The sequence below is a fragment of the Bradyrhizobium sp. USDA 4486 genome (genome assembly GCF_054057995.1).
The window spans coordinates 284,952-338,971 of the sequence record NZ_JBSRZV010000001.1 but is presented as its reverse complement, the minus strand read 5'-3'; the positions used below and the strand labels follow the sequence as shown (position 1 = coordinate 338,971).

61 protein-coding genes (1 of these 61 only partly in view) are annotated in these 54,020 nt (G+C 63.6%); 31 read left to right on the top strand and 30 right to left on the bottom strand.

Annotated elements, in window-relative coordinates:
- Positions 1-156: the final stretch of a beta strand repeat-containing protein gene (locus tag ACVWY3_RS01630; RefSeq protein ID WP_456836897.1), read on the top strand. Its footprint begins 11,652 nt before the window's first position; the window shows 156 of its 11,808 coding nt (coding positions 11,653-11,808); its start codon lies off the left edge, out of view; its stop codon occupies positions 154-156.
- 673 nt (positions 157-829) lie between these two features.
- Here the strand turns inward: ACVWY3_RS01630 and ACVWY3_RS01625 are convergent.
- From ACVWY3_RS01625 to ACVWY3_RS01615, 3 genes are all read right to left on the bottom strand, one after another.
- A complete protein-coding gene (locus tag ACVWY3_RS01625) occupies positions 830-1,972 on the bottom strand; it encodes a transglycosylase SLT domain-containing protein (protein ID WP_456836896.1) in 1,143 nt (380 codons plus the stop codon).
- Between the two features lie 327 nt (positions 1,973-2,299).
- The gene (locus ACVWY3_RS01620; protein ID WP_456836895.1) at positions 2,300-2,707 is read right to left on the bottom strand and encodes a hypothetical protein; all 408 of its coding nucleotides are present in this window, start codon (positions 2,705-2,707) and stop codon (positions 2,300-2,302) included.
- 256 nt (positions 2,708-2,963) lie between these two features.
- The gene (locus ACVWY3_RS01615; RefSeq protein ID WP_456836894.1) at positions 2,964-3,356 is read right to left on the bottom strand and encodes a hypothetical protein; all 393 of its coding nucleotides are present in this window, start codon (positions 3,354-3,356) and stop codon (positions 2,964-2,966) included.
- Positions 3,357-4,423: 1,067 nt separating this feature from the next.
- Between ACVWY3_RS01615 and ACVWY3_RS01610 the strand changes: the two genes are divergently transcribed.
- A complete protein-coding gene (locus tag ACVWY3_RS01610; protein ID WP_456836893.1) occupies positions 4,424-6,094 on the top strand; it encodes an alpha-amylase family protein in 1,671 nt (556 codons plus the stop codon).
- 131 nt (positions 6,095-6,225) lie between these two features.
- On the opposite strand, the gene ACVWY3_RS01605 is transcribed toward ACVWY3_RS01610, so the two are convergent.
- Together ACVWY3_RS01605 and ACVWY3_RS01600 are read right to left on the bottom strand one after the other, a co-directional pair.
- Entirely contained in the window at positions 6,226-6,663 is a 438-nt protein-coding gene (locus ACVWY3_RS01605) for a hypothetical protein (RefSeq protein ID WP_456836892.1), read from the bottom strand.
- A gap of 3 nt (positions 6,664-6,666) precedes the next feature.
- Positions 6,667-7,791 (bottom strand): AI-2E family transporter, encoded by a 1,125-nt coding sequence (locus tag ACVWY3_RS01600; RefSeq protein WP_456843260.1) that lies wholly within the window; start codon positions 7,789-7,791, stop codon positions 6,667-6,669.
- 262 nt (positions 7,792-8,053) lie between these two features.
- On the opposite strand from ACVWY3_RS01600, the gene ACVWY3_RS01595 reads away from it, so the two are divergent.
- Positions 8,054-8,425: a hypothetical protein gene (locus tag ACVWY3_RS01595; protein ID WP_456836891.1), complete on the top strand. Its 372-nt coding sequence runs from the start codon at positions 8,054-8,056 to the stop codon at positions 8,423-8,425.
- Positions 8,426-8,454: 29 nt separating this feature from the next.
- On the opposite strand, the gene ACVWY3_RS01590 is transcribed toward ACVWY3_RS01595, so the two are convergent.
- On the bottom strand, positions 8,455-8,619 hold the full coding sequence (locus tag ACVWY3_RS01590) for a hypothetical protein (RefSeq protein ID WP_456836890.1): 165 nt from the start codon (positions 8,617-8,619) through the stop codon (positions 8,455-8,457).
- Between the two features lie 308 nt (positions 8,620-8,927).
- On the opposite strand from ACVWY3_RS01590, the gene ACVWY3_RS01585 reads away from it, so the two are divergent.
- Together ACVWY3_RS01585 and ACVWY3_RS01580 are read left to right on the top strand one after the other, a co-directional pair.
- Positions 8,928-9,428 carry a DUF1269 domain-containing protein gene (locus ACVWY3_RS01585; RefSeq protein ID WP_456836889.1) on the top strand — a complete coding sequence of 167 codons (501 nt, stop codon included), beginning with the start codon at positions 8,928-8,930 and terminating at the stop codon, positions 9,426-9,428.
- Between the two features lie 334 nt (positions 9,429-9,762).
- Positions 9,763-10,737, top strand: a complete 975-nt coding sequence (locus tag ACVWY3_RS01580; protein WP_456836888.1) for a glutaminase — start codon at positions 9,763-9,765, stop codon at positions 10,735-10,737.
- A 189-nt stretch (positions 10,738-10,926) separates the two neighbouring features.
- Here the strand turns inward: ACVWY3_RS01580 and ACVWY3_RS01575 are convergent, their stop codons facing one another.
- Positions 10,927-11,316, bottom strand: a complete 390-nt coding sequence (locus ACVWY3_RS01575) for a hypothetical protein (protein ID WP_456836887.1) — start codon at positions 11,314-11,316, stop codon at positions 10,927-10,929.
- A 288-nt stretch (positions 11,317-11,604) separates the two neighbouring features.
- Between ACVWY3_RS01575 and ACVWY3_RS01570 the strand changes: the two genes are divergently transcribed.
- Positions 11,605-11,862: a DUF2798 domain-containing protein gene (locus ACVWY3_RS01570; protein WP_456836886.1), complete on the top strand. Its 258-nt coding sequence runs from the start codon at positions 11,605-11,607 to the stop codon at positions 11,860-11,862.
- Between the two features lie 219 nt (positions 11,863-12,081).
- On the opposite strand, the gene ACVWY3_RS01565 is transcribed toward ACVWY3_RS01570, so the two are convergent.
- From ACVWY3_RS01565 to ACVWY3_RS01555, 3 genes are all read right to left on the bottom strand, one after another.
- Positions 12,082-12,954, bottom strand: coding sequence for a hypothetical protein (locus tag ACVWY3_RS01565; protein WP_456836885.1), 873 nt, complete (start codon positions 12,952-12,954; stop codon positions 12,082-12,084).
- Between the two features lie 173 nt (positions 12,955-13,127).
- Positions 13,128-14,915, bottom strand: a complete 1,788-nt coding sequence (locus tag ACVWY3_RS01560; protein WP_456836884.1) for a chloride channel protein — start codon at positions 14,913-14,915, stop codon at positions 13,128-13,130.
- A gap of 12 nt (positions 14,916-14,927) precedes the next feature.
- Complete coding sequence (locus ACVWY3_RS01555; protein WP_456836883.1) at positions 14,928-15,581, bottom strand: L-fuculose-phosphate aldolase; 654 nt, start codon at positions 15,579-15,581, stop codon at positions 14,928-14,930.
- A gap of 403 nt (positions 15,582-15,984) precedes the next feature.
- Between ACVWY3_RS01555 and ACVWY3_RS01550 the strand changes: the two genes are divergently transcribed.
- The 5 genes from ACVWY3_RS01550 to ACVWY3_RS01530 all read left to right on the top strand — a co-directional run bounded on the left by ACVWY3_RS01550 (position 15,985) and on the right by ACVWY3_RS01530 (position 19,977).
- Entirely contained in the window at positions 15,985-16,191 is a 207-nt protein-coding gene (locus ACVWY3_RS01550; RefSeq protein WP_456836882.1) for a hypothetical protein, read from the top strand.
- Between the two features lie 112 nt (positions 16,192-16,303).
- Complete coding sequence (locus ACVWY3_RS01545; RefSeq protein WP_456836881.1) at positions 16,304-16,876, top strand: YciE/YciF ferroxidase family protein; 573 nt, start codon at positions 16,304-16,306, stop codon at positions 16,874-16,876.
- A gap of 154 nt (positions 16,877-17,030) precedes the next feature.
- Positions 17,031-17,414: an Hsp20/alpha crystallin family protein gene (locus ACVWY3_RS01540; protein WP_456836880.1), complete on the top strand. Its 384-nt coding sequence runs from the start codon at positions 17,031-17,033 to the stop codon at positions 17,412-17,414.
- 8 nt (positions 17,415-17,422) lie between these two features.
- Complete coding sequence (gene lon, locus ACVWY3_RS01535; protein ID WP_456836879.1) at positions 17,423-19,816, top strand: endopeptidase La; 2,394 nt, start codon at positions 17,423-17,425, stop codon at positions 19,814-19,816.
- A 5-nt stretch (positions 19,817-19,821) separates the two neighbouring features.
- On the top strand, positions 19,822-19,977 hold the full coding sequence (locus tag ACVWY3_RS01530) for a hypothetical protein (RefSeq protein WP_456836878.1): 156 nt from the start codon (positions 19,822-19,824) through the stop codon (positions 19,975-19,977).
- A gap of 72 nt (positions 19,978-20,049) precedes the next feature.
- Here the strand turns inward: ACVWY3_RS01530 and ACVWY3_RS01525 are convergent, their stop codons facing one another.
- The 8 genes from ACVWY3_RS01525 to ACVWY3_RS01490 all read right to left on the bottom strand — a co-directional run bounded on the left by ACVWY3_RS01525 (position 20,050) and on the right by ACVWY3_RS01490 (position 29,577).
- Complete coding sequence (locus tag ACVWY3_RS01525; protein ID WP_027528369.1) at positions 20,050-20,352, bottom strand: HU family DNA-binding protein; 303 nt, start codon at positions 20,350-20,352, stop codon at positions 20,050-20,052.
- 458 nt (positions 20,353-20,810) lie between these two features.
- Entirely contained in the window at positions 20,811-22,043 is a 1,233-nt protein-coding gene (locus ACVWY3_RS01520; protein ID WP_456836877.1) for an acetyl-CoA C-acetyltransferase, read from the bottom strand.
- A gap of 236 nt (positions 22,044-22,279) precedes the next feature.
- Positions 22,280-23,743, bottom strand: a complete 1,464-nt coding sequence (locus ACVWY3_RS01515; protein ID WP_456836876.1) for a GH1 family beta-glucosidase — start codon at positions 23,741-23,743, stop codon at positions 22,280-22,282.
- A 157-nt stretch (positions 23,744-23,900) separates the two neighbouring features.
- Positions 23,901-24,308, bottom strand: a complete 408-nt coding sequence (locus ACVWY3_RS01510; RefSeq protein ID WP_456836875.1) for a hypothetical protein — start codon at positions 24,306-24,308, stop codon at positions 23,901-23,903.
- A 209-nt stretch (positions 24,309-24,517) separates the two neighbouring features.
- Positions 24,518-24,787 (bottom strand): hypothetical protein, encoded by a 270-nt coding sequence (locus ACVWY3_RS01505; RefSeq protein ID WP_456836874.1) that lies wholly within the window; start codon positions 24,785-24,787, stop codon positions 24,518-24,520.
- A 279-nt stretch (positions 24,788-25,066) separates the two neighbouring features.
- Complete coding sequence (locus ACVWY3_RS01500; protein ID WP_456836873.1) at positions 25,067-25,402, bottom strand: hypothetical protein; 336 nt, start codon at positions 25,400-25,402, stop codon at positions 25,067-25,069.
- Positions 25,403-25,603: 201 nt separating this feature from the next.
- On the bottom strand, positions 25,604-28,072 hold the full coding sequence (locus ACVWY3_RS01495; protein WP_456836872.1) for a TonB-dependent receptor: 2,469 nt from the start codon (positions 28,070-28,072) through the stop codon (positions 25,604-25,606).
- 152 nt (positions 28,073-28,224) lie between these two features.
- Entirely contained in the window at positions 28,225-29,577 is a 1,353-nt protein-coding gene (locus tag ACVWY3_RS01490; RefSeq protein ID WP_456836871.1) for a histidine kinase, read from the bottom strand.
- Positions 29,578-29,769: 192 nt separating this feature from the next.
- Between ACVWY3_RS01490 and ACVWY3_RS01485 the strand changes: the two genes are divergently transcribed.
- Both ACVWY3_RS01485 and fghA read left to right on the top strand, forming a co-directional pair.
- On the top strand, positions 29,770-30,390 hold the full coding sequence (locus ACVWY3_RS01485) for a response regulator transcription factor (protein WP_235544800.1): 621 nt from the start codon (positions 29,770-29,772) through the stop codon (positions 30,388-30,390).
- Between the two features lie 70 nt (positions 30,391-30,460).
- Positions 30,461-31,306, top strand: coding sequence for an S-formylglutathione hydrolase (gene fghA / locus ACVWY3_RS01480; protein WP_456836870.1), 846 nt, complete (start codon positions 30,461-30,463; stop codon positions 31,304-31,306).
- 51 nt (positions 31,307-31,357) lie between these two features.
- Here fghA and ACVWY3_RS01475 read toward each other — a convergent pair whose 3' ends face one another.
- On the bottom strand, positions 31,358-31,927 hold the full coding sequence (locus ACVWY3_RS01475; protein WP_456836869.1) for a DUF3280 domain-containing protein: 570 nt from the start codon (positions 31,925-31,927) through the stop codon (positions 31,358-31,360).
- A gap of 59 nt (positions 31,928-31,986) precedes the next feature.
- On the opposite strand from ACVWY3_RS01475, the gene ACVWY3_RS01470 reads away from it, so the two are divergent.
- From ACVWY3_RS01470 to ACVWY3_RS01445, 6 genes are all read left to right on the top strand, one after another.
- Positions 31,987-33,168 carry an ABC transporter substrate-binding protein gene (locus ACVWY3_RS01470; protein ID WP_456836868.1) on the top strand — a complete coding sequence of 394 codons (1,182 nt, stop codon included), beginning with the start codon at positions 31,987-31,989 and terminating at the stop codon, positions 33,166-33,168.
- A gap of 8 nt (positions 33,169-33,176) precedes the next feature.
- Positions 33,177-34,145 carry a YVTN family beta-propeller repeat protein gene (locus ACVWY3_RS01465; RefSeq protein ID WP_456843259.1) on the top strand — a complete coding sequence of 323 codons (969 nt, stop codon included), beginning with the start codon at positions 33,177-33,179 and terminating at the stop codon, positions 34,143-34,145.
- Complete coding sequence (locus ACVWY3_RS01460) at positions 34,142-34,948, top strand: ABC transporter ATP-binding protein (protein WP_456836867.1); 807 nt, start codon at positions 34,142-34,144, stop codon at positions 34,946-34,948. Before ACVWY3_RS01465 ends, ACVWY3_RS01460 begins: the two co-directional genes overlap by 4 nt.
- Entirely contained in the window at positions 34,945-35,793 is an 849-nt protein-coding gene (locus tag ACVWY3_RS01455; RefSeq protein ID WP_456836866.1) for an ABC transporter permease, read from the top strand. The genes ACVWY3_RS01460 and ACVWY3_RS01455 overlap by 4 nt, the downstream gene beginning before the upstream one ends.
- Positions 35,790-36,404, top strand: a complete 615-nt coding sequence (locus ACVWY3_RS01450; RefSeq protein ID WP_456836865.1) for a hypothetical protein — start codon at positions 35,790-35,792, stop codon at positions 36,402-36,404. Before ACVWY3_RS01455 ends, ACVWY3_RS01450 begins: the two co-directional genes overlap by 4 nt.
- Positions 36,405-36,541: 137 nt before the next feature.
- Positions 36,542-36,841 carry a copper-binding protein gene (locus tag ACVWY3_RS01445; protein ID WP_456836864.1) on the top strand — a complete coding sequence of 100 codons (300 nt, stop codon included), beginning with the start codon at positions 36,542-36,544 and terminating at the stop codon, positions 36,839-36,841.
- A gap of 79 nt (positions 36,842-36,920) precedes the next feature.
- Here ACVWY3_RS01445 and ACVWY3_RS01440 read toward each other — a convergent pair whose 3' ends face one another.
- On the bottom strand, positions 36,921-37,478 hold the full coding sequence (locus ACVWY3_RS01440; RefSeq protein WP_456836863.1) for a PQQ-dependent catabolism-associated CXXCW motif protein: 558 nt from the start codon (positions 37,476-37,478) through the stop codon (positions 36,921-36,923).
- A complete protein-coding gene (locus ACVWY3_RS01435; protein ID WP_456836862.1) occupies positions 37,475-38,359 on the bottom strand; it encodes a substrate-binding domain-containing protein in 885 nt (294 codons plus the stop codon). Before ACVWY3_RS01435 ends, ACVWY3_RS01440 begins: the two co-directional genes overlap by 4 nt.
- Positions 38,360-38,486: 127 nt before the next feature.
- Here ACVWY3_RS01435 and ACVWY3_RS01430 point away from each other — a divergent pair, with 127 nt between their 5' ends.
- Positions 38,487-39,413, top strand: coding sequence for a quinoprotein relay system zinc metallohydrolase 2 (locus tag ACVWY3_RS01430; RefSeq protein ID WP_456836861.1), 927 nt, complete (start codon positions 38,487-38,489; stop codon positions 39,411-39,413).
- A 75-nt stretch (positions 39,414-39,488) separates the two neighbouring features.
- Positions 39,489-40,307, top strand: coding sequence for a quinoprotein dehydrogenase-associated SoxYZ-like carrier (locus ACVWY3_RS01425; protein WP_456836860.1), 819 nt, complete (start codon positions 39,489-39,491; stop codon positions 40,305-40,307).
- Positions 40,308-40,427: 120 nt separating this feature from the next.
- Here the strand turns inward: ACVWY3_RS01425 and ACVWY3_RS01420 are convergent, their stop codons facing one another.
- Positions 40,428-40,787 (bottom strand): hypothetical protein, encoded by a 360-nt coding sequence (locus tag ACVWY3_RS01420; protein ID WP_456836859.1) that lies wholly within the window; start codon positions 40,785-40,787, stop codon positions 40,428-40,430.
- An 87-nt stretch (positions 40,788-40,874) separates the two neighbouring features.
- On the opposite strand from ACVWY3_RS01420, the gene ACVWY3_RS01415 reads away from it, so the two are divergent.
- The 4 genes from ACVWY3_RS01415 to ACVWY3_RS01400 are packed head-to-tail and all read left to right on the top strand — an operon-like array spanning position 40,875 to position 43,697.
- Entirely contained in the window at positions 40,875-41,855 is a 981-nt protein-coding gene (locus tag ACVWY3_RS01415) for an ABC transporter substrate-binding protein (RefSeq protein ID WP_456836858.1), read from the top strand.
- Position 41,856: 1 nt separating this feature from the next.
- Positions 41,857-42,594 carry an ABC transporter permease gene (locus tag ACVWY3_RS01410; protein WP_027562373.1) on the top strand — a complete coding sequence of 246 codons (738 nt, stop codon included), beginning with the start codon at positions 41,857-41,859 and terminating at the stop codon, positions 42,592-42,594.
- Positions 42,584-43,294 (top strand): ABC transporter ATP-binding protein, encoded by a 711-nt coding sequence (locus ACVWY3_RS01405; RefSeq protein ID WP_456836857.1) that lies wholly within the window; start codon positions 42,584-42,586, stop codon positions 43,292-43,294. Before ACVWY3_RS01410 ends, ACVWY3_RS01405 begins: the two co-directional genes overlap by 11 nt.
- 49 nt (positions 43,295-43,343) lie before the next feature.
- Positions 43,344-43,697 (top strand): hypothetical protein, encoded by a 354-nt coding sequence (locus ACVWY3_RS01400; RefSeq protein WP_456836856.1) that lies wholly within the window; start codon positions 43,344-43,346, stop codon positions 43,695-43,697.
- A gap of 129 nt (positions 43,698-43,826) precedes the next feature.
- Here the strand turns inward: ACVWY3_RS01400 and ACVWY3_RS01395 are convergent, their stop codons facing one another.
- The 5 genes from ACVWY3_RS01395 to ACVWY3_RS01375 all read right to left on the bottom strand — a co-directional run bounded on the left by ACVWY3_RS01395 (position 43,827) and on the right by ACVWY3_RS01375 (position 46,560).
- Entirely contained in the window at positions 43,827-44,036 is a 210-nt protein-coding gene (locus ACVWY3_RS01395; protein WP_456836855.1) for a hypothetical protein, read from the bottom strand.
- Between the two features lie 239 nt (positions 44,037-44,275).
- Positions 44,276-45,145, bottom strand: coding sequence for a hypothetical protein (locus ACVWY3_RS01390; protein ID WP_456836854.1), 870 nt, complete (start codon positions 45,143-45,145; stop codon positions 44,276-44,278).
- A 241-nt stretch (positions 45,146-45,386) separates the two neighbouring features.
- On the bottom strand, positions 45,387-45,467 hold the full coding sequence (pqqA, locus tag ACVWY3_RS01385) for a pyrroloquinoline quinone precursor peptide PqqA (RefSeq protein WP_012029362.1): 81 nt from the start codon (positions 45,465-45,467) through the stop codon (positions 45,387-45,389).
- A 227-nt stretch (positions 45,468-45,694) separates the two neighbouring features.
- The gene (locus ACVWY3_RS01380) at positions 45,695-46,033 is read right to left on the bottom strand and encodes a hypothetical protein (RefSeq protein ID WP_456836853.1); all 339 of its coding nucleotides are present in this window, start codon (positions 46,031-46,033) and stop codon (positions 45,695-45,697) included.
- Positions 46,034-46,167: 134 nt separating this feature from the next.
- On the bottom strand, positions 46,168-46,560 hold the full coding sequence (locus tag ACVWY3_RS01375) for an EF-hand domain-containing protein (RefSeq protein WP_456836852.1): 393 nt from the start codon (positions 46,558-46,560) through the stop codon (positions 46,168-46,170).
- Positions 46,561-46,885: 325 nt separating this feature from the next.
- On the opposite strand from ACVWY3_RS01375, the gene ACVWY3_RS01370 reads away from it, so the two are divergent.
- Genes ACVWY3_RS01370 through ACVWY3_RS01360 form a run of 3 tightly spaced genes read left to right on the top strand, consistent with a single transcriptional unit; the run spans position 46,886 to position 49,846 of the window.
- A complete protein-coding gene (locus ACVWY3_RS01370) occupies positions 46,886-48,550 on the top strand; it encodes a methanol/ethanol family PQQ-dependent dehydrogenase (protein ID WP_456836851.1) in 1,665 nt (554 codons plus the stop codon).
- A gap of 10 nt (positions 48,551-48,560) precedes the next feature.
- Positions 48,561-48,917, top strand: a complete 357-nt coding sequence (locus ACVWY3_RS01365; RefSeq protein WP_456836850.1) for a c-type cytochrome — start codon at positions 48,561-48,563, stop codon at positions 48,915-48,917.
- A complete protein-coding gene (locus ACVWY3_RS01360; protein ID WP_456836849.1) occupies positions 48,914-49,846 on the top strand; it encodes a substrate-binding periplasmic protein in 933 nt (310 codons plus the stop codon). The genes ACVWY3_RS01365 and ACVWY3_RS01360 overlap by 4 nt, the downstream gene beginning before the upstream one ends.
- 3 nt (positions 49,847-49,849) lie before the next feature.
- Here the strand turns inward: ACVWY3_RS01360 and ACVWY3_RS01355 are convergent, their stop codons facing one another.
- Both ACVWY3_RS01355 and ACVWY3_RS01350 read right to left on the bottom strand, forming a co-directional pair.
- Positions 49,850-50,041, bottom strand: a complete 192-nt coding sequence (locus ACVWY3_RS01355; protein ID WP_456836848.1) for a hypothetical protein — start codon at positions 50,039-50,041, stop codon at positions 49,850-49,852.
- 6 nt (positions 50,042-50,047) lie between these two features.
- Positions 50,048-50,428: a hypothetical protein gene (locus ACVWY3_RS01350; RefSeq protein WP_456836847.1), complete on the bottom strand. Its 381-nt coding sequence runs from the start codon at positions 50,426-50,428 to the stop codon at positions 50,048-50,050.
- On the opposite strand from ACVWY3_RS01350, the gene ACVWY3_RS01345 reads away from it, so the two are divergent.
- The 3 genes from ACVWY3_RS01345 to ACVWY3_RS01335 all read left to right on the top strand — a co-directional run bounded on the left by ACVWY3_RS01345 (position 50,418) and on the right by ACVWY3_RS01335 (position 52,785).
- Positions 50,418-51,095: an FUSC family protein gene (locus tag ACVWY3_RS01345; protein WP_456836846.1), complete on the top strand. Its 678-nt coding sequence runs from the start codon at positions 50,418-50,420 to the stop codon at positions 51,093-51,095. The genes ACVWY3_RS01350 and ACVWY3_RS01345 overlap by 11 nt on opposite strands.
- Positions 51,096-51,216: 121 nt before the next feature.
- Entirely contained in the window at positions 51,217-52,215 is a 999-nt protein-coding gene (locus ACVWY3_RS01340) for a Bug family tripartite tricarboxylate transporter substrate binding protein (RefSeq protein WP_456836845.1), read from the top strand.
- Between the two features lie 144 nt (positions 52,216-52,359).
- Positions 52,360-52,785 (top strand): hypothetical protein, encoded by a 426-nt coding sequence (locus ACVWY3_RS01335; protein ID WP_456836844.1) that lies wholly within the window; start codon positions 52,360-52,362, stop codon positions 52,783-52,785.
- Between the two features lie 34 nt (positions 52,786-52,819).
- On the opposite strand, the gene ACVWY3_RS01330 is transcribed toward ACVWY3_RS01335, so the two are convergent.
- Positions 52,820-53,788: a helix-turn-helix domain-containing protein gene (locus ACVWY3_RS01330; protein WP_456836843.1), complete on the bottom strand. Its 969-nt coding sequence runs from the start codon at positions 53,786-53,788 to the stop codon at positions 52,820-52,822.
- Positions 53,789-54,020: the final 232 nt, after the last annotated feature.

Below are 54,020 nucleotides of genomic sequence, written 5' to 3'. Positions count from 1 at the left end.
GCCCCGCACTCGGAGGCGAGGGTCGACGGGACGGGGCCGAACGCCACGCTGCAGATCGACGTCAACGGCGACGGACAGTTCGGCGCCGGCGACATGGAGATCCATCTGGTCAACTACACGGGAACGCTGACCGACAACAATTTCCTGGTGCACTGACGGGCGGATCCGCTTGTCAGAGCGGCAGCCGGTCCTCGCCGGCGACCGCGGTCAACTTGTCTTGTCTGAAGCAGCGGCCGTCGGAGCCGCAGCGGCGGACGGGACCGCCCCGACATCGCCGCTAGGTCCCGGGCTGTTACGCGATTGCTTCTTCGCGAGCTTGCACATGCCGCCCGCAACAGGAGCGAACTGCGCGCATGCATCCGATTGATTCGATCTCGCCGCTCTTCCGGCCATCTTCGACCTCCAGCCGCCGGATGTACCGACACACTCGTTAATCTGCTGGTTGCGCGCGGCGACCATCTGCTCCCGCTCGGGCAGCGCGAACGAAGCCATTGGGGCCCCGCTTACGCGAACCGTGGTCCGTTGATAGCGCCAACAGCTTGCCTCAATGCATCGAGGAGAGCTTTCGGTGGCAAAGCGGACGTCCTGCAACGTGCCAGTTCTGCTGTGGGCACAGATGCGGACGTGATTGCCTGTGAATAATCTAAGGGCCCGGGGCGCAGAGCGGCACTGGTCGAGGTGTTCGGTCGATCCGGCGGCGAAGCCGAACAACAACCCAGTCTCGAAGCGGAGCGCAAACTTACCCGGCGCCGGAAACTAGATTGCCGACACATCTCGACGAAACGAATGTGGACCCAGAGGTGTGCGTATGGGCAGTCGCCAGCTGTACCTATCTCGCGCGTTCGGCCGCCGCAGTTAGCACAGGATAGCGGGCATAGAGCGTGTCGACGCGGTCCCGCCACATCGCCACGAACGCACCCGAGGTGAGACTATCGACCGACTTCCATTCGCGTTTGACCGTAGGGAGCGTGTTCCCCCAGATAGCCCGCTTGCACCATCGCTCGCCCTTCGCCAAGCCCTCCCGGGTTGCGCACATCGACTTCCAGGCAATCCGCTGCGGACGGCTGATGTGTTGGGCGGCTCCTTCCCAGCCCTGCTGGTGGATCAGGTAAAGGTCGGAAAAGGTCGGCTTCTTGTGCGTCATTATTTCGAATAGCGCGGCCTCGCTGAGAAACTTGTAGGCCGCACCCATAGCGTTGTCGCGAGGATTGAGAATGTCGCCGGATCCGTATTTGCTGAACTCAAATTTGCTCAGCTGGAACAGGCCGATATAGGAGCCGGTGCGTTGCCTGGGATTGAAATCGGATTCGATTTTGGCGACCGCCTTCATGAAATTGACATCGACATCGAACGCTTCGGCTGCACGTTCGATCTCCTGGACGGGCGTTCCGACCGGAACGTCGCTCAACATCGACAAGGCGATCTTCGCGGGTTTCTCCGGCGGCGGAATTTCCGAGTAGGCGTAGTATTTGAGATACGACGGTTTGCCTTCGGCTGGATTGGGCGAAGCAACGGGCGGATCGTCCTGCTGTAGCTTTGCCGAGTTCTCGGGCGGCGCTACCTCAAGGCTCGCGACCTGCAACATTGGCTCTTGCGAAGTGGTTACGTCCGACGGCGGCACCGAGTCCGGCGCCGCGGCTCTGAATCCCGCCGCAACGATCGCATTAGCCGATAATCCTGTATCGAGTTTCGTTTCGATTGCCTGGGCCGGAAACGCGGCGCCAGCATTTGTCAGGACCGTCGTCACATTCGGCAGGATGCCGCCGAATGCATCAGCCACTCTTGCATTCGGCGTTGCGGTGCTAGGGCGCGGTACCGCGAGTTGACCAATCGCGGCAAGCCAAGTCGCTGTCAGCGCACCGGCAATACAGCTCGCTTGCCAAATCTTCAATGTCGCCAGCCGCGCGGCCACGGTCCCCCCCAATCGATCCAACCACAGATCTTCGTTTTCAGCCCGGGCCCAATCCTGCATCGATTTATCTTTTGGATTCGCCACAACGAAGGCGTGAGGCTGGACGGCTCGCATTTCTCACTGGCTGTTGCGGCCAAGACGCACTGGACAGCGATGCTGACCAATTTCGAAGCGATCTTTCCGTCTGCTTTGTAAGCGAACGCCGTGTCAATTGAGCTGCAAGCCGTATCCGCACCACAGTGCCGATCATCGCGATGGCGGCATCCGCTGTATCGTCGTCCTCAGAGTCTTGCTCAGGGTCAGAGGCTGCCTTGGCCAGCATGCATGCCACCGTTGGGTCCTTCAGGAAGCAGGCCTCCAGCGCTCTGAGTCAAGATCAGCAGCAACCTAAGCATCCGCACGCGACTGACGGTGCGCCAGCCAGTAGGCGATCTGCCAACCCTCGCAGCCAAGCAATTCGCCAAAGCTGCGTTCGCGGCCCTCGGACCAGGCTCCAAGCTCGTTCAGGAGCGCAAGCATGGCATCAACCCGCCACTCGTGGTCCGGCAAGTTGTAGAACAGCATCCGAGATTCGAGCTGCGGCGCGTCAGGATACGATTCAATCACTTCGCGCCTTATCAGGCGACCTAGAACGACTTGCCTGTCGAACATACGCCAATACCGAATACAGACGGCTGGCTCGCGACCGACGATGTCGATGAAATACGCTAGGGGTTTCGCATCCCTCAAAATTAGGCCGAGTTCTCTGTTGGTGAGGACCAAATAGGGCCGTTGAAGAAGCCGTTCGGCGTGCATGACCGCACAACTTTAATTTCCGCCAAGAGTCATACCGGTCATTCTTGGTGGAGATGGTCACGTCGCCACGAGATCAGTCCTCTGCGGCCTCGGCAAGCGTAAGAGCTACGTTGAAGTCCCCGGCCTGCAAGGCGCATCGACTTGACACCTGGTAGCCTTATGCAGGGTCAAGAAGAGCGACGCAGTTATGTCGATCTGGAGCGGGCTCTCGGGTAGCGTCATCCAGCCGGTCCCTGCTGGACTTCATCATCCCGCCTCATCGCGCCGCGATCTCTCTTGCGAGCCTGACAATCCACGCGCCCCAGCCGCACCCGAACACGAACGCGGTGAGCGATAGACCGAAGCAGACAATTCCGGCCAGCCGCCAGACATTCGACTGCGATACTCCTGTGCTGGCGATCGCTCGATCGCTGTTGGCATCGGCATCCGCTAACGAATTCAGGTGGTTCATTTGGAGCGCAGCGATCCTTTGAAACTGCTCGGACCAGTAGAAGGTGGACACTTCCGCACGCTTTGACATCGCCAAGAAGGCCGCGACCTGCGCCAGCACCACGAAGAACATTCCGATAACGAACGCGCCAGCCGTCAAGAGAACATCGGCTCGACCGACATCGGCCTTGAAGAACGCCAGAGCTGTGATGGCAACCAATGCGCCGCCGTTGAGGTACGTCAGCAGGTGAAGCCCCCGATGCGAATACTCGATGGTCAGCTTCTCATATTCGATAGATCGAGGCCTGTGTGGTTCGCCCGGGCTTGCTCACCTGCTCATGGAATTTTGCTTCGGAGGTCTTCGACACGCCGACGGAATTCCTCGGGCTTTTCTGTCGTCGATTCGGGCTTCACCGGTCCCCGGCCACTATGTTGCCGGGACTGTCCGCCGAGCTCTTCGTCAGCCCCCTCCGGACTTCCGGCAATCATGGAAGGTGAGCCTCCTTTGACTTCATGACGGTCTCTACAATTCGATTGATCGAGTACATCACCACGGAAAGCAGCGCGATGGTGAAGTACCCCTCGTCCGCTCCGCGTTAAGTTCGCCCGGCCGTTGGATACTGGCCAAGCCAGAGCTGCTTGATGACCTCAAGCAGCGGAAAATCGATTGTCGGCGCGGTCCTGAGGTTCGCCTTCGTGCCGAGGAACGGGCGCGAACGAAGGGTAGGCGCGGCCGCAGGCCTCTCAGAACGCCGGAGCGCGCGGCGCCCGATCCCTCTGAAGCATCATCAGATGCCGCCTGACATGGCGCCCTCCTGTCTTGAGATGAGGGGACAATCCCGCTCAAGAGCTTAAGGGGTCTCGCCGAGACCATGCGCCTATTCGCAGCCGTCTGAATGAGTATCGCTGTCGCCGATCTTGCCTTAGAAAGCTGAGACGCTATCGCCCGATATCCTTTGGTGGCCCTTGGCCGGACCACGCTGATTCCGGTGTGATGTCGACTATCGTCGGTAGAGCGGATGCGGGGCCGCTCTCGCTTCGACAGCCGCTTGTGACCGGTTGCAGACATGAGAAAACATGCCGACACTCGGGTAGCGTTGCTGAGAGCCAACGCGCAGTTGGAGCGAAGATCGCCGAGACCCAGTAACTCAGTCTTCCGTCCTCGCGCCCAACGAGCGCCGCGCCTACGAACGCTCGGCAATGCCTTCGCTAAAATTGGAGACCCGCTAACGCGCATGTCGCTCCAGGCCTTATTGCTACAAATTCCCGGAACGACTGCCCTCACGGATGGTTACCTGCAAGCCCTCCAACCGCTCTGCCAGCAAAGGAAGTCGGCGCTTGCTCGATCTCTGGTACAAGAACGCCGTGATTTATAGCCTCAACGTCGCCACCTACAAAGACGGCAACGGGGACGGCATCGGCGACTTCAAGGGACTAACCGAGCAGCTCGATCACATCGCTCAGCTTGGCGTAAACTGCCTGTGGTTGCTTCCATTTTATCCTAGTCCCGGACTGGACCACGGCTACGATGTTACGGACTACTATAACGTCGCACCGGCACTCGGAACTTTGGGCGATTTCGTCGAATTCAGTCATCAGGCCCGACTGCGCGGATTGCGGCTGATAGTCGACCTTCCCATCAACCATACTTCGGACAGGCACCCGTGGTTTCAGCAGGCTCGCGCCGACCCGTCGTCGCCATTTCGGGAATATTACGTCTGGTCAACCAGCGAACCCGAAAACAGCACAGAGGGCGTTGTATTTCCCGGGGTCCAGCTCAGCGTGTGGACTTACGACCTCTGCGCGCAGTCGTGGTACTATCACCGATTTTACCAGCATCAGCCTGACCTCAATATAACCTGCGCTGCCGTCCGCGAAGAAATCTTCAGGATCTTTGGCTTCTGGCTTGAACTCGGTGTCTCTGGATTCCGAATCGACGCTGCGCCTTTCGTTGTAGAGGAAATACGACCGGACCGTCCGGCGAAGCGCCGGTATGAGTTTTTCGCCGAGCTCCGCAATTTCCTGTCCTGGCGCAAAGGTGACGCGGTCTTGCTGGCCGAAGCAAATGTAGCTCCCGCGGAGCTTCAGCATTATTTCGGCGATGGAACGCGGATCCACATGCTGTTTGCGTTCCTGTTGAACCAGCACTTGTTTCTAGCACTTGCACGTCAAAGTGCCGAACCGCTGCGGCGCTGCATGACCCAGCTGCCTCAATTGCCGCAATTTGCACACTGGGCCCAATTTCTGCGCAATCATGATGAGCTGGATCTCGGCCGTTTAACTTCCGAAGAGCGCGACGAAGTTTATGCTGCATTCGCTCCAACCCGCAAAATGCAGCTTTACGGTCGGGGAATTCGGCGGCGGCTCGCCTGCATGTTCGGAAACGATCGCCGCCGCATCGAACTGGCGTTCAGCCTGCTGTTCAGCCTTCCTGGCACACCGGTCATTTACTACGGCGACGAGTTGGGAATGGGCGACGATTTGAGGCTTCCGGAGCGATGGCCCATACGTACGTGCATGCAATGGACGGATGACGAAGACGGCGGATTCTCCACGCGACGGGGTCATCGTTTGCTTCATCATGTGATCCGGGAGGGCCGATACGCGCCAGCCAAGGTGAATGCGATTGCCCAACAGCGCGACCCGGACTCGCTGTTTAACTGGCTGCGGCGTCTGGTTGAAATGCGCCAGTCCTGCCCCGAGATCGGCTGGGGTGAATGCACCGTTCCCGAAAGCAACTGTCCCGCGGTGCTGATCCAGCATTTCGTTTGGGAAGGCAAATCCGTGCTCGTGCTGCACAACTTGTCGCAGAACGGCTGCTGCACGGAAATCAAAGACGTTCCAGCGGGACGGAAGCTGACCGATATATTCGGCAACCGAATTTACGACAAACCCAGCGCCGATGGCACCGCTATCGAGCTTGACGGCTATGGCTATCGGTGGTTTCGCCTCGACTGAGCCGAACGAGTGGCATCCCCGACGAACACACCACCCAGCGATCCTGCGGCTGGCAAGGCACGCCAATACAGGACCCCAGCAGATAGAAGATCATGGACGCTTCAGCCAAGATATCGGGGGACCCGCAAGGATCATCGCAACGCCAAGAAAAGCAATTTGCGGCAATAGAAGACTGACGCTCGCGACGTGCCGAGCACAACAGGGTCAGCAGCAGAAGGCTGGTGGCCGGCGCCGGCAGGAATTTGCTGTACGCTGTTACCAGGACGATATTCATTGCGACCAAGACGGCAATCCAGTGCAACGCCTGGTTCCAGAGCAGCCGCCAGCGGGCCTCCTTGTCGTCGATTGCCAGCCACTTGTTGATGACGCAGGCCGACGCCAATGGCAAGCGCTAGAATCTCGCAATAGTCGACGAGAGGCTGCTGCGACGCGTTGGTATAGACGATTCCGGCAACTGCGAGCGCCAGCGCAGCGATATAGGGAAGTGTTGCCAGAGAAATTGGGACATCCTCGAACGTGTCGGGATAGACCTCCGCATCGTTGTTTCGCCCGGATTCAATCTCGGCCATGATTCACCCCATTTGCGATGGTCTGTTGTCGAAGGTCTGCTCGAGCCGGTCGGCAAGGCAGTCCTCGACGTAGAATCTGATGATCGCGACCCGACCGGCGGCAACGAGCGGCATGGCGAGCGCGATACCCAGAACGCCGAACAGCGCGCCGAACACAACAATCGCGACCAATATCCAGGCAGGAGGTGTCTCGAGGGCTTGACGCTGGATAAGCGGTCCGATCACATAACCTTCGATCGACTGAATGATGGTGTAGATGACCACAGCCCAGATCAGCAGCGAACCGCCGAGCGGCATCGCCACGAGCGCGATCGGGACGGCCGCAACAATGGGCCCCAAATACGGAATGAAGTTCGACAGTCCAGCTTGAAGGCCTAGCACGAACGGGCCGGGCAACCCGATGAGATAGAGCGCCAGCCACACACACAGCGTCATCAGGATGATGCGCACAAGCTGTCCGACAAACCAAAGCCGCAGCACGTTTCCCATCTCGTCCATTACCGCCCGCGTGCGGGCGCGATAGGGCGGCTTTACCAGCAGTACCAGGCTGTCGCGGTAGCTCGCGGGATCAAAGGCAAAAAGGATTCCCAGGAACACGATCACGAGCGTTCCGGTCAACATGATGGATGCGCCGCCAAGGACGAACCGGGCATGGCTCAGAAACCTGCCCTGGTCCGAGAATAGCCATTGTGCAAAATCGCGGCCCCATTCGGGGCCGAGCAGGTCTACGCCGTAGGCGAGAAGATATCCCTGCAGAACATCGAGCTGGGTATCCATGACCTTCAGCAGCAGGCGCGTTTGTTCCGGCAGCTTGCCAGCGCCCCACGCCAGGCCAAGCCCCGTCAGCATGGAGAGCAGCACAAGCACGAATGTCAGCCGCCAGGTGCGGCTGATTGGAAGAACGGACGCCAGAGCCCTAGCCGCAGCATCTAGAAAGGCCGCGAAAAGCATACCCGCGAAGACGAGCAGGAGGCTTGAGACTGTTTGCCAAACCAGAAAAAGCGCGACGCATGTGGCGATCAACGCCAGGCCCGTCGCAAGCATGCTGCGAACCGCGGATCGTTCGGCGGGCTCCTCAGCGAGCCCAAGCTCGGGCCGCCGCTCTTGTCCTTTCCTCGTCTCACTCATCGATCGATCAAGGTGCTGCAAACAGTCTGGATCTCCCATACTCGCCTCCAGGTGGCAGCAGGGCGAACCATTCTAAGCGAGACTGCTCCGACCACCAGCAATTGATGCTTGCCGAGCCCAGCACCCGCTGGGCTCTCCGCGTACACAACGATGTGACATGGATGCTGTCCTATGCAGCAGCCCATAGACGGACCGCGACGAGCGAACGATATTGGCAGGATCATCAACTGAAGAAAATATTTGACGATCAAGGGACTTTCGATTGTACGCCAACGTTCTCTTGAGCACGGATGGATCGGATGTCGCGAGAGAAGGTCTTCAGGAAGGAGTCGCCCTGGCAAAGGCGTTTGAACGCCAAAGTGACAATCATCACCGTGACAGAATCGCTGCCGGTCGATTACGGGAGGCCGGTTGGCGCGTGACCTCAACTGACCAAGCCATCGTCGAGCTGGAGCATCGTGCCACAGAACTTCGCGAAATGCTGCGCACCCACCGCAGTTCGACTCTCGGGGCGGTCGCCAATGCAACGCTCACCGCCGATGCGGCACTCACTCGCGTCGAAGTGATCCGAAACATCGAAGCGCTCTCGCATCACGCTTGGCGCTCTGCAGCCCATCTTGTCGCTCGCGGCTAAAGACTAGGTCGCGTTGCGTCGGATGATCTTCAGAGTAGCATGCCCAAGCCAAGCGCGATAATACCGGCAACAAGGAGTCCGGTTGAACTGTACTCGAACTCGATCGCGATACCGAGGAGGCCGAGAACGATCAGGACCACTCCCCCGAGCTTCTTCAAGAGCAGCGTCGCGACGTCCGCAGTGTACGCGGCCATGATAAGTCTCCCGCTCTGCAGCACCATTACTATTATGCGTCCAAGATGAGGCTAAGCCGGCGGCCATGTTACCGCGCCCACGGCAGCTTTTTTCGTGGCAAGTTCGCGCCATCCGAACCTCTCACCTGCCCCACCAGCGCTATGACAGCTATGATTACTCAATTGCGTTGAGAGTGCATCACATCTCGTAATTGTGAATATGTGGGCCGCGTTTGAGGCAGGGATTTTTCAGTTCGGTGTTAGGTTTCGGGTGCACGCATCAAGCGTGCGTGGAGGGGCGGAAAATCACATCGTTGCGGGAGAGTTCCATGTCGGATCTAGTCGCGATCGTGTATCCATCCGAAGCCAAAGCAGAAGAAGTTCGGCAGAAAGTCCTCAAGCTCCAGAAAGAATATCTGATCGCGATCCAAGATGCCGTAATCGCGGTCAAGACTGGCGAAGCGGTCAAACTCAATCAACTCGTGAACACAACCATGGCGGGTGCCGCAGGAGGAAGCTTCTGGGGGCTGCTGTTCGGGATCGTGTTCCTGAATCCGCTCATCGGCGTGGCGCTCGGGGCCGGCGCCGGCGCTTTGGGCGGCGCGCTGACCGATTTCGGCATTAACGATCAGTTCATGAAGGACCTCAGCTCGAAGGTGAATTCGGGAGATGCTGTTCTGTTCCTGCTGATCAAGAGCATGACTGCAGACAAGGTCCTCAACGAAATCAAGGACGCGGGAGGGACCGTCCTGAAAACCTCTCTCGACGAAAAGAAAGAACAACACCTGCGCGATACTCTTGCCGCCGCTACCCAGGCCAAGGCTGCCTAGTCGTGTGAGCCAAAGCCAGGGTTGGAGCTGAACGCGAGAGGAGTCTTGGCGTTCGCAGCAGTCCGCCGAGGTCCTTGCTGCTGACCCGTAACGCCGGGTCAGCGCGCGAGCGGTAAAGGTCGCTGCGCAGTTTCGCTTGCGAAAGAGCCGACCGAGCATTCGGGTCTGCCGTTTGGCGAGTTCTCTTCCTAGGGCAGAACCGAGGAGGAAATCATGCGCAAATCGATTTTTTGCATGCTCGCTCTTGCGGCTGCATCGGCAGTGGTGACGACGACGGGCAGTCGCTCGCATGCCGGAATTGTCGGAGGACCGCTGGGCCTGCATGAGGCCGCCGATGATCTTCGGCTTGCGGAGACTGTCCAATTCCGCTGGAGAGGTCATCGCTACTGTTGGTACAGCCGCGGGTGGCGCGGCGCCGGCTGGTATCGGTGCGGCTTTAACTGGCGGCGCGGTCAGGGCTGGGGTGGTCCTGCCGGTTGGCATGGATGGCGGCACCCCGGCCGCCCGGTGGCGCGTCCGCCGAAGCCGGGCCGGCCGGGAATCCAGCGTCCACGACCGCTCCCCGACAGGGTGCCGGGTCGGCCGGGAGTCCGGCCATTGCCTGACAGGATCTGACTTGATGGATACGCTCTCGCCGCCCAAGCACGGGCACTGGCCCTACATATCGACCGGCCATCTGCCTGAAGCCGAGACGGTGCAGGACCTCGTGCGCGAAGCGCACGCCCGTTTCCGATCGAACAATGAGGGCGAGAACCCCAAGGTCTACCCGGCGCTCGAGCGAGCGCCGAGCGACCTGTTTGGCGTGTGCATCGCGGGCGCCCGCGGGCAAATCTACGCCGCCGGAGATACCGACTACGATTTCACGATCATGAGCGTGTCCAAGCCGTTCGTCTTCGCGGTGTGCGACCTCATCGGGCCCGAGGAAGCGCGCGACAAGCTTGGCGCCAACGCCACCGGCCTTGCATTCAACTCGCTCGGCGCGGTCGAACAGATGCCGGGCGCGCGGACCAACCCGATGGTGAACTCAGGCGCGATCGCGACGACCAGTCTGGTCCCCGGCGCGTCGGAAACGGCCAAATGGAAGTTCATTCATGATGGCCTATCGAAATTCGCAGGCCGAACCCTGCCGCTGAACAAGGAAGTCTATGCTTCGGCATCGGCGACTAATTTTCGCAACCGGGACCTGGCCCGGCTGCTGCAGAGCTACAATCGCATCTACAGCGATCCCAAGGAAGCGACCGACCTCTATACCCGTCAGTGCTCACTGAACGTCCCCGCGTCCACCGCAAAGCCCGGCTCGCAAACATGACGACCTCATGATCGCCCCTCAAGGATGAGCCGGGATGGGCGGTACATACGACGAATCCGAATTTCGGTAAAGCGGAATATTTTTGGTCGCGCCGGTTGACAGACGAGCGACACAGCATCATCAACCGCGACATCCCGGATGCCGGACGCAACAAAAAGGGGCGTTGCCCCTTTTGGCGAACCCGGTCGCCTAATAGGGATAGTAGCCCGGGCCGTAATAAGGACCGCTGTCATAATAGCCCGGGCCGCCGTAGTAGGGACGCGGGCCATAGTAATAGTTGTCATAGTACTCTTGGCGGCGGCTCTCGGCGATCGCGCCTCCGATCAGACCTGCCGCCACGCCCATGAAGGCGAGACCGGCGGCGCTCGGCCCGCGTCGATAGTAACGATGGCGTCGGGCTGCACTGAAATCGGTGGCATTGGATGAGGCCGAACCTGCCGCGACGGCGGGCAAGGTGTTGGCCGCGACGGAGGACGCCGCAACCGACGGCGACACCGAAACCGCCGCCAGGGCGAGGCCTGCGAACGCGGCCAGCGCAGCAGTGCGGCCAAACCTGGAAGTGACGGGTCGATTGCTCATCTTGACGTCCTCTGTTCGCGCAAAAAACACAAACTCAAACGTGACCCAACACGCAAACTGCTGGAATGGCTTCAGGATCGCGGCAATCTGCCACGCTTTGAACGATTGTAAACCGAACCACCCGATCCAGCTTGCACCATGCAACCTGAGCGGATAATGAACAGCCGCGCCGTTTTGCGGTCGCCGTAAGCGTTCACGTGAACCAACGCATCAACCGACGCCGTCGGGATCGATGCCATTTGGAGGGTTCAACGTGACTGACGCGTCCTTTTCCTCAAGGGAAATCAGATGATTGCGGTTCGCAAACTGCCGGCGCGCTATGCGCCGATCGTGATGCCATTCGTGCTGTCCGTCCTCATGACGGCCGTGGTGTCGGTCATTTCGACGCTGCGGAGCCTCGGCGCAACGCCGGCGTTCCTGGCAACCTGCCCGGGCGCCTGGGCGCTGTCATGGCTGATCGCCTTTCCTACGCGGCTGATGGTGCTGCCACTCGTCCGCCGGATCGCGGCCTACCTCGTCGCCGCGCCCTCTCAACTACGCCGCTAGCCGGCGCGGACGGCGCGCAGGAAGCATGCCGTCCCGCTTCCATGATCACTCGACACCTTGGATCGAGCCTCCACTCTTTCATCTCTACCGGTTGCCTTGTCGCGACATCGTCGATTGCTGCTCTACATCGCGGCACGAGTTCTCGGCGGCGTCGGCACCCTCGATGCGGGGCGATCGTCGCCGAATCTGGCCGCGACTACGGGCCCGTAGCGATCGCGACTATTGTCGCGCCGATTGCAGCTGGACTGGGGCCGCCCGTCGCACCGCGGCATGCGGTGACGACGTTCCCGGCGCCGGCTTGGGCGTCTGAGCCGCAGCCGGACGCGGCGCAGGCACTGGTGCTGCGCTCGTCTTCGGCCTTGCGTTCGACCGGCCGGTCGTTTTCCCGGCGATCTCGGGCGTCTTGTTGTCCGGCGCAGACGCCTTGTCTTCAGGTATCTTGGCGACGAGCCGCGCCATTTGTTCCTGGCCTGCTTTCAACTCATCGGCAAGCCTGAGATTGTCGAGCGACATCTGCTCCTGGTTTGCTTTCACTTGCGCGTGGCTCGCCTTGAGCTCATCGATGCCTTGCTGCACGTTTGCGAGATCGCTCGCCAGCTTCTGCAGCAATTCGGTCAACTCCGGCGGGAGCGTGCTGCCGGTTGGCGAAACTACCTCCGGCACGGTTTCGGCGGCAGATGCCGGTTGCGGCGATGCCTCGGCCAATTGAGGCGATGCCTCGGCCAATTGAGCAGTCGGGCTCGTCTCTGCTTCGCGCACCGGCTCTGCTCGCAAGTGCGACGACGTCGCAGCGTGCAACGGCGCCCAACCTGCGATCATCTGCCTGACCGTATCACCGTGGGATGATTGTGAGACGAAGGCCGCAATTCCAATTCCTGCGGCCAGCCCGAGACCGGCGAGGCCTCGCAGCGCTGTTCCGCCACGCGGCGGGCGACTGCGCGCGGCATCGCGCTCCAGCCGGGCAAGCTGCTCGTTGGCGCGCGCGATCTCTTCATCCACGCTCTTGATTTTCGCGAAGGTATGCGTGAGCTGTGCGTCCATGCGCGCGGACAGCGCATAAGGCGGCTCGATCGGTGTCGTTACGGAGTTCATTGGCGCTCCCCTTCCCAGCCCAATGTCGCCCGAAGGCGTCCGTCGCATTTGCTTGCCCTGATCATCGCTGACGCGGTTTGTCCAAAGCAAGACGCCTTCAAGGAAATTCGAAGGCCGGACGACTGCGGGTGCCGTGGCCCCCTCCCGGAATACCTCTCTCGACCCTGACGCCCCTACGACAGCGCCCCCAGCACGCCGCGCGTCGCCTTGTCGATCTCCTCGACATAGCGGCGGCGGGCGAAGGTCTCGGTGAGGAAGCCGACCACCTTGCGGCTGTCGGTGGAATCGACCACCGCCAGCATCTCCGCTTCGGCCTCGTCGAACACCGCCATCGCCGATTTCACGTTCATTTCCGGGATCAGCACGATGTCGATCAGGCGGGCGAGCTCGATCACCTGGATGTCGTCGGCGATGGTGTCGAGGTCGCTGGAGAACAGATCGGGCAGCAGCACGAGGCCGACATATTCGTCCGCGTTGTTGACGATGACGACGCCCGGCCGCGAGCCCAGCGCGAATTCGCGGCGCGCGGCGGCGATCGTCGTGGTTGACGGCACCTTGCCGACGTCGGAGCGCATCAGCCGCTCGACAGTGAGGTTGCGCAGCCAGCCGACGTCGTTGGCGCTGCGGATGGTCTCGCCGCGCAGATGCAGGCGCCAGGTCGAGAAGGAGTGGCCGAACATGAAGCGGACGCAGATCGAGGTGACGATGCAGCCGGCGAGCACCACGGCGGTGACGTCGACGTTGCGGGTCATTTCGAGCACGAGGAACGACATGGTGAGCGGACCGCCGACGATGGCGACGCCGAGCGTCGCCATGCCCGTCAACATCGCCACCAGCGGATCGATCACGAAGTCCGGGCTGATCAGCAGCAGCACCGCGGCGAAGAATTTGCCGATCAGGCTGCCGACGAACAGCGAGGCGAAGAACAGGCCGCCGCGGAAGCCCGAAGCGAGCGAGATCAGGCAGGCCGTCAACTTCAGGCCGATGATCAGCGCGATCAGGCCGACGGTCATGTCGTGGAAGAGATCGAGGACCATGGCGCCGTGGCCGGCCGCCAGCACCTGCGGCGTGAGGATCGCAAAGCAGCCGACGATGAGGCCGCCGATCACCGGGCGCAGCCAGACCGGCAGCCATTTGAACAGCCGCTCGAACATCGGCGAGGAGCGCATCACGGCGATGCCGACGCCGCTGGTGATGAGGGCGAGCCCGATCAATGCCAGATACTGCTCGATGCCGACCGAGCTGACCTTGGGGATTTCGATGGAATACGGCGCGCCGCCGAGCCATTGCGCGGTCAGGGCGCCGGCGAGCGAGGCCGCCAGGATCGGCGCGGCGCTGGCGACCGAATAGACGCCGACGATCAGCTCGCAGGCGTAGAAGGCGCCGGTGATCGGCGCACCGAACGCCGCCGCGATCGCCGCGGCGGCGCCGCAGCCGACCATCAGGCGCAGATCGTTGCGGCGGAGATTGAAGAACTTGCCGAGCAGCGAGGCGATGCCCGAGCCGATCTGGGTATAGCCGGCCTCGAGGCCGACCGAGGCGCCGCAGCCATTGGAGATCAGCGTCTGGCTCGACACCACCACGCTGTCGCGCATCGACAGATTGCCGCCGCGCAGCGCATTGGCCTCGATCGGGTCGACCGCATTCGATATCTTCATGCGCCGGCGCGACCATTCCATGATCCCGAGCGCCAGTCCGCCGAGCGCCGGCGCGAGCAGCGCCGCCCAGGGACTGACCCGTGCATTGGCGGACAGACGGACGTCGACGGGAATGCCGTAGATCACGACATGCGCGATCTGCGCGATCTCCGCCATCAGCGTCACGACGGCGCCGGCCAGCGTGCCGATCACCAGCGCCAGCGGGATCAGGTAGAACTCGTTGCTGCGCAACAGCGCCCGGAGCCGAACCATGGTGCGGTTCGTCCGCTTGCGATCGACGAGATGTCTGAGCCGCACGAACACCTTCTGTCCGCCCTACCCGTCCGACAGGCCGTAGCCGGCCATGCGCTGGCGAACCCGCTCGATCTCCTCGCTCGACAGCAGCGACGGTGGTCCGATCTGGAGACAGCCGTGATACTGCCGCGCCAGCGTCTCGACCTCGACGGCGAGCCACATCGCCTTGTCCAGCGTCTTGCCGATCGCGATCATGCCGTGATGGTCGAGCAGGCAGGCGAGCCGGCCCTCGAGCGCCCGCACCGCATGTTCGGACAGCTCCGCCGTTCCGAAGGTGGCATAGGGCGCGCAGCGGATGGTATCGCCGCCGGCGGCCGCGATCATGTAGTGCACGGGCGGGATCGCCATGCCCATGATCGCGAGGATGGTGCAATAGGTCGGATGGGCATGGACGACGGCGTTGACGTCCTCGCGCGACTTCAGGATATCGCGGTGGAAACGCCACTCGCTGGACGGCTTCTGATCGAGCGCATGCTTGCCGTCCATCGTCATGAACACGATCTGGTCGGGCGTCATGGCCTCATAGGGCACGCTGGTCGGCGTGACCAGGAGCCCGTCCGCATGCCGGACGCTGATATTGCCCGACGTGCCCTGGTTGATGCCGAGCGCATTCATGCGGCGGCAGGCGTCGATGATGGCCTCTCTCTTGGCGAGCTCGTCCGCTGTCATCGACATCTCAGTTTCTTCTCGATTTCTTCTCGATTTCCTGGCGACGGGCGATTGCTAGACCCGAAGTACGTCAAAGCAATATGGCAGTGCAAGAGAAAGCGGACCGGATCAGGTACCGTCTTGCCGGCTGTACCGTTACATCGAGAAACCAACTGCAAAATCAGCATATTAGCAGATTCTCGCAGGCTCGCGAAAAGTTCGCGGCTAGCGGCCGCAATGCCGTTGATCACGAACTGCACCGAACAGGCCGCGAGCAGGCCGGCGCACGACGGCAGGATCAACCACCAGCAGCAGCATCATGAAGGGCGAAGTCGGTCATGTGTCGGGGGCGATCTTTGCGGCGCAGGAACGATGGCTGCCGGACTGACTTAGCCCGGCACAAGCGCCTTGGAAATCAGTGGAGACGACAATGAGCGACAGTGGAATTGGAATGTTGCTCGGCCACCTCTCGGCCAACCTGCTCTGGCTCTGGTTCATCGGAGCCTTCGTGCTCGGCGCGGTCCTCGTCTACGGCGTGATGCGGGCCGGCCGGCTGCGCCGCAGCGAGCGTGCACGGCTCGAGCGCAACACCGAAGCACGGCAGCAGCAGGAAGATCCCTACAAGCGCCCGACCTGAGCGCGGCATCCCGGCGCCGGTCGCGGTTTGGAACTTTCATTGTCCAAAGGGCTTGATCGCCCGAGGATTGAGGAAGGAGACGCCTTCCCGTGTCGCCTCAAGAGGAGGACCAATGGCCAAGAAAGCAAAGAAGCGCACAACCAGGAAATCGTCATCGCGGAGCACGCGGTCGCGTCAGTCCCAGAAGACGCTGAACGACCTTTTCGTGGAAACGCTGAAGGACATCTATTTCGCCGAGAACAAGATCATCAAGACGCTGCCCAAGATGTCGAAGGCCGCGCACTCGAAGGATCTCGCGGCGGCCTTCAACAAGCATCTGCGCGAGACCCAGGGTCAGGTCAAACGTCTCGACCAGATCTTCAAGATGCTGGGCAAGCCCGCCCGCGGCAAGCCTTGCGAAGCCATCAACGGCATCACCGATGAGGGCGCCGAGATCATGAAGGAGTTCAAGGGCGCTCCGGCGCTCGATGCCGGACTGCTCTCGGCCGCGCAGGCGGTCGAGCACTATGAGATCTCCCGCTATGGCACACTGCGCACCTGGGCCGAGGAGCTCGGCATGCAGGACGCAGCCGAGCTGCTTCAGGCGACGCTGGACGAGGAAGAGGCGACCGATCACGCCCTGACCGAGCTCGCCACCTCCGTGATCAACCTGGAGGCCGAGGAAGATCGGCGTGAGGCGGCCTGAGCCGCACCGCACCCGATGACGGAACGCCGCGGCCCCAAGCCGCGGCGTTGCCTTTTGCGGATCGCACGATGGCACATGGCAGGCCCGCGCAGCAGCACTGGATTTCCCGGGAACCAGCCCCATATGCTGGCTTTCCCATCACCGAGTCCGCATCATGCAACCCAAAAATCCCCTCGACTGGATGCTGTCCGAAGCTTTGGACTCGCTGACCCGCGCCGACCGGCTGCGCCAGCAGTTCGGCCGGCAGGAGGCCTGCTGGGAGCCGCCGATCGACGTGCTCGAGACCGAGCATGAGCTCTTGATCCTGGTCGCGCTTCCCGGCGTCAATCCTGACAATGTCGAGACGGTGATCCATGACGGCGTGCTCATCATCTCCGGCCAGCGCACGCTGCCGCCGGAGCTTCGCAAGGCCCGCATCCATCGCCTCGAGCTGCCGCAGGGCCGTTTCGAGCGGCGCATCGCGCTTCCCATCGGCCGCTACGCCATCAGCCGCTTCGTGATGGACGGCTGCGTCGCACTGCGCCTCGCCAAATCCTGAGGTCGATCATGGCCACCGAACAGATGAATACCGCACAGACCAATTCCGAGAACGGTCCTGACGTGAAGATCCCCGAAGACGCACTGATCATTATCCCCGTCCGTGGGATGGTGCTGTTCCCCGGCGCCATCGCGCCGATCGCCATCGGCCGGGCGAAGTCCATCGCCGCCGCGCAGCAGGCGCTGCGCGAGCAGCGGCCGGTCGGCATCGCGCTGCAGCGCAGCCCCGAGATCGAGGAGCCCGGGCCGGACGACGTTTACCGGGTCGCGACCATCGCCAACATCGTGCGCTACATCACCGCGCCCGACGGCACCCACCACATCGTCTGCCAGGGCGTGCAGCGCGCGCGCATCCTCGACTTCCTGCCGGGGACGCCGTTCCTGGCCGCGCGCTTCCAGCAGATTCCGGAGCCGACCACGAGCTCGCCCGAGATCGAGGCGCGGGCGCTGAACCTGCAACGCCAGGCGATCGAGGCGATCGAGCTGCTGCCGCAGGCGCCACCCGAGCTGGTCGCGATGTTCCAGAGCACCAGTGCGCCCGGCGCGCTGGCGGACCTCGCGACCTCGTTCATGGATATCAAGCCGCAGGACAAGCAGGAGGTGCTGGAGACCATCGACCTCGCTTTGCGCGTCGAGAAGGTGTCGAAGCACCTGGCCGAGCGGCTGGAGGTGCTGCGCATCAGCAATGAAATCGGCCAGAAGACCCGCGCCAGCTTCGACGAGCGGCAGCGCGAGGCGATCCTGCGCGAGCAGATGGCGACCATCCAGCGCCAGCTCGGCGAAGGCGACGGCAAGGCGGCCGAGGTCACCGAGCTGACGGCGGCGATCGCCAAGGCCAACATGCCGCCGGAAGCCGAGGCGCATGCCAAGAAGGAGCTGCGCCGCTACGAGCGCATGCCGGAGGCGGCCGGCGAAGCCGGCATGGTCCGCACCTATCTGGACTGGCTGATCGAGCTGCCCTGGGCCTTGCCCGAGGAGAAGCCGATCGACATCAAGGAGGCGCGGCGCATTCTGGATGCCGATCATTTCGGCCTGGAGAAGATCAAGAGCCGGATCATCGAATATCTGGCAGTGCGCAAGCTGGCTCCGCACGGCAAGGCCCCGATCCTGTGCTTCGTCGGTCCGCCCGGCGTCGGCAAGACCTCGCTCGGCCAGTCCATCGCGCGTGCGATGGATCGCCCCTTCGTGCGCGTCAGCTTAGGTGGCGTGCACGACGAGGCCGAGATCCGCGGTCACCGGCGCACCTATATCGGCGCGCTGCCCGGCAACATCATCCAGGGCATCAAGAAGGCGGGCGCACGCAACTGCGTCATGATGCTGGACGAGATCGACAAGATGGGCCGCGGCGTGCAGGGCGATCCCTCCGCCGCGATGCTGGAGGTGCTCGACCCCGAGCAGAACGGGACGTTCCGGGACAATTACCTGGGCGTGCCCTTCGACCTGTCACGCGTGGTCTTCATCGCGACCGCCAACATGCTGGACCAGATTCCCGGGCCGCTCCTGGACCGCATGGAGCTGATCAGCCTGGCCGGCTACACCGAGGACGAGAAGCTGGAGATCGCGCGGCGGTATCTGGTGCGGCGGCAGCTGGAGGCCAACGGCTTGACCACCGAGCAGGCCGAGATCGAGCCCGAGGCGCTGAAGCTGGTGGTCAAGGGTTACACCCGCGAGGCCGGCGTGCGTAACCTCGAGCGCGAGATCGGCAAGGTGTTCCGCCATGCCGCGGTGCAGATTGCCGACGGCACGGCTGCCAAGGTTGTGGTGACGACAAAGGACATCGGCACCGTGCTCGGCCAGCCGCGCTTCGAAGGCGAGATCGCGCAGCGCACCAGCATTCCGGGCGTGGCCACCGGCCTTGCCTGGACGCCTGTCGGCGGCGACATCCTGTTCATCGAGGCAACGCGCGTGCCCGGCAAGGGCGGGCTGATCCTCACAGGGCAGCTCGGGGACGTCATGCGCGAGAGCGTGCAGGCGGCAATGACGCTGGTGAAGAGCAGGGCCAGCCAGCTCGGCATCGATCCCCAGTTGTTCGAGAAGAGCGACATCCACGTTCACGTGCCCGCGGGCGCAACCCCGAAGGACGGACCGAGCGCGGGCGTTGCGATGTTCACCGCACTGACATCCCTGCTCACCAACCGCACGGTGCGCAGCGACACCGCGATGACCGGCGAGATCTCGCTGCGCGGCCTGGTGCTCCCTGTCGGCGGCATCAAGGAGAAGGTGGTGGCCGCGGCTGCCGCCGGCCTGAAGCGGGTGATGCTGCCGGCGCGCAACAAGCGGGATTACGACGACATCCCGAAGAGCGCGCGGGACGATCTGGAATTCATCTGGCTGGAGCGCGTCGATGAGGCCATCGCCGCAGCGCTCGAGCCGGCGGAAGCCAAGGTCGAGGCGGCGGAGTAAATGCGATGAAGAAACTGCTGGAGAAATCAAAGAGATCGCGCAAGACGCAGCGGCTGCGCCAGCTGCTCGATCGCGCCATCGACCGGGTGCGCGATGCGCTCTCAGAGCCCGAGCCGCGGCTTGCGCCGGTCCCGGTCCGGGTGAAGCGCCGCAAGGGTTGAGCCCTCCGTCTCAGGCCCTCGCGGCTGCCCCAAATCAAAAGGCCCCCTCTCGCCGAGGGGGCCTTTGCGTTATCAGGCCACGGCGTCCTTGGCAGCCTTGACCGGGCGGGCGCGGACGATCTTCCGGGCCGGCTTGGCCTTGAACATCATCTCTTCACCCGTGAACGGGTTGGTGCCCTTGCGCGCCTTGGTCGCGGGCTTCTTGATGACCACGAACTTGGCGAAGCCCGGCACCAGGAACAGGCCGTTCTTCTTGAGCTCCTTGTGGCCGACGTCGGTCAGCGTCTCCATGACGTTCTTGACGTCGCGCTTGGAAAGCTCGGTGGCGGTCGCAATCTTTTCGATCAACTGCGATTTGGAAAGTTGGGTCGGCATCGTGTCTCCTCTGATTCGTTGCCGGTTGCATATTAGACCAACCGGCGAAGGCCTATAGCCTTCTGCACAGATTTGTCGAGAATTTACGGGCTTTTTTGGCCCCCTGTGGCAAAAAACCCTGCTTTTTCGCGGCTTCCGGAGCGGAAGGCGCCTCCGGCACCGGTTTTTGCCTTGTTTCAAAGGCCCGCAAGCCATCTTGCTAAAGCTGATTCGATGCTTTGGACAAGCGACGAGCGGCCTCCTTGCCGGAGGGGAAGCGCGATTCACCCTGAAAAATAAGGGTTGGATCGCATGGCAGGTCGCTCTCCCTCTCCCCGTCCTTACGGGAGCGGGTCGGGCTGAGGGGCCTGTCTCCACACATGAGATCGACGATAGACCTGTACCCCCTCACCCGGATTGCATCTGACGATGCAATCCGACTTCTCCCCGCAAGCGGCGAGAGGTGACGAGAAGGTGCGCTAGACGCGCTCGATGATGATGGCCGGCGCCATGCCGCCGGCGGCGCACATGGTGACGAGCCCGCGCTTGAGGTCGCGCCGTTCGAGCTCGTCGAGCACGGTGCCGATCAGGATCGAGCCGGTCGCGCCAATGGGATGGCCGAGCGCGATCGAGCCGCCATTGACGTTGACCTTGGCGCGGTCGAGCTTGAGATCGCGGATGTATTTCTCCGCCACCACAGCGAAGGCCTCGTTGATCTCGAACAGGTCGATGTCGTCGATGGTGAGGCCCGCCTTCGCCAGCACCTTGCGTGTCGCCGGCACGGGCGCGTTCAGCATCAGGGTCGGCGAGTCCCCCATGTTGGCCATCGCCACGACGCGGGCACGGGGTTTAAGGCCATGCGCCTCGGCGTAAGCAGGTGAAGCCAAGAGGATGGCGGCCGCGCCGTCGACCACGCCGGAGGAGTTGCCGGCGTGATGCACGAAATCGATGTCGAGATCAGGGTATTTTTGCAGGATCAGGCCGCGATAGGTCGTGCCCTTGTCGTCGAGCGCATAGTCGGCGATCGCAGGGAACGCCGGCTTGAGGCTGCTGAGGCCCTCCATCGTCGTCTGCGGCCGCGGATATTCTTCGTGGTCGAGCGCGAGGCTGCCGTCCTCGCGGTGGACGGCCACGAGGCTCTTCTTGAAGTGGCCGTTCGCGATCGCATGCGCGGCGCGCTTCTGGCTTTCGAGGCCAAGCGCGTCGACATCCTGCCGCGTGATGCCTTCCAGGGTCGCGATCGCGTCCGCGCAGACGCCCTGATGCGACTGCGGATGCTTGGCCCGCAGGCGCAGATTGCCGGAGTCCATCATCATCGGACCGCCGCCGCGGCGTCCCTCCATCGACATCATCTCGCAGCCACCGGCGATGACGAGGTCTTCGGCGCCCGCCATGATCGAGGCTGCCGCCATGTTGACGCTGGTGATGCCGCTTCCGCAAAAGCGATCCAGCGTCACGGCGCTGGCGCGAACGTCATAGCCGGCATCGAGCGCCGACATGCGGCCGAGATCGCCGCTTTGCGTTGCGACCTGCGCGCTGCAGCCCCACACGATGTCGTCGACATCGGCGGTGTTGATGCCGGTGCGGTCGGCGAGCGCGCGCAGCACGGTTGCGCCCAGCTGCTGCGGATGAATGCCGAAGAGCGCTCCCTTGCCGGCCTTGCCGACGCCCCGCGGGGTGCGGCAGGCATCGATGATCAGCGCGTCGGTCATGGGCGTTGTCCTCTTGTTATCAGTGTTGAGAGGCGTTGTGAATCAGGGGGAGGAGGGAGTCAATGCGCGGCGCAGACAACCCTCACCCGGATTTTCCGCTGCGCGGTTTAGCGCACGAAGCCTCCGCGACGTCATGACCGGGCTTGTCCCGGCCTTCCACGCCTTAACTCAGCCGCACGAAGAACGTGGATGCCGGGACAAGCCCGGGCATGACGACCTCGATACGATGGAAGCGATCACACCCCCACCGCGTTCTTCGCGATGACGTTGCGGTAAAAGCTCGCGCTGAGCTTTGGCGTGCGCACCTGGGTGTCGAAATTGACGTGGTAGAGGCCGAACCGCTTGTTCAGCCCGAACACCCATTCGAAATTGTCCATCAGGCTCCAGAGGAAATAGCCGCGCACCGGCACGCCCTCCGCCGTCGCACGCTGGAGCTGGCCGAGATAGTTGCGCAGGTACATGATGCGGTCGGTGTCGTAGATCTTGCCGTCGGGCGCGATCTCGTCCTCGCCGGAGGTACCGTTCTCGGTGATGTAGATCGCATCCGTCTTCCAGATCTTTGCCGCGAGCCTCGGCACCCAGTAGATCGTCTCCGGCGCGACGCGAAGCCAGTTCGAATTCATGTGCGGAAAGGATTTCGGGATCGGCAGCGGCATGAAGCCCGCGCCCTGGTCGGACGGCACCACGTAGTTCTGCGGCGCATAGATGTTGAGGCCGAGGAAGTCGACCGGCGAGGAGATGATCTTCAGCTCGGCGTCAGTGTATTTCGGCGCATTGGCGCCGGCGTATTTCAGGAAGGCGTCGGTATACTGGCCGGTCATGATGACGTTGAGATAGCCGGCATTCATCTCGCGCAGCGCGATCTCGGCAGCGCGGACATGCTCAGGCGTGTCGATCGCGGGAACGCAGACGTCGATGTTCTCGGCCGGCCCCACTTTGGTGCCGCGGCGGCCGCGCGCCCGCACGGCCTGCACCGCAAGCCCATGCGCGAGCGCGCTGTTGTGCCTGATCTGGTTGATCTCGGCTTGCGGCAACGTCATCCCGGGCGCATCGATGCCGAGGCCATAGCCGAACTGCACGAAGCGGCCACTCTCGTTCAACGTGAACACGTTCCTGACGCGGTCGGTCAGGCGCTCGGCGGCATAGCCCGCATAGTCGCCGAAGATCTTGCAGGTCTCGGTCGAGCGCCAGCCGCCAAAGCGGTCCTGGAGCGATTGCGGCAGATCCCAATGATAGAGCGTCGCCCACGGCTCGATGCCGTTCTTCAGCAGCTCGTCGATGAGGCGATTATAGAAATCGAGCCCTTTCGGGTTCGGCTTGCCGTCACCGTCCGGAAACACCCGCGGCCAGGCGATCGAGAAGCGATAGGCCTTGCAGCCGAGATCCTTGATCAGCGCGATGTCTTCCTTGTAGCGATGATAATGCTCGTTGGCGCGGTCGCCGGTGGTGCCGTCCTCGATCTTGCCGGGAATGCGGACGAATTTGTCCCAGATCGAGGCCCCTCGCCCATCCTCGTTGACCGCGCCCTCGACCTGATAGGACGAGGTCGCCGTACCCCAGACGAAGCCTGGCGGAAAGCCGTCCATGCCCCGCGGCGCCGATGCCGGCCTGGCGTCGGCGAGCTCAACGGAACCTGCGATTGCGGCCGCGGACAATCCCGCCAGCGTGGCAAACTGGCGACGCGAGACCTTGTCCGACATTGATGCTGCTCCGAGGATGATGCTGGTGCAGCGTCACCATGACGCGTGGCGGGCCATTTGAGAAGCGCCGGAGCGGAAGTTTGAGGATGCAGAATGCGCTGCCTGGGCGCGACATCTCGGCGCGGGCGATGTGGCCGGCCAGCGCACGCTGCCGCGATCAGCGCGAGCGCTTCGGCAGCTTTAGAACCTTGTCGGGATTGAACGCAGGCACCTGCGCCGTTCGTTCGGGCGCTGCCATAGGCTTTTCCGTCAGGATCAGCGTTCCCTCGAGGACGATTCCCGGCGCCTGTCCCGCCGTGGCCGTGTAAGTCGCGATCTTGCCGGGGCACGTCCCGACGATGTTCAGCATGAGCTCGTCATAGACGCCGAAGACCGTGTCACGTCCTTCGGTGTGACGCTTCGTCAGCACGGTCGCGGTGAAGCGATCGCCGTCGACCTGACACGAACCGTGATACGTCATCAGGCTGTCGCGGCCCCAGATCTGGCCGTCTGCGACATGGACGATGCCGGTGCCCTGCTGGAGTGGCGTCTTGTACCAAGCCGCGTAGGTACCGTCGTTCAGCATGGGAGCAGTCTCCCCTGGTATTCCCACGCAGATCATCCGCATGATTAGCGCTAAGAAACCGTTAATCACGCAACCCGTGTGAATCCGGCCTACGAGGCCGGCGCGGCGTCCGCGACGATGCGTCAGCCGCACCATCAGCGCACGGCCGACGTCATCTACTCCGATCTCGACGGAATGCTGGCGTCGCCTCGCCCCAAGCCGGCGGCGATCTATCGCCGTACGCCGACGCGATTGACGCCGCCGTTCCAGTTGGTCGAGCTCGCCGTGCCGGCCCGGACCGCGGCGCGCGCCACCGACCGCGGACGGAGCACGACCCCGGCCCTGGCGACGCAGCTCGGCGGATAGTCGATGTACTGGCAATAGACCACCGCGTGAGCCGGAGCCGGACCGAGCGTGGCGGCCGCAAGTCCCAACAGAGCGCTGGCCGCGATTCCGGCAATAGTTGCGGACTTGGTCGAACGGCGCTGGTCGCGATGCATGATGATTCTCCCCAATGGTGCTTGCGAACTGCAGGCGGCGGAAGCCGCCGCATGCGCCCCGTGCATGACGTGAGCACCAGAGGAGAGGTAGCGTTGACATAGATCAATCCGGGACCAGGTCGACTTCTGCTCTCAAGCGCGATGAGATCAGGATGAATCGTCATCGCGCTCTAGCTTGTCGATTGCGCATGATCTCCGCGCAAACGCGTTTCGCGTTTGTCGCGAGGAAAACCGCTACGCGCTTTGCGCTGACGCGGCCCTTCGGGTCCGGATCATGCTCTAGGAGGCCAGACGAAGCCAGACGTCCTTGCTCGCCAGCGTGCCGTTCGGCGTGGCGATCTCCATGTCCACGACATCCAAAGAACCAGGCTGGTCGCCATAGATGTACTTGAGGTGCCACATCAGACCCAGATCCGGAGAGACGATAAAATCGTCCAATCCGTCGGTAATCGCGCGAACGGCCTGCCGATGCGTCAATGGGGCGGAAAACATCGCATCGATCAGGTTGGCGAGGGTCATGCCCTCGACGAGCATCATTCGCGCGACCTCGTCACCGTAAACGTGCCGAAGCGCTGCAACGATGGCCGCGACTGCGTCCGGATTCTTCAATGACACGGTGAAGTGAACCTCCGGGCCTATCATGCCGGAGGCGGGATATTCTGTGCAAGCCGTCCGCCCGCGGCGGTGCCGGCCAAGGCCCCGCCCCGGTCGCCGGCGACGCCTTCCGCTGGGTGCCGGCGTTCTGGGACTACTGAGAGAGCGGGTTGGACCCGGATCGAACCAGGGCGCGTTTGCGCGTCCTGATTCAGCACGTGGTCAGAACGTCACGCGCATGCCCGCATAGAACGCGCGCGGCCTTGCCGGGCTCAGCGAGCGCGGATCGGTGAACTCTGCGCCGCCATTGGTGAAGTTGGGCACGGCTTCGCGATCGAAGAACCGGCCGTAGGTGGCGTAACGCTTGTCGAAGACGTTGTCGATGCGACCGTAGAGCTGGACGTTCTTCGTCACCTGGTAGGAGGTGTGGAGATTGAACACGGTGTAGGATGGCAGCTTCGCATACTGGTTGGACTCGTCGCCGACCAGATACTGGCTGGAGACGAACAGCGCGTTGCCGCCGACTTTCCAGACGTCGGTGACGTTATAGTCGACACCGACCTTGACCAGATGGCGGGGAATCGCCGGAAGCTGGTTGCCGGGCAGGACCTGAATGGTCTTGGTCACGGGATCCCTGAACGGGCTTTCGGAGCCGAGCTCGAACGCATCGAGATAGCGTGCGTCGACGAACGCGTAGCTCGCCTGGAATTGCAACGTTGGCGATTTGATATCGACCTCCGCCTCCAGCCCCTGGCGCCTGGTACGGCCGACATTGGTGAAAAAGCCGAACCCGGTGCGTCCCACCGCGGGAACGGCGACGATGTCGTCATGATTGATGACGCGGAAGGCACCGACCTTCCATCCAAGCGAGCCGATGTTCAGCTCCTTGGTGCCGCGGAAGCCGGCCTCCACGGTCTTGGACACCACCTGCTTCAGCGGCGGGTCCGAAACCAGAAACGCCGCGAGCAGGCAGGGCCTGACCGGGTCGGCGCAGCCGAGCTCGAGCGGCGTCGGCACGCGGTTGGCCTCGGAATAGCCGGCATAGGCGGTCAGCTCCGGATTGATCTTGTAGGTGCCGCCGATCACCGGATTGAAGCGCATGAAAGTGTGGTGGCCGTTGAGATCGGTGCCGAGCTGATCTTCCAGCGAAATGCGCGCGACGTTGAAGCGGCCGCCACCCGTGATAGCGAAGGCATCGGTGACGTTGAACGTATCCATCGCGTAGAGGCCATTATATTGATTGACGGTCCGCAGCGAGACGGGACCGGCGACGGTATCAGGCACGCCGGTCGGGCCCAGGAACAGGCCGCTGCCGCTGACGACATAGTTCTCCCCGATCGTGCCGATCTCGGCGGTGGCGTTGTAGCGCGTGACGCTCGCATCATAGCTCGCGCCCATCACGAAGCGGTTGTCGCGCCCGAGCAGTTGGTCGGTGTTGGTGGCCTGCCCCGAGACGCCGAAAGTGGTCGAGCGGATCGAACTACGGTCGATCTCGCCCAGGATCGTTCCCGGCGCGAAAGGATTGGCAAGCTGCACGCCGTTGATGCCGTTCGCCGGGGTCGTATCGTCGCCGAAGCACAATAGCCCGGCGACCGCACATTCCTGCACGTCGGTCGGATTGCCGTCGACGAGCTTCTGCTCGTACCTGCGCACATGCGCGGTGCCTTCGAGCGTCCAGGTCGGCGTCGCATCGACCTTGCCGGTCAGGTTGAGATAGCCGACGCGGTTCGACGTGGTCTGCGGCGTGGTGTAGGTCGCGCCCCAATATTTATCGAGCAGCTCGGCGGGAACGGTGGCGCTGGCGCCGAAATCGTTCTTGGCGATGCCCATATTGGCGTGGAATTCGCTGTCGCCGGCCTTGTAGCCGACATCGCCGTAGAAGCGCCGCACGTCCGATTTGGAGAAATTGCGGAAGCCGTTGTCGTGCAGGCCTTCGAGCGCGGCATAGACGCCGTAGTTCTTGTCGACGGTCTTACCCCATTGCGCCGAGCCCTGGATGCGGCCGAACGAGCCGCCCATGACGTCGAGCTCGGCGCCCTGATAGGTGAAGCCGTCCTTCATTTGCAAATTGATGGCGCCGCCGAGCGCATTGAGGCCGAAGGCGGGATTGTTGGTGACGAGCGTCATCGACCTAATCGCGGTGGTCGGGATCAGGTCCCAGTTGACTGCGTCCGAGAAGGCCTCGTTGATGCGCACGCCGTTCTGGTACACGGCGAGGCCCTGCGGCGTGCCCGTCACCGGCGAGGCAACGAAGCCGCGAAACTCGACCTCCGGCTGAAACGGATTGCCGGTGACTTCGCTGGTGTTGACGCCGGCGATGTTTTCGCGGAGCGCGTCGGTGACGTTCAGCGACCCGGTGCGCCTGATCTGGTTCGCATCGACCGCATTGATCGCCGACGGGACCTTGTCGACATCGAGACCTCTGCCCGTGCCCGGCGACGTCGGGTAGACGTAGATGCGCGTCTTGGGACGCGTGGACGACGATGCTCCCGCCACGCGCGTGACCGGGCGCGATGGCGCGGTGCGCCTCGGTGTTGACGGCGGCGCCGTCACCTCGACCGCCGGAAGGTTCTGGACATTGGTCTCCTCCTCGTCCGGCGCGGCGCCGGCCTGGCTCGCGAACACCAGCCCCAGCCCGCTCGAAACCGCGGCCATCAACCAACGACGCTTGAACCAAAGACGATTGCCCATCCCAGCCTTCCGATCCCCGACCCCGGCTGTTTTGATTTTCGCCGTTTGGTCGGGACGAGTGTAGTCGGCGGGAGCCCGCGCACCAGCCACAAAAGGTCGGGCACTATCCGCACCCGTTTTCCCGACCAGATCGGGAATTTTTCCCGACGTGATCAGGACGCCGCCGTCGGAACCAGCGCCTCGACGGTCAAACCGCCATCGCCGGAGATGACGTTGAGCGTGCCACCGAGCGCCAGGATCCGCTCGCGCATGCCGACGAGGCCGAAGCCGAGCTTCTGGCCCGGCTCCATGCCACGGCCATTGTCGCTGACCCGCACGCGCGCGCAGGAGCGGCCGCCGGCCTGGTCGACCGGCTCGATCACGACGTTGACCGAGGTCGCGCCGGCATGGCGGAACACGTTGGTGAGCGCCTCCTGCACGATGCGGTAGATGGTGAGATCGGCGGTCTCGCCGGTCGGCCCCAGCGCCGGCGAGATGGACGTCTCGATCGCGACATCGGGATGCGACTCGCGCCACAGCCGCGACAGCGATTCCAGCGCCTGGCGCAGGCCGAGCTCGGCAAGGCCGACGGGGCGGAGCCGCTCCAGCACGCGGCGGTTGAATTGCTGGAGCGCGTTGATCTGTTCCATCATCGCGCTGCCGTGCTTTCGTACGGCTTCCGCGCTCGGCGCGCGCCCGTCCGCCTGCTTCGCCAGCGCGCTGGCATGCGCCCGCAGCGAGAACAGATAGGGCCCGAACTCATCGTGCAACTCGCGCGCGATCTCCTTGCGCTCGATGTCCTGGAGCGACACCGCGCGCTCGGCAAGGCGCCGCTTGTCTTCGACGGCCTCGCCGAGCGTTGCGGCGAGATGATTGAGCTTGGTGCAGATCGCGGCCAGCTCCGGCGCGCCGCCCGGCGCGACGCGCGCCTCGTAGCGCCCGCCTTCGAGCTCCGCCATCACGTCCGCCAGGGATTGAAGCGGGGTGAGCGCACGGCCGACCACGGTCATCATCAGGAAAAACAGCGCAAGCGCGATCACCGAGCCGACCTCGAGCTGAGTCACGATGCTGTCCCAGATCTCGGCGATCTCGTCGTCGGGATGCGAGGTGATCAGGAGAGAGCCGGGCTTGCCTCGGACCGAGACGGGCACACTGACCGCGGTCTGCTCGGGGTGGACGAGACTCACGAACCAGGCGGGCGGCCCACGCGTGTCGTCGTCGGAATCGGGACGCGGTGCCGTCAGCGGGCTCCCGCTGGAATCCATGAGGGCGATGCTAACATGGCGGAGCCGGCTGAGGTCGCGCGCGATCTGGGTGAGCCTGGCATCCGGATCGGGCGCCTCGTTGAGATTAGCAACGATCATCTCGATGAACTCGCGCGCAAGCCGGATCACGCTCTGGTCCTCGGCCTGCACGCGGGGACCCGCCTCCGCAACCTGCCGGCCGATATTGACGGCGAGCCCCAGCGCCAACAGCAGCGCCAGCAGCAGGTTGATGCGCGCACGCAACGATAGATTTTGCCACATTGATGCCGCCCGTGCCTCGCGAAGCTTGCCCGCACCTGTCCGATGACGTTGACAGGGGCGAAGCGCCCGATATCTAATCGAAAGCGTACAGCAATCCCGGCCGGGTTGCATGAGGCGAACATCGGACGCGCGCGCTCATGTTCGGTGTCATGCGGCGCGACAACAGGCCGGCGCTGTCACGGGGAAACGCCTATGCGCATTCTGATCGTCGACGATCATCCCATTGTCGCCTCCGGCTGCCGCGCCGTGCTGGCCGACGAGGGCGAGATCGAAATCCTCGAGGCCGCCGACGCCGAGGACGGCGAAAGCGTCTTCATCGTCGAGCGCCCCGACCTCTCGATCATCGACATCAACCTGCCGACCGTTTCCGGCTTCGAGCTCGCGCGCCGCATCCTCGAGCGCGCGCCCGAGGCGCGCATCATCATGTTCAGCATGAACGACGACCCCGCGTTTGCCGCGCGCGCGATCGAATGCGGCGCCAAGGGCTACGTCTCCAAGACCGGCGACCCCGACGATCTCGTCGAGGCGATCCGCGCCGTCGGCAGCGGCGGCACTTACCTGCCCACGGCGATCGCGCGCAGCATCGCGTTTGCGGGACCGGCGCTGGCGCAAAGCCCACTGTCGAAGCTGAACGCGCGCGAGATGGAGATCCTGCGGCTGCTCAGCGCCGGCAAGAGCCTGTCCGAGATCGCTTGGCTGGTGCAGTCGTCCTACAAGACTGTGGCCAACACCTCCTCGATCATGCGACAGAAGCTCGGCGTGAAGACTTCGGTCGAGCTGGTGCGGCTGGCCATCGACAGCGGCGTCGCCTGACGGCACGTAGCGCCGCAAGTCACACAAGCGTTGCAATGTTGATGTGGATAGATGCCACGGAGCTTAGGGCATGACCGTTCAGACTGTCTCGACCAACAAATCCTATGGCGGCGTGCAGGGCGTGTATCGCCATGCGAGTCAGGCGACCGGAACCGACATGGTGTTCTCGGTCTATGTTCCCCCGCATGCCGACGGCGCCAAGCTCCCCGTGGTCTGGTATCTCTCCGGCCTCACCTGCACGCATGCCAACGTCACCGAGAAGGGCGAATTCCGCAAGGCCTGCGCCGAGCTCGGCCTGATCTTCGTCGCGCCTGACACGAGCCCGCGCGGACCCGACGTGCCCGGCGATGCCAACAACGCCTATGATTTCGGCCTCGGCGCCGGCTTCTATGTCGATGCGACGCAGGAGCCGTTCGCGCGCAATTATCGCATGTGGAGCTACGTCACCGACGAGCTGCCAAATGTCGTGGCGGGAAATTTTCCCGTCGATGCCAAGCGGCAATCGGTGATGGGCCATTCGATGGGCGGCCACGGCGCGCTGACCGTCGCGCTGCGCAACCCGCATCGCTACCGCGCGGCGAGCGCGTTTGCACCGATCGTGGCGCCCTCCCAGGTGCCCTGGGGCATCAAGGCGCTGACCGGCTATCTCGGCCCCAACAAGGATGCCTGGCGCAACAACGACACGGTGGCGCTGATCGAGGACGGCGCCAAGTTCTCGAGCTTCCTGGTCGATGTCGGCGAGGCCGATAATTTCCTGAAAGAGCAGCTCAAGCCCGAGCTGCTGGAGGCCGCCTGCGCCAAGGCCAACATCCCGCTGACGCTGCGGCGCCAGGCAGGTTATGACCACAGCTATTATTTCATCTCGACCTTCATGGGCGATCATCTGCATTGGCATGCGGAGCGGCTGATGGGGTGATTTTGCTCTCTCCTCCCCCTCTCCCCCTGTTTACGGGGAGAGGGGAGGACCTCACGGCTTGCCGTAATTCGGCGCGAGCAGGCGGTTGCGGATGAGATAGCTCATCGTGCGCGACCAGGATTCGTCGGTGTTGCCGCGCATGTCGGCGCTGGCCGCCGTGATCATGTTGCCGGTCTTCACGTCGCGCAGATAGATATTCAGATTGATGATCAGGTTCGAGACCTTCTGCACCATGCCGGTGATCTCGAGCTCGGCGCCGAGCTGCCCGGCAAGCTTGAGGTCGCAGCCGCCGCAGGCCTGCAGATTGGCATGGCGGGCGGCGTCCCTGACCGGCGCGATGTCGAGCACCTGGAACTTGCCTGACTCCGCCAATTCCCTGCGCAGCTGCTCGCTGATGCGTAGCAGCCTCGCCTCTTCCGGCTTGGAGCCGTAGAACTCGCCGGGCAGGCTGGTGTCGATCAGCTCGAAATCGAACACCGCGAGCTTCGGCGGCTCGGCAAACGCGACCGAGCGGGTCCACAGCAAAGCCGCCAAACATATCAGCGCTCGCATGATCGTGATTCCGCCTCCACGGCTTGCGACGACGAAATGCGGGGTTGCATGCCCTGACAAATCGGTCATGCTTCAGCAGAGACAATTCTCCACCGACGGTCAAGCCGGGGAGAACGTTTGGAGGAAACATGATCCGATGGTTGGTCGGCCTGATCGGCTTAGGTCTTGCCGCGACGAGCGCGCTCGCGGCCGACCCTGTCACGATCGGCGTCGGCTATCTCGGTGTCGCCGGTACCAGATCGACGCTGTCGCTGGTCGAGCAGCCCGCCGAGAATGACGGCGTCGCCGGCGCGCGCCTTGCCATCGAGGACAACAACACCACGGGAAAATTCACGGGCCAGCGTTTTGCGCTGGAGGAGCGCCGTATCAAGGAGGGTGAGAATGCGGTGCAGGCCGCGACCGACCTCGCCGCGCGCAACGGCTTCATCATCGCCGATCTTCCGGCCGACGCGCTGCTGAAAGTCTCGGACGCGCTGCGCGAGCGCGGCACGCTGCTGTTCAACGCCGGCGCGATCGACGAGCGGCTGCGCGAGGCCGATTGCCGCCCCAATGTCATCCATACCGCGCCGACGCGCGCGATGCTGGCCGATGCGCTGGGTCAGTATCTGGTGTGGAAGAAGTGGTCGCGCTGGCTACTGGTGGTCGGCTCGCACGACGAGGACAAGCTGTTCGCGGATGCGCTCCGGCGCACTGCGGCGCGGTTCGGTGCCAAGATCGTGCAGGAGCGCACCTTCGAGGACAAGGGCGGCGCACGGCGCACCGACAGCGGCGTGACGCTGATCCAGCGGCAGATGCCGGTGTTCACACAGCAGGCGCCGGCCTATGACGTGCTGGTCGCCGCCGACGAGAGCGAGGTGTTCGGCGCCTACCTGCCCTATCGCACCTGGGATCCGCGCCCCGTCGCGGGCTCGGCCGGCCTCGTGCCGCGCAGCTGGGACGCAGCGCAGGACCAATGGGGCGCGATCCAGATGCAGAGCCGATTCATGAAGCTGAATGCGCGGCGCATGACCCCGCTCGACATGCAGGCCTGGACCGCGGTGCGCATGATCGGCGAAGCCACCTCACGCACCAATTCCGGCGACGTCAAGAAAGTCACCGATTTCATCAAGGGCCCGGATTTCTCCGTCGCCGCCTTCAAGGGCACGCGGCTCACCTTGCGCGACTGGAACCTGCAGCTGCGTCAGCCGATCCTGCTGGTCGACGGCCGCATGGTGGTGTCGGTGTCGCCGCAGGAAGGTTTCCTGCACCAGGTCTCCGAGCTCGACACGCTCGGCTATGATCGCCCGGAAAGCAAATGCAAGCTGAAGTGAGGACGCAGATGTTGCGCATGTGGCGGATTGGGCTTCTCTCCGGACTAGCGCTCGCCGCCGCACCCGCGCATGCCTTCATCGCCTATGTCTCCAACGAGAAGAGCAACACGGTCTCGGTGATCGACACCGACAGCTGGACAGTGACCAAGACCATCAAGGTCGGCCAGCGCCCGCGCGGCATCGAGTTCACGCGCGACGGCAAGTTCGTGATGGTCGCGGTCGGCGACGACGACACCATCCAGGTGATCGACGCCAAGACGCAAACCGTGGTCGACAGCCTGCCCTCCGGCCCAGACCCCGAGCTGTTCGCCCAGGATGCCGCGGGAAAGATCCTCTACGTCGCCAACGAGAACGACAATACGGTGACCGTGATCGACCTCGAGAAGCGCGCGCGGCTCGGCGACATCCAGGTCGGCGTCGAGCCCGAGGGCATGACCATCAGCCCCGACGGCAAGACGCTGATCAACACGTCCGAAACCACCAACATGGCGCATTTCATCGACACCAGCTCGCGGCAGATCGTGGCCAACGTGCTGGTCGACGCCCGGCCGCGCTTTGCCGAATTCAAGCATGACAGTTCGGAAGTGTGGGTGTCCTCGGAGATCGGCGGCACCGTGTCGGTGATCGATCCGAAAAAACACGAGGTGGTCGGCAAGGTCTCGTTCGACATCCCCGGCTTGCGGAAGGAAGCGATCCAGCCGGTCGGCATCGGCATGACCAGGGACGACAAGACCGCCTTCGTCGCGCTCGGTCCCGCCAACCGAATCGCCGTGGTCGATGTGGCCTCGCGCAAGGTGACTAAATATCTCTTGGTCGGGCAGCGCGTCTGGCACATGGCATTCACGCCGGATGAGAAATATCTGCTCACCACCAACGGCGTATCGAACGATGTCTCGGTCATCGACGTTGCCGCGCAAAAGGTGATCAAGACCATTCAGGTGGGCGAACTGCCCTGGGGCATCACGATCGCGCCATGACCAGCCCTGCTCCCATCGTCGATCCGCGCGAGACACTGAGGCCCGATCCGGCCACGGTGGCGGCGCTGGCGATCGACGGCGTCTGCCATGCCTACGGCCCGCGCCGGGCGCTGATGGACGTGTCCTTCAACGTGCAGCCCGCAAGCTTAACCGCACTGCTCGGGCTCAACGGCGCGGGCAAGAGCACGCTGTTTTCGCTCATCACGCGCCTGTTCGGCATCCAGACCGGCCGCGTCTCCATCTTCGGGCACGACATCAGCAAGAGCCCGGGCGAGGCGTTGCGGCTGCTTGGGGTCGTGTTCCAGCCGCGCACGCTCGATCTCGACCTGTCACTGACGCAGAACCTGCTCTATCACGCCGCGCTGCACGGCATCAGCCGCCGCGAGGCCGCCACACGCAGCGCCGACCTGCTCGGCCGCATCGGACTTGCGGACCGCGCGGCAAGCAAGGTGCGCGATCTCTCGGGCGGACAGATGCGGCGGCTGGAGATCGCCCGCGCGCTGCTGCACCGGCCGCGTCTCCTCCTGCTCGACGAGCCGACCGTCGGCTTGGACGTCAAGGCGCGCGCCGACATCATCAGCCATGTCCGCCAGCTCGTGACCGAGCAAGGCATCGGCGTGCTCTGGGCGACGCACCTGTTCGACGAGATCATGCCCGGTGACGATCTCGTGGTGCTGCACCAGGGCAAGGTGCTGGCGCAGGGCCCAATGGGCCGCGTCGTCGCGGAAGCCGGCGCGCAGGACGTCAACACCGCCTTCATGCGCCTGACCGGCGCACAAGTGATGCCGGGAGGCGGCGCATGAGCAGCATCACGACGCGGGATGCACCGCGCGGCTTCTCGGCCTCCGAGTACATCACCTGCCTCACCGGTATCGTCTGGCGCGAGGGATTGCGCTTCCTGCATCAGCGCGAGCGCTTCGTTTCGGCGCTGGTGCGACCGCTGGTCTGGCTGTTCATCTTCGCCGCCGGCTTCCGCCAGGTGCTCGGCATCTCCATCATCCCGCCCTACGAGACCTATATCCTCTACGAGGTCTATATCGCGCCGGGGCTGATGGCGATGATCCAGCTCTTCAACGGCATGCAGTCCTCGCTGTCGATGGTCTACGACCGCGAGATGGGCAACATGCGCACGCTGCTGGTGAGCCCGCTGCCGCGTGGCTTCCTGTTGTTCTGCAAGCTGCTGGCGGGCACCGCGGTGTCGTTGCTCCAGGTCTATGCATTCCTTTTGATCGCCTGGTTCTGGGACATCACCCCGCCGCCGTCGGGCTATCTCACCGTGCTGCCGGCGCTGGTCCTGTCCGGATTGATGCTGGGCTCGCTCGGCATGCTGATCTCGTCCGGCATCAAGCAGCTCGAAAACTTTGCCGGCGTCATGAACTTCGTGATCTTTCCGATGTTCTTTGCCTCGTCGGCGCTCTATCCACTGTGGCGGGTGCAGGAGGGCAGCCCCTATCTGTATTATGTCTGCGAGGCCAATCCGTTCACCCATGCGGTCGAGTTGATACGCTTTGCACTCTACGGTCAGATCAACTGGATCTCGCTCGCGGTGGTCGCCGGCTGCACAATCGTCTTCGTGATCGGCGCGATTTTGGCCTATGATCCCTCGCGCGGGCTGGCGCGGCGTGGGCCGGCGGGAGGCGAAGGATGAAGGTTCGGGGTCTGGCGACGGCTGTTCTGGCGTTCGCGCTGTCGGCCACGGCGGCGCGGGCGGCCGATCCGCGCTATCCGGACTGGCCCTGCACGCAGGCCAAAGTGCCGGAGATCTCGCTGGCCGCGGTATGGGCCGGTCCGCCGCTCGACGATGTTCAGAACAAGTGGAAGGACGACGCCAAAGTCAGCGCGCTGGTCTCAAAGCTGTCGGCGCGCAAGACGCCGCTGGACGAGGCCGAGAAGTCGGTGAAGGAGTTCCTCGCCGGCTCCGCCGCCGACAAGATCGCGAACGCAAAGCTGCTGTTCGCCGGCCTGTTCGACACGCTCAATGCCCAGCGCGCCCAGGTTATGAGCGGGCTCGAACGCGTCAGCCGCAAGCAGCGCGAGGCCGCTGACAAGATCCGCGACGAGACGCTTCAGCTCCAAGCGCTCCAGGGCGCAACGCCGCGCGACGACGCCAAGATCGAGGCGCTCAGCAACGAGCTGGTCTGGAAGACGCGCATTTTCGAGGATCGTCACAAGGTGGTACGCTTCGTCTGCGAGGTTCCCACCACGATCGACCAGCGTCTGTTCGCGCTCGGGCGCGTGATCCAGCAGGAGATCGAATAGCGTCAGCCACGCTGACGGCTCATGAAAAGTTCCCGCGATCGCCTCGGGATCGTTACGCTTTTGCCGCGCTATCTGCCGGAACCAAATCCATTTAAGATGTCTTGTCGAAGTGAACTCCAAGACGTCGGGAGGCCTCGATGGGAACTGCAAAATTCATCTTCGCGGGCGCTGCGGCCCTCGGCATCCTTGCAACCAGCGCTCTTGCTGATGACATGACCGGAATGGTCACGCGAATCGATCGGCTCAACAACACGATCTCGATCCAGCAGATGCAGAAGGGCACCGTGGGCGGCAGCGCAGGCGGCGCCGGCGCGCTGCAGGAGTACAAGGCCAAGGACGCCGCGATGCTCGATGCAGTTCATGCGGGCGACAGGGTGAGCTACTCCGCGACCGACACCAACGGCACGGGGACGCTGACCAAGCTGCAGAAACAGTAGACTCGTCTTCATCTCTCCCGCGTCTGACGCGGCGTCATGGCCGGGCTTGTCCTGACTCCCGGCCATGACGCCCTATCTCCTATTGCTCAGGGCGCGGCTCGGGCTGCGCCTCCTCGGTTGGCAGTTTCGCGCGCTCCCAGCCGTCGGTGCCATCAGGGTACCAGGCGACATTGGCATAGCCATAAGCCAATGCGCGTTTGGCGGCGTTCCACGACATCCAGCAGTCGGCGAGGCAATAGATCACCAGCAACGCAGCCTTGTCGCCGCGCGATGCCTGCGCAAGGCCGCGCTGGAAATAATCGTCCATCGCCGGCGGCAGCGCGCCGTAGCCGGTATCCGGCAGCCAGAGACTGCCCGGAATGTTCTTCCGCGGTGCCTCGCGCCACACCGTGCCTGCGGGCAGGTTCTTCGGCTTCGGGGCACGCGGCATCACGTCGATGAAGGCGCCGCTCTTCGCACGCCAGATCGCTTCGGCCTCTGTCGTCGTCAGCACACGAGCGCCTTCCAGCGTCGCCGGCACCGGCGCGCGGTAATTGTCGGTGCGATAGCCCTCGGGCTCGAACGGCTCCTGCTGCTGCGCCCACACCGGCCCGACCAGCATGGCGGTGATCAGCGCAGCGGCAAGCTGCCGCCTCATGGCGTCTTCTTGGCCGTCTCAGCGCCGAGCGGCTTGTCGCTCTCGTCGAGCAGCGGCACGCCGAAGTCGAGCAGGATCTTGTTGATCTCGCCCTGGTTCTCCTGGATCAGCTTGTTGAGCTGCCGCTTCCAGTTCTGGTCGGCGGGACGGACGCCCATGCCGATGCGATAGACCAGTTTTGGTCCGGTCGTTTCCTTCACCAGGGGCGTGACGTGGAGCGAAGAGCCAGCCTTTTTCGCATAGTATCCCGCCATCGGTCCCCACAGCACGCCGGCGTCGATCTTGCCGGCGGCGAGGTCGTCGATCATCGCCTGCGCCGAATTGTCGAAGCGCGTATCGATCATCAGCGGATAGGGCTTTGCATCGCCCATCAGTCCGGCCAGTGCCATGTTGGTCGCCGGCGGCGTGCCGGCGACGATGCCGACATGCTTGCCCTTCAACTTCGGATCCTCGAGCGTGTCGACGTCCTCGAGCCCGCTGCCGGTCTTGGCGACCAGCGCGTAGGTCGTGCGGTAATAGGGATTGGTGCCCTGGACGAGATCGTCGCCCTGCGGGAAGCCCATGATGACATCGCAGCGATGCGCGCCCAGCGTCATACGGACGAAGCCGGTGGCTTGCGGGAAGAAGACGTAATCGAGCTTCTTCTGGAGCTTGTCCGCAAAAAATTCGGCGAGCTTGTTCTCGAAACCCTCGCCCTTCTCGTTGGAGAACGGCAAATTGCGCGGGTCGGCGCAGACGCGCAGCACTTTGGGATCAACCAGCTCGAAGGAAAGATCGCCCGTCTCGTTCGTTTGCGCGATGGCGATGCCATTCATCGCGCAAGACGCAACCATCAACACCAGCGAAACCAACCAGCGACGATGTCGTCCGGCCTCCGTCATCGCGCTTCCTCCTCGTTTTGTTTGAATGTTATCCATGCAACGCATGACGCGCCATGTTTGCCAAACTTTGGTTGGCTTGACTTTGTTGCAGTGCAATGCGGCAAGCCCTTTGAACTGAGGCGGAAAAGTGTCTCGCATCGCTCTCGTGATCGCAGCCTTGTCCCTGCTCGGGATAACGACGCTAGCACGCGCCGGAGCGGCCGAATTGCCTGTGAGCGAAGTCGCACCGGGAATCTTCGTACACTCCGGGACCATCGCCCTGATGTCCCGCGAGAACGAGGGTGACATCGCCAATATCGGCTTCATCGTCGGCCAGGATGCGGTGGCCGTGATCGACACCGGCGGCAGCCTGCGCGAAGGCGAGGCGCTGCTGACGGCCGTGCGGGCCCATACATCCAAGCCGATCCGTTACGTCATCAACACCCATGGTCATCCCGACCATGTCTTCGGCAATGCCGCCTTCGTGGCTGACGGAACGAGCTTCGTCGGCCATAGCAAGCTGCCGCAAGCCCTGGCGAGCCGCGGGCCGTATTATCTCGACAATTTCAGACGGATCATGGGCAGCGAGCTGATCGACCCCGTGAAGATCGTCGCGCCGACGATACTCGTGTCAGACACGCTGACGCTCGATCTTGGCGCGCGTCGCCTGAGCTTGCGGGCCTGGCCGCCCGGGCACAGCGACAATGACCTGACCGTGTTCGACGAGACGAGCAAAACGCTGTTCGCGGGCGACCTCGTCTTCCTCCGCCATATTCCAGTGATGGACGGAAGCATCCGCGGCTGGCTCAACACGCTCGGGGAACTCGAGAAAATCCCGGCGCAGCGCGTCGTTCCCGGTCACGGGCCTGTGAGCGAATGGCCGACGGCGCTGGCCGATGAACGGCGTTATCTCACGACACTGCTGGCGGATGTCCGGGCTTCGAACAGGAAGGGCGAGTCGATCCAGGCCGCCGCGAATAAGGCCGCCGTTGAGGAGGGGCCGAACTGGCAATTGTTCGACGACTACAACGCCCGCAACGCAACCGCAGCATTTTCGGAAATTGAATGGGAGTAGCGGGCGCGCTACGCTGGGCCAGACGGGGATCAGCTACGCTGACCCGGACTGCTTCGTCCGTACGGGACCACGACCATGACGGGATGCACACACCGCCTGCCCCTGATCGCTCTGCTTCTCGGCTTCGCCTTCGCCGGGCCGGTGCAGGCTGAAGAAGCCTTTGATCCCTGGCCGGGCCTGGTGCAGGACATTTTCAACAGCCGTCCGATGAACGACGGCGCCGATGTCATCGGCATCGAGATGCCCTATCGTGCCGAGGACGCCGCCATCGTGCCGGTGACCCTGCGCAGCAAGCTGTCGCCGGCTGACAGCCGCCGCATCCGTTCGATCACGCTGGTGATTGACCGCAACCCCGCACCGATGGCGGCGAAGTTCGAGCTCGGCGCGGATGCCAACGTCACCGAGATCTCCACGCGCGTGCGCGTCAACAATTACACCGACGTCCACGCGGTGGCCGAGCTCAGCGACGGCCAGCTCTACGTCTCGAAAGTCTATGTGAAGGCGTCAGGCGGCTGCTCGGCGCCGGCGGGCAAAAACGTCGAGGAAGCGAAGAACCGCCTCGGCCAGATGCGTTACCGTCAGTTCGCGCGCGAGGACGCGCCGGCGAGCCGTGTCCGCGAAGCGCAAATCATGATCGGTCATCCCAACAATTCCGGCCTGCAGATGGACCAGGTCACGCAGCTCTACATTCCCGCCTTCTTCATCAACCAGTTGAAGCTGACGCAGGACGACAGCCCCGTGCTGTCGATGGAAGGCGGCATCTCGATCTCGGAAGATCCCAATCTGCGCTTCACCTACGTCTCCAACGGCGCCAAGCGTTTCCGCGCCGAAGCGAAGGACACGGACGGGCACGTGTTCCGCAACGAGTGGGACGTGGAGAAGCCGGGGACGTAGTGGTCACGCCGTCATTCCGGGGCGATGCGAAGCATCGAACTACGGTGCGCAATTGCGCACCTGAGAATCTCGAGATTCCGGGTCTGGTCCTTCGGACCATCCCGGAATGACAGCATTAAATCAAAAGCACCTCACCTCGGCTTCGGCCTGCGCACGGCGCAAATCGTTCACTGCCGAGTTCGCCTGCTCCGAGGTGCGAAACTGGACGCCGAGATTGCCGCGGACCTGCGACATGCTGAGCGCGGTCTCGGCGGTGACGTAGCGCTCATACGGCACGATCGACGCCACCACGTCGATCGAGCAGGAACATTGCTCAATGGACTGGCGGCTTTCGCCATTCGCCTTCATGCAGCCATAGACATATTCCGCGCGCGCCGAGGTCGGATAGTCATTGGCCTCTTCCGCCCGCGCCACGCTAGCGGTCGCCGCAAGCACCGCCAATGCGGCGACAATCGGTCGTAGCTGCCCGGCCAGATTCATGCGCGTCCTCCCGCTGGTTGCGACCAAAGCTATGCTATGCGTATTGTCCTGAAAAGCACTCTGTCAGAGGAAACGGCTCACAAGGTGATGAGAGCATTTGGTCGAACTCTTGCACTGGCGGCGATGCTGGTGCTGACGCTGGTTGCGCCCGGCCACGCCGCGGATGCGATCCGCCTTGCGGTGCAGAAGACCGGAACATTCTCCTGGGAGCTGGCCGCGATCCGCAGCGCCGGGCTCGACAAGGAGGCCGACCTGTCCCTCGAGGTCACCGAGCTTGCGAGCCCCGAAGCCGGCAAGATCGCGCTGCGCGCCGGCAATGCGGACATCATCCTGTCGGACTGGCTGTGGGTGTCGCGCGAGCGTGCGCTCGGCGCCAAGCTCACCTTCTATCCCTATTCCAGCGCGCTCGGCGCGGTGATGGTGCCCGCGGCCTCGCCGATCAAGACGCTGGCCGATTTGAAGGGTCGCAAGCTTGGCGTCGGCGGGGGCGCGATCGACAAGAGCTGGCTGTTGCTGCAGGCGCGGATGAAGCAGGACGGCATCGACCTCAAGTCGGCAGCGACCGTCGTCTATGGCGCGCCGCCCCTGATCGCCGCCAAAGCGCGCGACGGCGAGATGGATGCGAGCCTCAATTTCTGGAATTTTTGCGCCCAGCTCGAGGCCAAAGGTTTTCGCCGTCTCGCCGGCATCGAGGATATTTTGCCGAAGCTGGGTGCCGAGGGCGCCGTCTCTGCGGTCGGCTATGTCTTCGACGAGAATTGGGCGGCCAGCCACAAGGATGCCGTGGCGCGCTTCGTCACCATGACCCGCAAGGCCAAGCAGCTGCTCGTCACCTCCGACCAGGCCTGGGACAAGATCGCGCCGCTGATCGGCACGAACGATGCCACCATGCTCAAGACCTACCGCGACCGCTATCGCGACGGCATTCCGCGCCGGAGCATCGACGACGAGGAGAAGGATGCACGCGTGCTCTACCGCGTGCTGGCCGAGATCGGCGGGCGGGACCTCGTCGGCCCCGCGTCGGAGCTCGATCCCGGTACCTTCTATCACGCGGTCCCCGGAGATTGAGGTGCTGCGCCTTCTGTCGTTTGCCCTGTTTCTCGCGATCTGGTGGATCGCTGCACTGTTCGTCGGCGGCGCAAAGCTGCCCTCGCCGCCGGCCGTGCTCCAGGTGATGATCGCGGAGGCATCGAGCGGCGCGTTGTTCCTGCATCTTGGCGCGACGCTGGCGCGCGTCGCGCTCGCCTTCACGCTTGCAATGTCGGTCGGCAGCGCCATCGGTTATCTGATGGGACGGGTCAAGCTCGCCGACCGGCTCGGCGATCCCTGGCTGATCCTGCTGCTCAATCTGCCGGCACTGGTCGTGATCGTGCTCGCCTATATCTGGGCGGGCCTGACCGAGGCCGCCGCGATCGCTGCCATCGCCATCAACAAGCTGCCGACTGCCATTGTCACCTTGCGCGAGGGCACGCGCGCGCTCGACCGTTCCCTCGACGAGATGGCGAGCGTGTTCGCGATGCCGCGCTGGCGCGCCTTCCGTCACGTCGTGCTGCCGCAGCTTGCGCCCTATATTGCCGCCTCGGCCCGCTCCGGACTATCGCTGGTGTGGAAGATCGTGCTGGTCGCTGAACTCCTGGGCCGGCCCAACGGTGTCGGTTTCGAGATCGGCGTCGCCTTTCAGCTGTTCGATACGCCGCGGCTACTGGCCTATTCGCTGACCTTCGCCGCCGTCGTGCTCGTGATCGAGACCTTGCTGGTGCAGCCGTTCGAAGCCCGCGCAACCCGGTGGCGCCCCCGTGCGGCTTGAGGTCGGGATCACAGGCAAGACCTTCAGGAGTGCCGCGGGCGAAACGCACGAGGTGCTGGCGCCGGTCAAGTTCGCGATTCAATCCGGCGAGGTCGGCGTGCTGATCGGTCCATCCGGCTGCGGCAAGAGCACGATGCTGCGCATCATCCTCGGACTCGATCACGATTTCGAGGGTCACATCGCGCGGCCGCCGCAGGCGCGGATCGGCATGGTGTTCCAGGAGCCACGGCTGCTGCCCTGGCGCTCGGTCGAGCAGAATGTGCGGCTTGCGGCGCCTGATGTCACCGACGCAAAACTGTCGGAGCTGTTCAGGATCCTCGAGCTGGAGGCGCATCGCAGTCACTTTCCCGGCGAATTGTCGCTGGGGCTCGCCCGCCGCGTCGCGCTCGCCCGCGCCTTTGCGGTCGAGCCCGATCTGCTCGTGCTCGACGAGCCCCTCGCCTCGCTCGACGACGCGCTCGCCGGCCGCTTGCGCGAGGAGATCGCGACCCTGGTCGCGAGCCGGCGGGTGATGACGCTGCTCGTCACCCATAGCCTCGACGATGCAATCCGCCTCGGCGACCGCCTGTTCTTCCTGTCGCCGCGGCCGGCGCGCATCGTGCAAGAGGTGCCGATTCCGATTCCGCGCGCCGAGCGCAGCGAAGCCGAGCTTGGCAGGATCAGGGCGGAGCTGGCGGCGCTGCCGCTTGAATCGAAATGAGAACTCGTGGTCAACTGGAGCAAACGAGATTGCCTGAGGGAGGTTCACCATGCGGCGTACGCTGATTGCGATCGGCATCCTGCTCGTTGCGATGCCGGGCGCGGCGCTCGCACAGGCCAAGGGCAAGGGCATCCGGCTCTGGAATCTGACGACCCAGACGATCTCCGGCTTTCAGCTCTCGCCCGCCGGCAAGACCGACTGGGGCCCGAACCAGTGCCTGAACGACAAGGACAAGGAAGTCGACCACGACGAGCGGCTGCGCATCACCGGCGTCGAGCCCGGCCGCTACGACGCCAAGGTCAGCTATCCCAATGCGCGACAGTGCATCGTCCGCGATATCGAGATCAAGGCCGATGCCGTGTTCTCGATCGCTGACAAGGATCTGAAGGACTGCACGAAGTAGTGGCTCTCCGCCATCCTGCGGAGCAGGCGTCTCGAAGGATCACGGTCCGGCTGCAGCAGTGGGACCTGCATGGTTCGAGACGCCGCTTCGCGGCTCCTCGCCATGAGGACTAAAGGCTGTACAGGCAGCTCACGCCTTGTCGTTCGGATGCGGATATTCGCAGCGCCACCGCACCGCCTGCCATTTGGGGTGATCGCCGATCCATTGCGCGATATAGGGCGGCGCGGCCATCGTGCATTGCCGCGGCGACCCCGCATAATTGAACACCAGATGCTGCTCCTCGCAGGTCGCAGGCGAGAGCACCGCACACACAGTCACCACAAGGTCGATCGGATTCATGCCAGGTCCTTCTCGCGGGGCAATCAAGGTTAGCATGAAAGGTTACGTTCCACGGAGGCGGAAGTTTCAAACCGGCGTGAGGGATGGGGAACTGGCTGCGCCCTGCGCCGCCATGCGAAGCGAAACACCAAAGCTTCCGCATCGCCACGACCGAACCCTGTCCGGGGCCATCCACGCCTTGCCCCCTTGGGACGAAAGAACATGGATGTGCGGGCAAGCCCCGGCATGACGACCTCGTCTTAAAAATTCACCCCGAACACCAATCTTGCCTGATGCCGCTCGAAATTGACGAGATCGAGATTGCCGCCCGTCCCCGCCGGCCGCCCCCAGGCCTGCATGCTCCAGCTGAGAGTGAGCCGCGATTGCTCCGAAAGCTGGAAATAGGCGGTGGGTCCGACGAAAAGGGCCTGGCCTGAAAACTCGCCGAGGCCGATCCCTTCGTACTGCCGGAAGTAGCGCATCTCACCGCCGAGCAGCACGTTGGAGCGCACGCGCACCATGCCGGCAAATGCCGCCCCGATCGTGGAGCTCTTCTCGGATACTCCCGCCACCTCGAAGCGCGACCATTCCGGCTGATAGATCAGATTGAGCGCGCCGATGACGAAGTTCGGGACGAGCTCGCGGTCGAAGGCGAGCGTGAAGTCGGTGCCGTACATCCGCCCCTTGGCGCCGCTGGTCTCGTCGATGCGGTCGCCGTGAAGCTCGGCGGCGACGGTCAGGCCGAACGGCGCGCGGTCGCGGTCGAGCAGGCGATAGCGCAGATCGAGGGAGGCGCCCTGGAAATTGAACTGGCGGCGGTCGTCGATATCGGGGACGCCGATGATGTCGTGCCAGCTGGCGGTGCCGCCGAGCTCGATGCGGAAGTTCGGTAGCGGCACCACCTCGATCTCGACCTCCTGCGCGAGGGCGCGATAGGTGCCGCCGCCCTTGCCGAAGCGTCCCGTGGTCTGGGTCTGGAATTCACGCTCGCCGGGATTGCCGACATCGGTGCCGATCATGAAGCCGAAGATGTGCTCGGTATCGAAGCCCTCCCCCGCGCTGACGCATGCCGGCGCAGCCGCGAGGCCGCACGCCACCGCCGTCCAAAATCTGAGAGCTCCGATCCGCATCCCGCCTTCCGCATGCGCGCGCCGATTTGATGTGGCAGCAACGCTGACTGAGGGTCAGCGTAACACATTGCGGCAAGAGCATGATCGGGATTTTGGAGGAGAAGTCCCGGCGCCCGAACAAGTGTGGCTTTGCGTCAACGGCAAAGCATCAAGGACAAACTGCGGGACGCGGCTATGAGGGGCAGCAACACCACCGCGGCTGCGATGGCGTTCGCCATCGAGCCGCGGCAGGTCGTCGGTCTTACTTGCGCGCAGCGCAGGCGTACATGTTGATTTCCATGCCGACCGGCACTTCCACGATCTTCGGAGCTTTCCAGGCCATTCGGGATCTCCCCAAGGAATTCAGCGCGACATCGCGCGGGGCAAAACCTAGGGCTGGCTCTCCTATAGTTCAAGCTTCGATTCGAATGCTATACCGGTCCGTGTCAATTCTTCGCGCCTACATTTCTCTCTCGGGCAAAGCCGGTTCCCTCCTGGTCAAAGATGACCCGCAGGGAGCCAGCTTGTGCGGCACCGCGCGTCTAATCGACACGACCCTGGGCCTCGCCGTCAGCAATCCTCGTCGGCCGTCACCGTGTTCGGCTTCGCACCTTCGGCCTGCTGAGCCGCCGTCGGCTCGCTCTGCATCTGCCGCTGCGCATCCTCCGACGAGGCCGGCGTCTCGCCGCTTGCGCGATTCATCGTGCTGGTCGGCGGATGCTGGCTGGTGTCGCTCGCTGAACTCGACGAATGGGACTGCGCCGAGCCCACAGTAACGGGACCGGAGCCAGCATCCTTGTCGTTGGCGGCGCGACCGGTGTTGCAGGGACCCGCGACGGCGACACCGGCGCTCAACGTCATGATCGCGCATGCAGCAAGGACACATTGTTTCGTGTTGATCTGCATCATCTCCTCCCCTCCCGTCGCGCAGCCCCAGGCGCCGGCGGAGGTGCGGAGAGAACAGGCCGGGCAGCCCGATGTTCTGGATGTCGGAGCGGAATTGATCGCGTCCGCCGTTGTCGGGCTTGTTCCGGTTGAGGCACTCAACGCAACAAGCGCAGCAGCGCGCGGCCGGCGCGCGAGTTCAATTCCTTCGCATCCAGCGTTCCGTCCTTGTCGGGATTGGCTGCGTTGAAACGTTGCTCGACCAGCGCCAAGTATTCGTCGAGCGTGAGAGTCCCGTCGCGATCGGGATCGGCGGCGGCGAGCTCTTTCGCCGATAACCGCCCGCGCAGCTCGCGCGCATCGAGCGTGCCGTCGTGGTCGGGATCGAGCTTGGCGAACAATGCGCTCGCCGCCTTCTTCACCTCCGCGAGATCGAGCGTGCCGTCATTGTCGGTGTCGAACATTTTCACCGCATTGCCGGAAGCCGACCAGGCTGGACCGGACAGCACTGCAATCGTGAGTGCAAGCGCAATCGAGCGACGTGACATCATCGAAACCTCCTGGCCTTGAGCCGCGATCCTCGCGGGGCGAGAACGACATCAGTCCACAAACCTGCCCCGGAATGCAAGCTGCGCACTGCACAACCCGCGGAACCTGGTTGCCGAAAACTGCGGTCCGCGCTCGCCGGTGCTTCATGCCGCGGAATTTTTGCAGCGCCTGCACGCAAGCGCGGGGCGATTGTCAGGTTTCCGTAAGGCGCATCCGGCGTCCACCTCATCATCGGCAGCGCGCGTTCGACTTTTCGTATTGACGGGTTTTACATTCGGGCGGAGTGTTATGTCGCAGCGCCAAAGGCGCGCATATTGGGAGGAACGGATGAAACGCTTTGCGACGGCCGCGAGCCTCGTCATGCTTGCATCGACATGTGCAGGCGCCCAGACCACCGAGCAACTGGTCAAGGGCGCGACCGATACATCGAACGTTCTCAACTACGGGATGGGCTACAATCTCCAGCGCTTCTCGACGCTGAACCAGATCAACAAGGATACCATCAAGAACCTCGTCCCGGTCTGGAACTACTCCTTCAACGACGATCGCAGTGAGGAATCCCAGCCCCTGGTGTACCAGGGCGTGATCTACGTGACCTCCCACAACGCAACCATGGCGGTCGATGCCAAGACCGGCAAGCAGATCTGGAAATCCAAGATCGAATATCCCGCCGAGACGCCACGCGTCGTCTGCTGCGGCATCATCAACCGGGGCGCCGCGCTCTACGATGGAAAAGTGTTCCGCACCACGCTCGACGCCAATGTGATCGCGCTCGATGCCAAGGACGGCAAGGAGCTGTGGCGGCAGAAGGCGGCCGACATCAAGGAAGGCTATTCGATGACGGTGGCCCCGCTGGTCGCCGACGGCGTCGTCATCACCGGCATCTCCGGCGCAGAATTCGGCACCCGCGGCTTCATCGACGGTTGGGATTCGGCGACGGGTAAGCATCTTTGGCGGACCTATTCGATCCCCTCGCCGGACGAGCCCGGCGGCGACACCTGGAAGGGCGACACCTGGAAGCTCGGCGGCGGCTCGACCTGGATCACCGGCTCCTACGATCCCGAGTTGAACACGGTCTATTGGGGCATCGGTAACCCCGGCCCGTTCAATTCGGCGGTGCGCCCCGGCGACAACCTCTACACCTGCTCCGTGCTGGCGATGGATCCCAAGACCGGCAAGATCAAGTGGCACTACCAGTTCTCGCCGAACAACCCGTTCGACTATGACAGCGTGGCCGAGATGGTGCTCGCCGACATGAACGTCGAGGGCAAGCCGACCAAGGTGCTGATGGACGCCAACCGCAACGGCTTCTTCTACGTGCTCGACCGCACCAACGGAAAGCTGCTCGCGGCCAATCCTTACGTGAAGGTGAACTGGGCAACCGGCATCGACATGAAGACGGGCCGTCCGATCGAGACGGACGTCAGCAAGGATGCCCGCGAAGGCAAGAAGGTCGTGGTCTACCCATCGCTGCTCGGTGGCAAGAACTGGGAGCCGATGTCGTTCAATCCGCAGACCGGACTTGCCTATGCCAACACGCTCGCATTCGGCGGTCACTACAAGACGGAGCCAGTGACCTATAAGGCCGGCGAATGGTACCTCGGCATGGATCTGACGGACCTCTGGGACTGGCCCGACGGACCGCGCGGTCACCTCAAGGCGATCGATCCGATGACCGGCAAGGCGAAGTGGGAGGCGCCGAGCGATATCCCCCGCTTCTCCGGCGTGTTGTCGACGGCGGGTGGTGTCGTGTTCACGGGCGCGTTGACCGGAGAGTTCGAAGCGTTCGACGCCGACAGCGGCAAGAAGCTCTGGCAGTTCCAGACCGGCTCGGGCATCGAGGGACAACCGATCACATGGCAGCAGGACGGCGTGCAATATGTCGCCGTGACCAGCGGCTATGGCGGCGTCTACTCGATCTTCTCGGGGGACGAACGGCTTGCGAGCGTGCCGGCGGGCGGCTCGCTATGGGTCTTTGCAGTCAAGCAATAACCGCTGCGCGATGCTGAAAGACATCTCTCGCAAGACGGTGGCGTTCTTCGCCATCGCCCTGGTGCTGACGGTCGCGCTTGCAGCGACCGTCCGTGCCGCGGACGACGCAACCGGCAATCCACTGCAGGCGCAGATCGACCATGGCAAGTCGACCTACGCTTCGAAATGTTCGCACTGCCACGGCCCCAATATGATGAATTCCGGTACCATCACGCCGGATCTGCGCGCCTTTCCCGACGACAAGACGCGCTTCGTCAGCACCGTGAAGAACGGCAAGAACAACAAGATGCCGCCTTGGGGCGACATCCTCAGCGACGACGAGATCGGGGATCTCTGGGCCTTCGTCTCGAGCCGGAGGAAGCCGTGAGGCGCTCGCTCGCCGCATCAGCCGCGGCCGCGATCCTCGCGGTGGCGGCCACAGTCGCGGCGCGCGCGGCCGACGATCCACTCAAGATCTGCCTCGACGAGGACCGGCCGCCGCTCTCGGCGCATCGGAAGGGCAAGCCGGATGCCGGCTTCGACGTGCTGCTGGCACAGGCGATCGCGCAGCGAATGGGGCGGGCGCTGACGATCCAGTGGTTCGAGAGCAAGCTGGATGAGGATTCCAGCCCGCAGCTGGAAGCCAACGCGCTGCTCTCCGACGCGCGGTGCGCGCTGGTCGGCGGCTACGCGCTGACCACGGATTCTTTGGTCAAGCCCGGTATGAAGACGGCGCGCCTGCCCGACTTTGCCGGCGCCACACGCGACGACAGGCGTCGCCGGGTCGCTCTCGGCGTGCTCGCCCCAAGCCGGCCTTACGTCTATTCGCCGATGACGGTGGTGCTGGGGCCGAAGGCGCGGGGCCGAGAGATCAGTGACATCGGCGACCTCGCCGGCCTGCGCCTTGCAATCGAGAGCGGCTCGCTCGGCGATGCCGTCCTGATGACGTTCGATAAGGGACGCCTGATCGACAACATCACCCACCTCGTCCCCGGCCGCGACGACCTGCTCGGCGCGCTCCAGCGCGGCGACTATGACGCGACGCTGATCGATCTTGCCCGGTTCGACGCCTATCGCGCCGCGCATCCCGATACGGCCGTCACCGCGTCCGGCTACTACTACCCGATCGGCGCCAATCGCGGCTATGTCGGGCTCGCCAGCAATGGCGCGCTGATGGATGCGGTCAACAAAGCGCTGACGGAGCTTGCCGCCGAGGGCAAGATCGCGGAGTTCGCCAAGCAAGCCGGCCTCACCTATTTGCCGCCACGCGAGCCCGCGATCCTCGGCGACGTCTGGATGAAGATCATTCAGCGGTGACGATCATGGCGGCGAGCGGCAGCGCCGCCCCCGCACGCCACTGTCTTGCCCCGGCTTGGCCGACGCATCCGGTACGCCGCGGCCTATCGATTGAGCCACGAACGTCTCGGCGTACTGGATCGCCTGGTCAAAGCCGGGCGATGACAGCGAGAGCGTGAAAAGGCCGCCGCGCCATACGCAAAGTTTCTGCAGCATTCCGTGCTATGCTCGGCATTTCATTCGCCGCTTTGGTGCCCCGTGAATTCCCGCACGATTCCCACCGCCGCAGGCCTGCGCGATCTCCTCGCCCGCGAGGTCAAAATCGCCGACCTCGTGCGCGCGCTGATCGTGGTCGGGCCGATGGTCGCCGCCTATTTCATCGCGCGTGAGACGGCGCTGCTCAATCTCGGCCTCGTCGCGGTGTCGCTGCTCATTCCGGCGCTCCGGCAGCACTTTCCGCCGAAGGTCATTGCCTGGCACTACCTGGCCATCCTCGTCACCTTTGCCGCGTTGTTCCTCGCAGCTCCGGTCAAGCCGCTGTTCGTGTTGTTGACGGCGCTCGCCGGCTTCCTGGCTGTTGCGGGCACGCGCTATGGCGAGCATTTCCGCACGCTCGGCAACTGGGTGTTCATCCCCCGCCGTCTATCTCGCCTGCGAGGTGCGGGAGGGCGTCAGCGCCTCGGAAGCGCTGCGGCATGCCGGCGTGATCATCGCCTCCTCTCCGATCGCGCTGGCGCTGGTCTGTGCCATCCAGATCTACGACCAGCGCCGGGGCGGCACTGCCGCGACCTCGTTCGGACCGCCCGCGGCCGAATGGTTTCTGCCCGCGCTCGCGACCGCGATGGCGGTCTTTGCCGCGGCAGCGCTGGTCGAGATCCTGAACCTTGCGCAGGGGCAATGGGTGATGTGGTCGGCCGCGAGCGTCGTCGTCGGCGATCTCACGGCCTCCACCGGCAAGCTGAAGCAGCGGGCGATCGGCGCCTTCGTCGGCGTGCCGCTCGGCTTTCTTGCCGGCCTTGCTTTGCCGCAAAGCCGCGCCGGCTATGCGATCGCGGTGCTCGCGGCCACCCTCACGCTGATCTCGTTCTCCCGCTATGTCGTCGGCTTTGGCCTGCGCTGCTTCTTCATTGCGCTTGCCGCGTCCTTTGCGGGCGGCGCCAGCGGCATTGCCGAGGAGCGTATCGTCAACGTGCTGATCGGCGGCACGTTCGGCCTGATTGCGGTGGCGCTGACCGAGATCGTCTGGCGGCGGATGATGCGGAAGGCCTGATTTCCGGCAGACGGGAGATTCGGCCCGCGCTCTCCTTTTCGAATGCGCCAATCTGTCTCGCCTGCCGCCCATGGTGGCGCCGGCCTGATGCAGTAGGTTCGATAAAAATCAGGAGGGAATCATGTCCGCAAAATTCGATCGCCGCCACTTCATTGCCGCCGGGACCAGCGCCCTCGCTCTGCCTTTCGTTTCGCGCAGCGCCTCGGCGCAAGGCACATCGGGCACGTGGCCATCGCGGCAGATCCGCATGATCTGCAGCTATCCCGCCGGCGGGCAGACCGACCTGCTCGCGCGCGCTTATGGCGAATTCATCTCCAAGCAGGTCGGCAAGACCGTCGTCGTCGAGAACAAGCCGGGTGCTTCCGGCGCGATCGGCACCGCGGAAGTCGCCCGCGCCGAGCCTGACGGCCACACCATCCTGTGCTCGATCTCGACCACCTTCATCATGAACCGGGTGGTGATGAAGAATCCGGGCTACGACATGGACAAGGATCTGACGCTGGTCAGCGTCATCCCGGGCGCGGGCCTGCTGCTGATCGCGAACCCCAAGACCGGCGTCAAGACGCTGGAGGATTTCGTCGCCTTCGCGCGCAAGAGCGGCAAGGTGAATTTCGGCACCTACAGCGCGGGCTCGGCGCCGCACATGACGATCAACGAGCTCAATAAGCAGTACGGCCTCAACATCGAGCCGGTCCATTATCGCGGCGAAGCGCCGATGTGGACGGGGATGCTGGAAGGCACGCTCGATGCGGCCATGGGCAGCTACACGGCGGCGCAATCGGTCCTGCAAAGCGATCGCGGCACCGTGTTCGCGGTGCATTCGAAGAAGGTCGACGCGATCCCGGCGATCAAGACTCTCCCAGAGCAGGGCGCGACGTCGAAGTTCTTCACCGTGAGCGGCTTCTCGGGCTGGGCCGTGCCGAAGGCAACGCCGCAACCGGTCGTCGACCGCCTCGCCGAGCTCTGCGTCGCCGCCAACAGCGATCCAAAAGTGAAGGAGGTTCTCGCGACCTTCGTGCTCGAGCCCGCGATCGGCTTCAAGGAGACCAATGAGCTGTATCAGCGCGAGCTGCCGATCTGGATCGAGAGCGCAAAGTCGCTCGGCCTCGAGCCGGCTTGACCGCTAGGGCATCGCGCGGCGGACCAGCTCCTCTGCACGGCCTGGCATCCGACCAAAAGCCTAGTGTCGGAAAACGCACTTTCCCGCTATGATTGCGCGCCGCCGCCAGCACCGTCGACGGCGCGGACGAGAAGGGCCGATCGCATGACACCGGATGCAGTCGCCGTCGCCGTTATGATCATCCTGCTCTTTCCAATGGGGTATTTCACGCTGGCCTCGCCGGCCTTCCTGCTGGTGAGGCTCGATATCCAGCCCGTCGCTCAATTGCTGCGCGGAATGTTCAACGCGCACTTCCTGGTCATGGGCGTTGCCGGCCTCATCGGAACGGTGGCTCTGCTCCTCGACGGTCGCCTGCTCGCCGCACTGGGCGTCGGCATGCTCACAGCCCTCGCGATCTGGGGACGCCCCTGGTTCATGCGACGGATGGACGACCAGCTCAGCGCGAGGGATGCCGGCGATGCCGAGGCCCCGCGTCGGCTGCGCCGACTGCACTGGAGCGGAATGCTCGGCAACGCGGTTTTGCTCGGCGCGCTCCTGGCCAGCATTCCCTACATGGCGACGGGGGCGTGAGCGGCATTGTCGCCGGAGTCATGCCGGCGGCGGTCTAATGCTCGTCCGCGACGGCCGCGGCTTGCTGCGCCTTGTGGATCGAGGACGGCACAACGCCGAAATATTTTCGGAACACGCGGCTGAAATGCGATGAGCTGGAGAAGCCCCAGGAGAACGCGACGTCGGTAATGGTCTTGCCGGCGTGGGCCTCGAGCTCCTGGCGGCAGTTCTGCAAGCGTGCCTGCCAGATGTAGTCGCTCACCGTCGTGCCGCGCTCCGAGAACAACATGTGCAGATAGCGCTTGGAGCAGCCGAGCTCGGCAGAGATCTGGTCGATGCACAAATCCGGATCGCGCAGGTGTTCCCGGATGAAGAACTGCGCGCGCACATACATCGCCTCGGGCCCGACGCGATCGAACATCGTATCGGCTTCGCGCAGCGGCAGCAGCAACAGGTCGATCAGCGAATCGGCGACGCCGACTGCACTGTTCGCCGACAGCTTGGCCGCCTCGTCGAAGGTCGCATGGACGAAGTCATGAGCGATCCGCCCCGTCCCGGTCTTCGCCGACAGTTTGTAGGCCGGCATCCGCTGCGACGGGAAGCCCCGATCGCGCAGCAACGATTTGGGCACGATCACGACGTCGTGACGGGTGAAGGCGGGGCTGATGATCGAATGCGGACAGGAGACGTCATAAGCGATGATGTCGCCGGGATTGATTTCGATATGGCGGCCTTCCTGCTCGAAATAGGATACGCCATAGGTCTGGAAGTGGATCTTGATGTACGGGTGTTCATTGGCCTTGGCGCGCGCCAGCGTGTGCGCGATGCGATGCTGACTCACCTCGATCTGGCATAGCTTCAAGCGAGAGACGGAGGTGTAATCGATACGCCCTTCGAGCGAGGACGCCTCCAGCGGATCGACGTCGAAATGCCCACACAGGCTCGTGAGTCCGTCGATCCAGCTTTGGATCTGGCGCTTCGGCGTCATTCCGGTCGTCGAGAGCGTGTGAATTGTGTCGGACATTAATCCAGCCACTGTTTTGATTCGGAGTTTCGACGCGAATCGCGACCGGCGCTGCCGGAGCCCTCAGCCGTGATTGCGTGACGTTTACCTCGAATTTGAGTGGTCTTTTGCAGCGAGCGCCATCGCTCCATTGCCACCCTTCAAAGTCAATCCTCCGACTTAGTTGCACCGCCGTCAAGGGGAACCTGAGTGCTGACGGCGCTCCAGAAGCCACGCGGAAGCCGCTGAATTC

What these genes read in the sequence shown, in the direction of transcription:
- ACVWY3_RS01335 (WP_456836844.1), top strand. Translation starts at nt 52,360, where the DNA reads ATGACACCGGATGCAGTCGCCGTCGCCGTTATGATCATCCTGCTCTTT.
- ACVWY3_RS01495 (WP_456836872.1), bottom strand. Translation starts at nt 28,072, where the DNA reads ATGGGCAATCGTCTTTGGTTCAAGCGTCGTTGGTTGATGGCCGCGGTT.
- ACVWY3_RS01345 (WP_456836846.1), top strand. Translation starts at nt 50,418, where the DNA reads ATGGCGAGCATTTCCGCACGCTCGGCAACTGGGTGTTCATCCCCCGCC.
- pqqA (WP_012029362.1), bottom strand. Translation starts at nt 45,467, where the DNA reads ATGGCCTGGAAAGCTCCGAAGATCGTGGAAGTGCCGGTCGGCATGGAA.
- ACVWY3_RS01575 (WP_456836887.1), bottom strand. Translation starts at nt 11,316, where the DNA reads ATGAGCAATCGACCCGTCACTTCCAGGTTTGGCCGCACTGCTGCGCTG.
- ACVWY3_RS01470 (WP_456836868.1), top strand. Translation starts at nt 31,987, where the DNA reads ATGATCCGATGGTTGGTCGGCCTGATCGGCTTAGGTCTTGCCGCGACG.
- ACVWY3_RS01570 (WP_456836886.1), top strand. Translation starts at nt 11,605, where the DNA reads ATGATTGCGGTTCGCAAACTGCCGGCGCGCTATGCGCCGATCGTGATG.
- ACVWY3_RS01350 (WP_456836847.1), bottom strand. Translation starts at nt 50,428, where the DNA reads ATGCTCGCCATAGCGCGTGCCCGCAACAGCCAGGAAGCCGGCGAGCGC.
- ACVWY3_RS01395 (WP_456836855.1), bottom strand. Translation starts at nt 44,036, where the DNA reads ATGAATCCGATCGACCTTGTGGTGACTGTGTGTGCGGTGCTCTCGCCT.
- ACVWY3_RS01450 (WP_456836865.1), top strand. Translation starts at nt 35,790, where the DNA reads ATGAAGGTTCGGGGTCTGGCGACGGCTGTTCTGGCGTTCGCGCTGTCG.
- ACVWY3_RS01585 (WP_456836889.1), top strand. Translation starts at nt 8,928, where the DNA reads ATGTCGGATCTAGTCGCGATCGTGTATCCATCCGAAGCCAAAGCAGAA.
- ACVWY3_RS01400 (WP_456836856.1), top strand. Translation starts at nt 43,344, where the DNA reads ATGCGGCGTACGCTGATTGCGATCGGCATCCTGCTCGTTGCGATGCCG.
- ACVWY3_RS01475 (WP_456836869.1), bottom strand. Translation starts at nt 31,927, where the DNA reads ATGACCGATTTGTCAGGGCATGCAACCCCGCATTTCGTCGTCGCAAGC.
- ACVWY3_RS01435 (WP_456836862.1), bottom strand. Translation starts at nt 38,359, where the DNA reads ATGACGGAGGCCGGACGACATCGTCGCTGGTTGGTTTCGCTGGTGTTG.
- ACVWY3_RS01620 (WP_456836895.1), bottom strand. Translation starts at nt 2,707, where the DNA reads ATGCACGCCGAACGGCTTCTTCAACGGCCCTATTTGGTCCTCACCAAC.
- ACVWY3_RS01580 (WP_456836888.1), top strand. Translation starts at nt 9,763, where the DNA reads ATGATCTTCGGCTTGCGGAGACTGTCCAATTCCGCTGGAGAGGTCATC.
- ACVWY3_RS01440 (WP_456836863.1), bottom strand. Translation starts at nt 37,478, where the DNA reads ATGAGGCGGCAGCTTGCCGCTGCGCTGATCACCGCCATGCTGGTCGGG.
- ACVWY3_RS01455 (WP_456836866.1), top strand. Translation starts at nt 34,945, where the DNA reads ATGAGCAGCATCACGACGCGGGATGCACCGCGCGGCTTCTCGGCCTCC.
- ACVWY3_RS01340 (WP_456836845.1), top strand. Translation starts at nt 51,217, where the DNA reads ATGTCCGCAAAATTCGATCGCCGCCACTTCATTGCCGCCGGGACCAGC.
- ACVWY3_RS01365 (WP_456836850.1), top strand. Translation starts at nt 48,561, where the DNA reads ATGCTGAAAGACATCTCTCGCAAGACGGTGGCGTTCTTCGCCATCGCC.
- ACVWY3_RS01390 (WP_456836854.1), bottom strand. Translation starts at nt 45,145, where the DNA reads ATGCGGATCGGAGCTCTCAGATTTTGGACGGCGGTGGCGTGCGGCCTC.
- ACVWY3_RS01420 (WP_456836859.1), bottom strand. Translation starts at nt 40,787, where the DNA reads ATGAATCTGGCCGGGCAGCTACGACCGATTGTCGCCGCATTGGCGGTG.
- lon (WP_456836879.1), top strand. Translation starts at nt 17,423, where the DNA reads ATGGCCACCGAACAGATGAATACCGCACAGACCAATTCCGAGAACGGT.
- ACVWY3_RS01545 (WP_456836881.1), top strand. Translation starts at nt 16,304, where the DNA reads ATGGCCAAGAAAGCAAAGAAGCGCACAACCAGGAAATCGTCATCGCGG.
- ACVWY3_RS01415 (WP_456836858.1), top strand. Translation starts at nt 40,875, where the DNA reads ATGAGAGCATTTGGTCGAACTCTTGCACTGGCGGCGATGCTGGTGCTG.
- ACVWY3_RS01485 (WP_235544800.1), top strand. Translation starts at nt 29,770, where the DNA reads ATGCGCATTCTGATCGTCGACGATCATCCCATTGTCGCCTCCGGCTGC.
- ACVWY3_RS01525 (WP_027528369.1), bottom strand. Translation starts at nt 20,352, where the DNA reads ATGCCGACCCAACTTTCCAAATCGCAGTTGATCGAAAAGATTGCGACC.
- ACVWY3_RS01550 (WP_456836882.1), top strand. Translation starts at nt 15,985, where the DNA reads ATGAGCGACAGTGGAATTGGAATGTTGCTCGGCCACCTCTCGGCCAAC.
- ACVWY3_RS01530 (WP_456836878.1), top strand. Translation starts at nt 19,822, where the DNA reads ATGAAGAAACTGCTGGAGAAATCAAAGAGATCGCGCAAGACGCAGCGG.
- ACVWY3_RS01510 (WP_456836875.1), bottom strand. Translation starts at nt 24,308, where the DNA reads ATGCTGAACGACGGTACCTACGCGGCTTGGTACAAGACGCCACTCCAG.
- fghA (WP_456836870.1), top strand. Translation starts at nt 30,461, where the DNA reads ATGACCGTTCAGACTGTCTCGACCAACAAATCCTATGGCGGCGTGCAG.
- ACVWY3_RS01625 (WP_456836896.1), bottom strand. Translation starts at nt 1,972, where the DNA reads ATGCAGGATTGGGCCCGGGCTGAAAACGAAGATCTGTGGTTGGATCGA.
- ACVWY3_RS01375 (WP_456836852.1), bottom strand. Translation starts at nt 46,560, where the DNA reads ATGATGTCACGTCGCTCGATTGCGCTTGCACTCACGATTGCAGTGCTG.
- ACVWY3_RS01370 (WP_456836851.1), top strand. Translation starts at nt 46,886, where the DNA reads ATGAAACGCTTTGCGACGGCCGCGAGCCTCGTCATGCTTGCATCGACA.
- ACVWY3_RS01465 (WP_456843259.1), top strand. Translation starts at nt 33,177, where the DNA reads ATGTTGCGCATGTGGCGGATTGGGCTTCTCTCCGGACTAGCGCTCGCC.
- ACVWY3_RS01355 (WP_456836848.1), bottom strand. Translation starts at nt 50,041, where the DNA reads ATGCTGCAGAAACTTTGCGTATGGCGCGGCGGCCTTTTCACGCTCTCG.
- ACVWY3_RS01380 (WP_456836853.1), bottom strand. Translation starts at nt 46,033, where the DNA reads ATGATGCAGATCAACACGAAACAATGTGTCCTTGCTGCATGCGCGATC.
- ACVWY3_RS01445 (WP_456836864.1), top strand. Translation starts at nt 36,542, where the DNA reads ATGGGAACTGCAAAATTCATCTTCGCGGGCGCTGCGGCCCTCGGCATC.
- ACVWY3_RS01565 (WP_456836885.1), bottom strand. Translation starts at nt 12,954, where the DNA reads ATGAACTCCGTAACGACACCGATCGAGCCGCCTTATGCGCTGTCCGCG.
- ACVWY3_RS01590 (WP_456836890.1), bottom strand. Translation starts at nt 8,619, where the DNA reads ATGGCCGCGTACACTGCGGACGTCGCGACGCTGCTCTTGAAGAAGCTC.
- ACVWY3_RS01600 (WP_456843260.1), bottom strand. Translation starts at nt 7,791, where the DNA reads ATGAGTGAGACGAGGAAAGGACAAGAGCGGCGGCCCGAGCTTGGGCTC.
- ACVWY3_RS01520 (WP_456836877.1), bottom strand. Translation starts at nt 22,043, where the DNA reads ATGACCGACGCGCTGATCATCGATGCCTGCCGCACCCCGCGGGGCGTC.
- ACVWY3_RS01490 (WP_456836871.1), bottom strand. Translation starts at nt 29,577, where the DNA reads ATGTGGCAAAATCTATCGTTGCGTGCGCGCATCAACCTGCTGCTGGCG.
- ACVWY3_RS01605 (WP_456836892.1), bottom strand. Translation starts at nt 6,663, where the DNA reads ATGGCCGAGATTGAATCCGGGCGAAACAACGATGCGGAGGTCTATCCC.
- ACVWY3_RS01505 (WP_456836874.1), bottom strand. Translation starts at nt 24,787, where the DNA reads ATGCATCGCGACCAGCGCCGTTCGACCAAGTCCGCAACTATTGCCGGA.
- ACVWY3_RS01425 (WP_456836860.1), top strand. Translation starts at nt 39,489, where the DNA reads ATGACGGGATGCACACACCGCCTGCCCCTGATCGCTCTGCTTCTCGGC.
- ACVWY3_RS01610 (WP_456836893.1), top strand. Translation starts at nt 4,424, where the DNA reads ATGGTTACCTGCAAGCCCTCCAACCGCTCTGCCAGCAAAGGAAGTCGG.
- ACVWY3_RS01330 (WP_456836843.1), bottom strand. Translation starts at nt 53,788, where the DNA reads ATGTCCGACACAATTCACACGCTCTCGACGACCGGAATGACGCCGAAG.
- ACVWY3_RS01540 (WP_456836880.1), top strand. Translation starts at nt 17,031, where the DNA reads ATGCAACCCAAAAATCCCCTCGACTGGATGCTGTCCGAAGCTTTGGAC.
- ACVWY3_RS01515 (WP_456836876.1), bottom strand. Translation starts at nt 23,743, where the DNA reads ATGTCGGACAAGGTCTCGCGTCGCCAGTTTGCCACGCTGGCGGGATTG.
- ACVWY3_RS01555 (WP_456836883.1), bottom strand. Translation starts at nt 15,581, where the DNA reads ATGTCGATGACAGCGGACGAGCTCGCCAAGAGAGAGGCCATCATCGAC.
- ACVWY3_RS01460 (WP_456836867.1), top strand. Translation starts at nt 34,142, where the DNA reads ATGACCAGCCCTGCTCCCATCGTCGATCCGCGCGAGACACTGAGGCCC.